Source organism: Candidatus Poriferisodalis sp. (genome assembly GCF_965215815.1).
Taxonomy (GTDB): domain Bacteria; phylum Actinomycetota; class Acidimicrobiia; order Acidimicrobiales; family Poriferisodalaceae; genus Poriferisodalis.
Genome location: NZ_CBDCEO010000012.1, coordinates 1319713 through 1377383, shown reverse-complemented (window position 1 = coordinate 1377383; position 57671 = coordinate 1319713). Strand labels below are relative to the sequence as shown.

The 57671-nt window shown below is 66.5% G+C and carries 50 protein-coding genes and 3 pseudogenes (2 of these 53 only partly in view); 48 read left to right on the top strand and 5 right to left on the bottom strand.

Features of this window, described 5'->3' with window-relative positions; translation table 11 throughout:
• From ACOOHB_RS08095 to ACOOHB_RS08070, 6 genes are all read left to right on the top strand, one after another.
• Nucleotides 1-2394, top strand: partial view of a tubulin-like doman-containing protein gene (locus ACOOHB_RS08095; protein ID WP_420444277.1) — the 3' portion only. 1077 nt of this gene lie to the left of the window's left edge; the window shows 2394 of its 3471 coding nt (coding positions 1078-3471); its start codon lies off the left edge, out of view; the stop codon is at nt 2392-2394.
• A gap of 5 nt (nt 2395-2399) precedes the next feature.
• The gene (locus ACOOHB_RS08090; protein WP_420444276.1) at nt 2400-5654 is read left to right on the top strand and encodes a hypothetical protein; all 3255 of its coding nucleotides are present in this window, start codon (nt 2400-2402) and stop codon (nt 5652-5654) included.
• A gap of 366 nt (nt 5655-6020) precedes the next feature.
• Entirely contained in the window at nt 6021-6941 is a 921-nt protein-coding gene (locus ACOOHB_RS08085; RefSeq protein WP_420444275.1) for a S1 family peptidase, read from the top strand.
• Nucleotides 6942-6952: 11 nt separating this feature from the next.
• A complete protein-coding gene (locus ACOOHB_RS08080) occupies nt 6953-7210 on the top strand; it encodes a hypothetical protein (RefSeq protein ID WP_420444274.1) in 258 nt (85 codons plus the stop codon).
• 153 nt (nt 7211-7363) lie between these two features.
• Nucleotides 7364-8149 carry a cell wall-binding repeat-containing protein gene (locus tag ACOOHB_RS08075; RefSeq protein WP_420444687.1) on the top strand — a complete coding sequence of 262 codons (786 nt, stop codon included), beginning with the start codon at nt 7364-7366 and terminating at the stop codon, nt 8147-8149.
• A gap of 116 nt (nt 8150-8265) precedes the next feature.
• Nucleotides 8266-9498 (top strand): IS256 family transposase, encoded by a 1233-nt coding sequence (locus ACOOHB_RS08070; RefSeq protein WP_420444686.1) that lies wholly within the window; start codon nt 8266-8268, stop codon nt 9496-9498.
• Between the two features lie 46 nt (nt 9499-9544).
• On the opposite strand, the pseudogene ACOOHB_RS08065 reads toward ACOOHB_RS08070, so the two are convergent.
• Nucleotides 9545-10456 (bottom strand): annotated as a pseudogene (locus ACOOHB_RS08065) (IS110 family transposase); the annotation flags it as partial.
• 259 nt (nt 10457-10715) lie between these two features.
• On the opposite strand from ACOOHB_RS08065, the pseudogene ACOOHB_RS08060 reads away from it, so the two are divergent.
• From ACOOHB_RS08060 to ACOOHB_RS08045, 4 genes and pseudogenes are all read left to right on the top strand, one after another.
• Nucleotides 10716-10931: pseudogene (locus ACOOHB_RS08060) on the top strand (transposase); the annotation flags it as partial.
• 1 nt (nt 10932) lies between these two features.
• Nucleotides 10933-11718 (top strand): cell wall-binding repeat-containing protein, encoded by a 786-nt coding sequence (locus ACOOHB_RS08055; protein ID WP_420444273.1) that lies wholly within the window; start codon nt 10933-10935, stop codon nt 11716-11718.
• A 104-nt stretch (nt 11719-11822) separates the two neighbouring features.
• Nucleotides 11823-12764 carry an RDD family protein gene (locus ACOOHB_RS08050; protein WP_420444272.1) on the top strand — a complete coding sequence of 314 codons (942 nt, stop codon included), beginning with the start codon at nt 11823-11825 and terminating at the stop codon, nt 12762-12764.
• 298 nt (nt 12765-13062) lie between these two features.
• The gene (locus ACOOHB_RS08045; protein ID WP_420444271.1) at nt 13063-14244 is read left to right on the top strand and encodes an ISL3 family transposase; all 1182 of its coding nucleotides are present in this window, start codon (nt 13063-13065) and stop codon (nt 14242-14244) included.
• 530 nt (nt 14245-14774) lie between these two features.
• Here ACOOHB_RS08045 and ACOOHB_RS08040 read toward each other — a convergent pair.
• Nucleotides 14775-15476 carry an ISL3 family transposase gene (locus ACOOHB_RS08040; RefSeq protein ID WP_420444270.1) on the bottom strand — a complete coding sequence of 234 codons (702 nt, stop codon included), beginning with the start codon at nt 15474-15476 and terminating at the stop codon, nt 14775-14777.
• 553 nt (nt 15477-16029) lie between these two features.
• Between ACOOHB_RS08040 and ACOOHB_RS08035 the strand changes: the two are divergent.
• A pseudogene (locus ACOOHB_RS08035) lies at nt 16030-16512 on the top strand (DUF2238 domain-containing protein); the annotation flags it as partial.
• A 246-nt stretch (nt 16513-16758) separates the two neighbouring features.
• Here the strand turns inward: ACOOHB_RS08035 and ACOOHB_RS08030 are convergent.
• Nucleotides 16759-17163 (bottom strand): CPBP family intramembrane glutamic endopeptidase, encoded by a 405-nt coding sequence (locus ACOOHB_RS08030; RefSeq protein ID WP_420444685.1) that lies wholly within the window; start codon nt 17161-17163, stop codon nt 16759-16761.
• Between the two features lie 790 nt (nt 17164-17953).
• On the bottom strand, nt 17954-20098 hold the full coding sequence (locus ACOOHB_RS08025; protein WP_420444269.1) for a leucine-rich repeat domain-containing protein: 2145 nt from the start codon (nt 20096-20098) through the stop codon (nt 17954-17956).
• 280 nt (nt 20099-20378) lie between these two features.
• Between ACOOHB_RS08025 and ACOOHB_RS08020 the strand changes: the two genes are divergently transcribed.
• The 3 genes from ACOOHB_RS08020 to ACOOHB_RS08010 are packed head-to-tail and all read left to right on the top strand — an operon-like array spanning nt 20379 to nt 21207.
• Entirely contained in the window at nt 20379-20561 is a 183-nt protein-coding gene (locus tag ACOOHB_RS08020; protein ID WP_420444268.1) for a hypothetical protein, read from the top strand.
• A 29-nt stretch (nt 20562-20590) separates the two neighbouring features.
• Nucleotides 20591-20827, top strand: a complete 237-nt coding sequence (locus ACOOHB_RS08015; protein WP_420444267.1) for a hypothetical protein — start codon at nt 20591-20593, stop codon at nt 20825-20827.
• The gene (locus ACOOHB_RS08010) at nt 20827-21207 is read left to right on the top strand and encodes a type II toxin-antitoxin system VapC family toxin (protein WP_420444266.1); all 381 of its coding nucleotides are present in this window, start codon (nt 20827-20829) and stop codon (nt 21205-21207) included. The genes ACOOHB_RS08015 and ACOOHB_RS08010 overlap by 1 nt, the downstream gene beginning before the upstream one ends.
• Before the next feature lie 98 nt (nt 21208-21305).
• On the opposite strand, the gene ACOOHB_RS08005 is transcribed toward ACOOHB_RS08010, so the two are convergent.
• Nucleotides 21306-21515 carry a hypothetical protein gene (locus ACOOHB_RS08005; protein WP_420444265.1) on the bottom strand — a complete coding sequence of 70 codons (210 nt, stop codon included), beginning with the start codon at nt 21513-21515 and terminating at the stop codon, nt 21306-21308.
• Nucleotides 21516-21691: 176 nt separating this feature from the next.
• On the opposite strand from ACOOHB_RS08005, the gene ACOOHB_RS08000 reads away from it, so the two are divergent.
• The 34 genes from ACOOHB_RS08000 to pyrF all read left to right on the top strand — a co-directional run.
• The gene (locus tag ACOOHB_RS08000; RefSeq protein ID WP_420444264.1) at nt 21692-23929 is read left to right on the top strand and encodes a RelA/SpoT family protein; all 2238 of its coding nucleotides are present in this window, start codon (nt 21692-21694) and stop codon (nt 23927-23929) included.
• A gap of 112 nt (nt 23930-24041) precedes the next feature.
• Nucleotides 24042-24356 (top strand): type II toxin-antitoxin system Phd/YefM family antitoxin, encoded by a 315-nt coding sequence (locus ACOOHB_RS07995; protein ID WP_420444263.1) that lies wholly within the window; start codon nt 24042-24044, stop codon nt 24354-24356.
• Nucleotides 24353-24772 (top strand): type II toxin-antitoxin system VapC family toxin, encoded by a 420-nt coding sequence (locus ACOOHB_RS07990; protein ID WP_420444262.1) that lies wholly within the window; start codon nt 24353-24355, stop codon nt 24770-24772. The genes ACOOHB_RS07995 and ACOOHB_RS07990 overlap by 4 nt, the downstream gene beginning before the upstream one ends.
• Before the next feature lie 128 nt (nt 24773-24900).
• Complete coding sequence (gene hisS, locus ACOOHB_RS07985; protein ID WP_420444261.1) at nt 24901-26277, top strand: histidine--tRNA ligase; 1377 nt, start codon at nt 24901-24903, stop codon at nt 26275-26277.
• Between the two features lie 31 nt (nt 26278-26308).
• Complete coding sequence (aspS, locus tag ACOOHB_RS07980) at nt 26309-28123, top strand: aspartate--tRNA ligase (RefSeq protein WP_420444684.1); 1815 nt, start codon at nt 26309-26311, stop codon at nt 28121-28123.
• On the top strand, nt 28120-28524 hold the full coding sequence (locus ACOOHB_RS07975) for a hypothetical protein (protein ID WP_420444260.1): 405 nt from the start codon (nt 28120-28122) through the stop codon (nt 28522-28524). The genes aspS and ACOOHB_RS07975 overlap by 4 nt, the downstream gene beginning before the upstream one ends.
• Nucleotide 28525: 1 nt before the next feature.
• On the top strand, nt 28526-28795 hold the full coding sequence (locus ACOOHB_RS07970) for a hypothetical protein (protein ID WP_420444259.1): 270 nt from the start codon (nt 28526-28528) through the stop codon (nt 28793-28795).
• Nucleotides 28796-28867: 72 nt separating this feature from the next.
• Complete coding sequence (alaS, locus tag ACOOHB_RS07965; protein ID WP_420444258.1) at nt 28868-31531, top strand: alanine--tRNA ligase; 2664 nt, start codon at nt 28868-28870, stop codon at nt 31529-31531.
• 34 nt (nt 31532-31565) lie between these two features.
• Nucleotides 31566-31994, top strand: coding sequence for a Holliday junction resolvase RuvX (ruvX, locus tag ACOOHB_RS07960; protein WP_420444257.1), 429 nt, complete (start codon nt 31566-31568; stop codon nt 31992-31994).
• A complete protein-coding gene (mltG, locus tag ACOOHB_RS07955; RefSeq protein WP_420444256.1) occupies nt 31981-33369 on the top strand; it encodes an endolytic transglycosylase MltG in 1389 nt (462 codons plus the stop codon). Before ruvX ends, mltG begins: the two co-directional genes overlap by 14 nt.
• A gap of 23 nt (nt 33370-33392) precedes the next feature.
• Nucleotides 33393-34331: a shikimate dehydrogenase gene (gene aroE, locus ACOOHB_RS07950; protein WP_420444255.1), complete on the top strand. Its 939-nt coding sequence runs from the start codon at nt 33393-33395 to the stop codon at nt 34329-34331.
• A gap of 53 nt (nt 34332-34384) precedes the next feature.
• A complete protein-coding gene (locus tag ACOOHB_RS07945) occupies nt 34385-35056 on the top strand; it encodes a prepilin peptidase (RefSeq protein ID WP_420444254.1) in 672 nt (223 codons plus the stop codon).
• 121 nt (nt 35057-35177) lie between these two features.
• Nucleotides 35178-36335 carry a 3-dehydroquinate synthase family protein gene (locus tag ACOOHB_RS07940; protein WP_420444253.1) on the top strand — a complete coding sequence of 386 codons (1158 nt, stop codon included), beginning with the start codon at nt 35178-35180 and terminating at the stop codon, nt 36333-36335.
• A gap of 8 nt (nt 36336-36343) precedes the next feature.
• A complete protein-coding gene (locus ACOOHB_RS07935) occupies nt 36344-36832 on the top strand; it encodes a type II 3-dehydroquinate dehydratase (protein WP_420444252.1) in 489 nt (162 codons plus the stop codon).
• 70 nt (nt 36833-36902) lie between these two features.
• Nucleotides 36903-37469, top strand: a complete 567-nt coding sequence (gene efp / locus ACOOHB_RS07930; RefSeq protein ID WP_420444251.1) for an elongation factor P — start codon at nt 36903-36905, stop codon at nt 37467-37469.
• 38 nt (nt 37470-37507) lie between these two features.
• Nucleotides 37508-37933, top strand: a complete 426-nt coding sequence (locus tag ACOOHB_RS07925; RefSeq protein WP_420444250.1) for a transcription antitermination factor NusB — start codon at nt 37508-37510, stop codon at nt 37931-37933.
• Nucleotides 37930-38364 (top strand): hypothetical protein, encoded by a 435-nt coding sequence (locus ACOOHB_RS07920; protein ID WP_420444249.1) that lies wholly within the window; start codon nt 37930-37932, stop codon nt 38362-38364. Before ACOOHB_RS07925 ends, ACOOHB_RS07920 begins: the two co-directional genes overlap by 4 nt.
• Nucleotides 38365-38545: 181 nt before the next feature.
• Complete coding sequence (locus ACOOHB_RS07915; protein ID WP_420444248.1) at nt 38546-40477, top strand: hypothetical protein; 1932 nt, start codon at nt 38546-38548, stop codon at nt 40475-40477.
• Nucleotides 40474-42783, top strand: a complete 2310-nt coding sequence (locus ACOOHB_RS07910; RefSeq protein WP_420444247.1) for a hypothetical protein — start codon at nt 40474-40476, stop codon at nt 42781-42783. Before ACOOHB_RS07915 ends, ACOOHB_RS07910 begins: the two co-directional genes overlap by 4 nt.
• A complete protein-coding gene (locus ACOOHB_RS07905) occupies nt 42780-43487 on the top strand; it encodes a hypothetical protein (RefSeq protein WP_420444246.1) in 708 nt (235 codons plus the stop codon). Before ACOOHB_RS07910 ends, ACOOHB_RS07905 begins: the two co-directional genes overlap by 4 nt.
• Nucleotides 43488-43490: 3 nt before the next feature.
• Complete coding sequence (locus ACOOHB_RS07900; RefSeq protein WP_420444245.1) at nt 43491-45476, top strand: ATPase, T2SS/T4P/T4SS family; 1986 nt, start codon at nt 43491-43493, stop codon at nt 45474-45476.
• Nucleotides 45470-46243, top strand: coding sequence for a hypothetical protein (locus ACOOHB_RS07895; RefSeq protein WP_420444244.1), 774 nt, complete (start codon nt 45470-45472; stop codon nt 46241-46243). Before ACOOHB_RS07900 ends, ACOOHB_RS07895 begins: the two co-directional genes overlap by 7 nt.
• Nucleotides 46240-47007 (top strand): type II secretion system F family protein, encoded by a 768-nt coding sequence (locus ACOOHB_RS07890; protein WP_420444243.1) that lies wholly within the window; start codon nt 46240-46242, stop codon nt 47005-47007. The genes ACOOHB_RS07895 and ACOOHB_RS07890 overlap by 4 nt, the downstream gene beginning before the upstream one ends.
• 66 nt (nt 47008-47073) lie before the next feature.
• Nucleotides 47074-47280 carry a hypothetical protein gene (locus ACOOHB_RS07885; RefSeq protein WP_420444242.1) on the top strand — a complete coding sequence of 69 codons (207 nt, stop codon included), beginning with the start codon at nt 47074-47076 and terminating at the stop codon, nt 47278-47280.
• 49 nt (nt 47281-47329) lie between these two features.
• A complete protein-coding gene (locus ACOOHB_RS07880; protein WP_420444241.1) occupies nt 47330-47746 on the top strand; it encodes a hypothetical protein in 417 nt (138 codons plus the stop codon).
• Between the two features lie 60 nt (nt 47747-47806).
• Nucleotides 47807-48229 carry a hypothetical protein gene (locus ACOOHB_RS07875; protein WP_420444240.1) on the top strand — a complete coding sequence of 141 codons (423 nt, stop codon included), beginning with the start codon at nt 47807-47809 and terminating at the stop codon, nt 48227-48229.
• Nucleotides 48226-48597 carry a hypothetical protein gene (locus ACOOHB_RS07870; RefSeq protein ID WP_420444239.1) on the top strand — a complete coding sequence of 124 codons (372 nt, stop codon included), beginning with the start codon at nt 48226-48228 and terminating at the stop codon, nt 48595-48597. Before ACOOHB_RS07875 ends, ACOOHB_RS07870 begins: the two co-directional genes overlap by 4 nt.
• A 176-nt stretch (nt 48598-48773) precedes the next feature.
• A complete protein-coding gene (pyrR, locus tag ACOOHB_RS07865; protein WP_420444683.1) occupies nt 48774-49319 on the top strand; it encodes a bifunctional pyr operon transcriptional regulator/uracil phosphoribosyltransferase PyrR in 546 nt (181 codons plus the stop codon).
• Nucleotides 49316-50377 (top strand): aspartate carbamoyltransferase catalytic subunit, encoded by a 1062-nt coding sequence (locus tag ACOOHB_RS07860; RefSeq protein WP_420444238.1) that lies wholly within the window; start codon nt 49316-49318, stop codon nt 50375-50377. Before pyrR ends, ACOOHB_RS07860 begins: the two co-directional genes overlap by 4 nt.
• Nucleotides 50370-51731: a dihydroorotase gene (locus tag ACOOHB_RS07855; protein WP_420444237.1), complete on the top strand. Its 1362-nt coding sequence runs from the start codon at nt 50370-50372 to the stop codon at nt 51729-51731. Before ACOOHB_RS07860 ends, ACOOHB_RS07855 begins: the two co-directional genes overlap by 8 nt.
• Nucleotides 51728-52882, top strand: coding sequence for a glutamine-hydrolyzing carbamoyl-phosphate synthase small subunit (carA, locus tag ACOOHB_RS07850; protein WP_420444236.1), 1155 nt, complete (start codon nt 51728-51730; stop codon nt 52880-52882). The genes ACOOHB_RS07855 and carA overlap by 4 nt, the downstream gene beginning before the upstream one ends.
• A complete protein-coding gene (gene carB, locus ACOOHB_RS07845) occupies nt 52882-56250 on the top strand; it encodes a carbamoyl-phosphate synthase large subunit (RefSeq protein WP_420444235.1) in 3369 nt (1122 codons plus the stop codon). Before carA ends, carB begins: the two co-directional genes overlap by 1 nt.
• Nucleotides 56243-57235: a dihydroorotate dehydrogenase gene (locus ACOOHB_RS07840; RefSeq protein ID WP_420444234.1), complete on the top strand. Its 993-nt coding sequence runs from the start codon at nt 56243-56245 to the stop codon at nt 57233-57235. Before carB ends, ACOOHB_RS07840 begins: the two co-directional genes overlap by 8 nt.
• 5 nt (nt 57236-57240) lie before the next feature.
• On the top strand, nt 57241-57671 hold the 5' portion of the coding sequence (pyrF, locus tag ACOOHB_RS07835; RefSeq protein ID WP_420444233.1) for an orotidine-5'-phosphate decarboxylase. 316 nt of this gene lie beyond the right edge of the window; only the first 431 of its 747 coding nucleotides appear in the window; its start codon is at nt 57241-57243; its stop codon lies off the right edge, out of view.

Genomic DNA, 57671 nt, shown 5'->3' with positions numbered 1-57671 from the left:
TTCTCGCGGTTGTCGGTCGGCACTGAGTATCTCGAGCGGTACGCCCTGCAGCGGCTTGTCAAAGACGCGCTGGGACATCTGACGAGGTACCACAGCGATTCCGACGAAGCAGTCCAGGTCGGGCGGGAGCTCGCAACCGAGGACCCTGATGCAATTCTCACCGAGATCGCCAAGCACCACTTGCCTGCATTCTTGCGACAGGCAGGCTTGACGGAACTTGGACCCGACGACAACGAGATCGTCGACGAACTGCGCCCGCCAGATCACGCCCAGCTGCGCGACGAATTCGAGCGTGACGCGCGCGCGAGGTGCGGCCTTGACGAGGACCATCAACTTGATGCCGAAGGATGGCGATCGACGCTGAGTGATTCCATCGAGGCGGCTCAGCTGTCGTACGAGCGCAACTACCAGGCATTGCTCGCAACCTCGACGCTGGAGTGGATTCCCAAGATCAGCGAGCGGGTGGTCCGCACAGTCGAACAGTGGGTCGCGTCCCACGGACTGCTCGTCGCTGCGGAGCTGTGCCGCATGGTCGCCTCGTACCTGGCTCACGAAGTCCACGAGGACCTGACTGCCAACGATGTCGATCGGCAGCGGGCGTGGTCACATGATTGGGGGACGGCCGTAAACGAGGCACTCGACGGGATGCGAGGCAAGATTTCCAGTACCGACGCCCGACTCGAAGAGGCATTGCTCGACGGAGTTCACTACGCCGCCTACGCAGGCGAAGCCTTGGTGAGCGAGCGAGCAGCGGCCATGGCGAACGAGGTCGCCGAGCGAGTGCTGCGGCCCATGGGACGAACTCTCCGCGAGGCCCATGCGAAAGCGGAAATCGATGCGGCCAACACTGTGACATGGGTTTCCTGGGACGACGAGCCCCCACCCGACAGCGTTCGGCCTCCAGCAGGCGACTTCCCGCTGGTTGATCCCGAGGACTATCCCGAGACGTTTGCCTCGCTGCTTGCGCGCGACGTCGGCTCGACCGACCGCACCCAGGAGCAGCGCGAGGCAGCGCGGCGCATCATCATCTCCGGCAGCTTCCGCGAAGGCTCGGCGACGGGTGCTGACGCAGAGCGACTCGAGTGTGTCCGTATCGAGCGGGACTGGTGGCCGTCTGCAGCAACGGCGGCTGGTGGATCGCACTCGCCGACGGAGATCCGCATTTCGCTTGGTACATCGCTCGATGACCTGAAGGCGAGAGCCACAGCATGGCTGCAACGACCCGGCTCCGCATGGGCCCGATACCTCGGCATGACGATTCGGAGCTTTGTCGGCACCACTGACGCACACGACGCGTTGGGCCTGAGTGAGTCAGAAGCTCGCAAGAACCGCAGCAGGTTGCTCAATCAGCTCGGCGAATCCGTGTCGGCTGCGGCGCCACTCATCAATCTCGACGCGAACCTCGTCGGTCTCGTCCACCCCAATGCAGCCCAGGCTTCGCCGCGGCTGCAGCTCAGCTCGGTACCGCTCGAAGCGCATGCGATCGAATCGGAGGTTCGCGCTCGATTGGCTAGATCGGGTCTCAATGACGACGACATCGATGGATTGCTCTCCAGCGACGCATCGATCAAGCACATCGACATAACGAGCGCGCTAGCCGCACCAGTGTCGGTGCTGGTAGTCGAGTCCCTGCTGCGACCCATCGCGGAGCGGTGGTACCAGTGCGACACGCCGACCCGCCGCAAGGATTTCTGGACGCGTCGCCGGGCGCAACCGCTCGATTCATTCGTACCAGTCCCTCAGGCTCTGTTGCGCTGCATGGTGAGGGGTTGGTTTACGGGTCGCTTGCTCGGCCGGATCTCACGCGACGGCGACAGCTACGCGATTTACAGCAGTCGCACGCGGGGACCAGTCGCGTTTCCGCCCAATTTCCTGTCGGTCAGCCGCGCCAGCGGGGAACAGGACAGTCTCGCCTTAGTCCTGGAAGCGCTAGCTCTGGCGTACGTCGATGTCTGTCGTACCGGGACGCTGGACCCACTCTTGCCCTATGTCGAACTGCGAGAGTTGGGAACGGCAGTTCCAAATGGCGCACTCCACAGCTACGAGTCGCTGGCACCCGCATTGGCCGACTGGGCTGGCTCCGGGCACAGCGCCTTTGTGCTCGACGATGGCGTACCGCTGCTCGAGAGCGCCGAGTCTCCGCATGAGGTCGATTCCGAGGTCGGGCGGCTGAGGCGCATCGCCGACATCTGCCGGAGGACACTTGAGAGCTACGGTGCCCGGTACAGCGAGCATCTCCGCCGTTGCGAGGCATCTCCTGATGTGCTCTCCAGCGCACCTCAATGGATCGGCTTGTGGGACAGGTTCATGAGACCTGCACTCAACGACCTGATCCAAGCCGCCGAAACGCAGGCGCAGGGGTTGGAGCGTCGCGAGCCGGAGCCATTGATGTGAGTCACATGGACATCGTTCTCCCATCCGGAGGGGGCCATCGCAGAGTCGTTGTCGTGATGACCCACGCCGACGACCGGGGCACTGCCGGGGCGCTCGCTGCCTGGAAGGATCTCTCTGCTGCATCGCACCTGCGGCCGATCGTGCATGTCGAGTACGCACGATCTCCTGGCTCTGAGTCGCAACCACTCGATTTGGGCCGTCGAATGCAAGTGCTGAACGGTGGCACCTGGTTGAGTGAAGCGCTGATGTACACGCTGCACGGCGCGGGCGAATTGGACCGAATCGACATCGTGAGTGTGGCGACCGCGGTGCTGCCTCTCGAACTGCAAGGAGATCTCGCTGAGGCCGATGTCATGTTGCGGGGCGATCTGCGCCGGATTGCCCCCGCCGAAACAGGCGTGCTCCTTCACAGAGTTTGGGTGCCCGACTACGGCGACGACCGACTTGCGCCTCCAGCGGCCTTTATCAACGCCGAAGTCGACGGAGCCTTCGTGATACTGCCGACGGACCGTCAGTTTGAACGCGCCATGGCGATGCCAGTGTCAGCCAGCGAATCGGCTGACGCTCACGCCTGGCACGTTGCGGTCGAGATTGCGTCGTTGTCGGGTCTGTGGTCGACGATGGTCGGTGCGCCATTGGAGCTTGTCGAACATGCGCGCGGTGGCTTCGGAAAGCCGCTCGTCCACCTCGTGCGGTCGACCTGCCGCGCCACACGCATTCGAGCTCCCTCGCCGGAACAGTCGTTGGAGAGCGATGGGTTGTTGCCATTGCCGCCTGGGCTGTTGCCGGCGCCCGATCCGAGGCACATCACCCGTGTAGCGCCGCCGTTGATCTACCCGGACGAGTTCCGGGTACCCGACGAAGATGACCTCGGAGACGAAATGGCCAACAAGGGGCTCGGCGTGGTCACAGATCTTGCAACGACTCGTCGGCTTGCGGTCGAAACCGTCGGCGGGGCGCTGAGCCGCCACGACGAAATCGGGACTGCGAAGCAGCAGCTCAACGAATTCGCCCTCGACACCGCGCTGATAGCACCATGGACGGTCCCAATTGTTGGCGAGGACGGCCTGGGTGACGACTCAGATGACGCTCTCGATGAGGCGTACGGACTGCTGGACGACATGCGCCCGCCCATCTCTCTCGAGGGTGTGCCGACTGACGGATGGGACCGGATACTGCGGCGGCTGCTGGGAATCGTGGATGCCTCGATGCTTGACGACGGCGTCAGGGCTTCGGTCGGCAGCGAACGCTATGTCGCGCTCGATCCGGCGGCGCTTGGGCCGGTCGACGGTGAATTGGTTGAGGTACTCGCCGCGTTGGACCCGTCGGCGCATATGGCTTCCCCGACCCTCGACGACCTTGATTCGGGAGGGATCGATGACGATGTATCCACTGAGCCTTTGACTGCCGAAACCGATTCGGCGGAGCGCGAAGACACCGATGAGGACTCAGCGGCCGATGGTTCCCTGAACGAGCACGTCGAAGACGCCGACGGCGAGGAAACATCGGCCAGGCGGTCGTCGGGCCGGTACGCGGGAATGAGCCGGGGTAGGCGCCAGCGTGGCGACGCACGGCAGGCTCACCCGACGGCTGACTTGCCGCTTCTCACCGGCGTAACACGTCAATTCGATGTCGAGGTCGAGCGTTGCGACACCCGGATCGACAGCTTGTTCGAGGAGTTTCAGGATCACTTGCGACCCGAGAATCGACCGGAGCCCGGCGTCACGGCGTTCGTGGCGTTCGCGTCGTTGACAGCAGTTCTCATCAGCGCTGGCGCGCTGATGACGCTGACGGGACTTCGAGAAGTGCTCACACCCGATCACCTCTCGGATTCGATGCGTGTATCCGCATTTGGTTTGTTGTCGATATTGGCGACGGTGCCGGCTGTGCTCAGGCTCACGCCGAGCCGCAGCCTCTCGGCCCAAGTACGCCTTACGCTGCTTGCCGCGGTGTACGCCGCGGCTACGGCGACCTTGCTGGTGCTGGCGAGGCCTGTGGCGCTGAGTTTCCTGGACAAACCGGGGCGCTGGTTCCCCGCGGTGGCGATCATCACCGGTGTCTTGGGATTGATGGTCGCGGGTCGAATGCGGGCATTCCCAGGTGATCGTTCCCTCCTGGGCCCGTTCGCACCCCTGGTGTCAAACACCACCGTGAGCGTTGCGCTGCTCTCGTACATCTTCCTCATGGCAGTCACGGTGCTCAACTATGAAGCCACCGCTCCGCAAGTCTTCGAGGACCGCAGTTGGCGGTTGCTGACCGTCCTGCTGGCGACCGCGCTGGCCGTGGCGGTAGTTACAGGCGGGCTGGTTCGCCTCATCCGGCGCCGCGACCGACGGCAAATCCGCGCGTGGAAAGGTGGGCTAGATGCCTTCGTGGACAAGCTGGAGCAGACGGCAGCCCGCAAAGCGGTGCTGACGGCGTTGAAAGTCCATTGGTTGGCGACCGCAGCGGTCGTGACCAGACTGATTCATCGACCGTTTGGCGCCGAAGCGGGTCACATGGAGGTTGACGATCCGAACTCACCAGTGCGCAAGCTGCTGATTTTTGACCTAGACCTGACCGACGACACGCGCGACGGGTATCTAGCGGAGTTACTGCCGCTCGTCGCTCCCAGAGGATGGATGGGAGAGCAGTACCGGCGCATGTCAGAACGCTTCACTGAGGCCGAGCGGGCGCAATATGGCATCAGTGCCGAGAGGGATTTGCCGCCGCCCGAGCATTGCACCTACCCGGTTGCGCTTGATGCTGCGAAGAGCGGCGATGGAGTAGGTCCACGTTGGAAATTCACACGCAGTGTCTACGACGGTGCGTACGACGGACTGTTGCGCCGCGCGGCCGATGACGCTCTCGCTCAAGCCATGCGCGCAACGTTCATGAACGAGCGGGCTGCCGTAAGGCTTGACCCCGAATCCGGCGAGGAAGCAATGCTTCCCACCCTGCTGGGCGAACTGCTGCCTTCCGGAGAGGCGCGTCTGCCGACGGGTTCCCTGCCGCCGCGCCCCGAGGCGCCGCCCGAGTACACGCCCTATGTCTGGTGGCCAGCAGAGGTGTCGACCCCGGCATCGAATGCGCTCCCGGATCACACCTGCGGCTACCTCAGCGACCGCGGCACCTTGCTCTTTCACGCCATTCGGGTCGATATCTCCGAGCCTGTTGACGTTGACCGGCTGATGCCGATACCCGGGCATCCACGCGATATGGGTCATTCTGAGCCTGCTGTTGCGGGCGCTGGCGCGTCGGATACCGAGCCGCTCATGTGAACCGCTCGGTGGATGCCCAATTTCGGCCGTGCAGTGGTGCGCATTGCGGACACTGCTGCGGGAGGTCCGTTGACTGAGCCTCGTCGCGGCCACCCGCTCAATCCACTGCGGAAGGAGACAACGGCGCGCCGTCCTCCTGCGCGAGCCCCTCAGCGGCACGCTCCGCCTCCTGATCGACCGCCTGCACGCTCCGCCGTCAGGTCGATTGGTGAAGGGGCCGTGCGGCCGTCGGCATTGACGCCTGCTCGGCGTGCTGATGCCCGGCGCGGGCCAACAACGGGCGGCCGGCGACCCAAGCGACTCTTCACTGGATCGTCTCGGCGGCTGCGCGTCGTTCTTGTTCCTCTGGCCGTCGCCTTAGCTCTCATGGCTGCCGGAACAGTCGTAGTGACAGTCTTGGTGAACCGCCAAGTCGAGCCACTCAGCGTCCCGACCTTGCCTGATGCGTTGCCAGATATCGCCGAGGATGATGGAGCGCGAAGGGCCGATTCTCTGCAGGCCCCATCGCCCACCAGCGATGCTGCGAGCAGCACGGACCTGGGCGCCGAGCCCGAAGCCGTGGTACCGACATCCGTAGACGAGCCCGGTGTTGAGGATGCCGGGCGCGCCGTCACCGGGTCTGGGTCAGCGCAAGAAGCTGCACCCATTCCGGTGCCCAGTGGCGACGCGCCGGATTGGGAGGGCTTGGCCCGTTCGGTCGTGCAGTTGTGGTCACCGGGCTGTGAACAGACAGGCTCGGGCATCATCACCGGAGACGGCGGTGTGGTGCTCACGAATTCCCATGTGCTGCACGAGGGCGGGGACGGCAGCGGACCGATCTGCGAGGTGAATGTCGGTTTCACGCGGAGCTATGCCGATCCGCCTGCCGGATGGCGCCCGGCATCCGTCGTGGCCGACGACCCGATCCGCGACCTCGCCGTGGTTCGTCTTGCCGACGCACCCGGCGACGTGCATCCTGCTTTGGAGTTCGTCTTGGGCAATCTGTCGCTCGGAGACGAAATCACGATCCTGGGCTATCCCGCTTTCGGCCAGAGCCAGGAAACGCTCACGTTCACCAGCGGCAGATTCTCTGGAACAACAACTGACGACGGCGGCTTCGTCTTCCATAAGACTGACGCTCTGTTGGACGCCGGCGTCAGCGGCGGCGCCGTATTCGACAGCGATGGACACCTCGTCGGGGTCGCAACTGGCGGCGTTGAAGGCGTAGGCGGTCACCTCGGGTTGGTGATCCCCGCCAGCGATGTCCTGCAGTTCCTGCGTCGAAACGGCTTCGATTCACCGAGCTGAAGCGTGGGGCGATGCCGACGTCGGTCAGCGACCTGCCGTTTGCGATGATCACATTGGCCCCGTCGGTGCCGGTCGGGGTCTGCTGCGCTGCCAGTGCAGCAGCGTGCACTCGGTCGGTGTCGGCGAGATGTTCCATGCTCACGTCCGGCGCGGCGCGGCTCAGCTCGGCTTGGATCGACGCAGCGATCGCTGCGGTGCCTGTGTCTGATGGCGACGAGCCCAGCGCCACCGGCGGCGTTGGCGTGTGGTTGCTGTCGGGCGGGTTCTGAGCCGTTGACGGCTGCGCAGGTTCCGGCGGCGGGCCCCCGGTTGCTTGCTTTTTCGAGGGGGGGACTCTGCTGCTCGGTTGGTATGCGTGTGGCTTATATGTGTCTGAGTCTGTTGAGCGCGGCGTTGGCCGTGGAGGGGGTTTGTCGGTGAGGATGGGGTTTCGAAGCTGCGTGCGGCGGCGTGTCCGGGTGCTCTGTCCTTTGGTGTTGGTGCTTGTCGTGGGTGTGGCGTTGGCGCCGGTGGGAGCGGCGGGCGCGGTGTCGGGCGACCCCGAGATCGAGCGGCTGGAGGGGCCTGATCGTTATGCGACGTCGTTGGCGGTGGCTCGTCGTTTCGCTCGGGAGGCAGGCGGCGCGTTGGACAGTGCGGTGCTGGTGTCGGGCACTTCGTGGCCTGACGCGGTGGCCGCGGCGGGCTTGGCGGGCTCGCTGGACGCGCCGGTGCTGCTCGCGGGCGCCGACGGCCTGAGCGCGGACGCGCTCGGGTTCCTGGCCGACGCGCGGGTGTCCAGTGTGGTGGCGGTTGCCACGGGCGCTGCCGGCGCGGCGGCGCTGCTTGAGGTGCTGGGGTCCTTGCCGTCGGGCGTCACCGATACCGAGCTCGTCTCGGGCAGCGACGCTTCGGTGATGTCGGCGGAGGTGGCGGAGCGCATCGGGGACCCCGGAGTGATGCCCGGCCATGGCCGCACAGTGATCGTGGCCAACAGCACGGTGTTCGCTGACGCGCTGGTGGCGGGGCCCTTCGCGGCGCGAGGCGCTCATCCGGTGCTGCTCACCCCGCGCGGCGCGTTGCATTCCGATGTCGCGGCATACATCACGGCACGAAACGTCGACCATGTGGTGATCATGGGCGGGACCGCGGCGATATCGGCCGGGGTCGAACGGGGAGTGTCAGATCCTCTGTGTAAGGGGGTTGGTCTGAGAGTGTCGTGTCGGTGATGGATGCCGGGGCGACAGGAAGGACCGCAATGACTGAGAATTATCGAGAGAGGCTGCCGGCGAGGCCGGCGGCGGACACGACGCCGCTGGTGCCTGACGAGGCGCTGGAGGCGGTGATGGAACGCGTCCGCGCCGAGGGCGCCGAGCTGCTCGGCGCGGACGGGCTTTTGACCCAGCTCACCAAGGCGGTGCTCGAGCGGGCGCTCGCGGAGGAGCTGACCGATCATCTGGGCTATGAGAAGGGCGACCCTGCGGGGGCGGGGTCGGGCAACTCGCGCAACGGCGCCACGCCCAAGCGGGTGCACACCGACATCGGCACTGTGGACGTGGACGCTCCCCGGGACCGCAACGGCTCCTTTGAGCCTCGGATCGTGCCCAAGGGCGCGACGCGCCTGGAAGGGTTCGACGACAAGATCATCGCCTTGTACGCCAGGGGCATGACCGTGCGCGACGTGGCGGCCCATCTGGGCGAGATCTACGGCGTGGAGGTGTCCCATGACCTGATCAGCCGTGTCACCGACGGGGTGCTCGACGAGCTCGAGGCGTGGCGCAGCCGGCCCCTCGATGCTGTCTATCCGATCGTCTTCATCGACGCGCTGAACATCAAGATCCGCGACGGCCACGTCGCCAACCGGCCCGCCTATCTCGCTGTGGGCGTCGATCTCGACGGCCGCAAGCATGTGCTGGGCATCTGGATCGGCGACAGCGACGGCGAGGGCGCCAAGTACTGGCTGGGGGTGCTCACTGAGCTGCGCAACCGAGGCGTCGAAGACGTGCTGATCGTGTGCTGCGACGGCCTCAAAGGCCTGCCCGACGCGATCGAGGCGACCTGGCCCGCGGCCACCGTGCAGACCTGCGTGGTGCACCTGCTTCGGGCCTCGCACCGCTACGTCACCTGGAACGACCGCAAACAAGTCGCCACCGAACTGCGTCCCGTGTACGCCGCCGTCGACGCCAAAGCCGCCGAGGCGGCGCTCGACAAGTTCGAAGCCGGCATCGGCGCCAGATACCCCGCCGTGGTCAGCCTGTGGCGGTCGAGCTGGGAACAGTTCATCCCGTTCCTGGACTACCCCCCAGAAGCCCGCCGGGTCATCTACACCACGGATGAAATTGTCAAGTCGTGGTGTGGGGGCGTTGGGGCTGCCAGTGGGCGACGAGGACTTCGTAGGCGTGTTCTTGCTGCTCGACGATGGCCTTCTCGGCGTCTCGCAGCGGTTTGTTGTGGTAGTCCCGCGAGGGCCCGGCGGCGGGGCCCCGGCGCGACGGGGCGCCCGCGGCGAGCTCGAGGGATCGGCGCTTGTGGGCGACCAGGCTGGGGCGGGCGAACGCGTAGTCCTGTTGCTTTGTGACGAGATGCCAGCACAGCACGGTCATCTTGCGGGCGGTCGCGACGGTCGCGATCTGGAACCCGCGCCGGGTCTTGATGCGGCGATGGAACGCCCGCAGCGGACCGGGGGCCCGCGACGCGCTGAAGGCGGCTTCGACGAGCATCCCTCGGGCCTGTGCCCGGCCGGCTTTGGTGATCCGGCCGTGGCGGGCGGGGCCGTTGCCGGACTGGTGGACCTTGGGGTTCAGGCCCAGGTAGGACACGAGGCGGTCCGCGGACTCGAAGCGGGAGAAGTCCCCGACCGCGGCCACGATCGAGGCGGCCACGGTGACGTTGATGCCCGGAACGGTCATCAGCCTGGCGACCACCGGGTCCCCGACGGCGTCGGCAGCGATGTCGCGCTCGACCAGGGCGAGCTCGTCGCCGGCGAAGTCGAGCTGGCGCAACAACGCGTCGACGCTGCGCTGCTCATCAGCGGGCAGCGCCTGTCGGGCGAGCCAGCGACCGCCGACGCCGCCGAACATGTCCGCGTGCGGGCATGTCGGCACCAGGTTGCGCGACAAGATGGCGTGCACCTGGTTCTTGAGCCGGGTCCGCTGGCGCACCAGATGGGTCCGGCGCGCCACCAGCCGGCGCCGCATCCTGGTCCGCTCGTCAGCCACCCACGTCTCGGGCAAGAAATCGGCCGCGAGGAGCTGCGCGAGGATGCGGGCGTCGACCTTGTCGGTCTTGACCTTCGCCTCAGCGATCGCTCTGGTCTTGCGCGGGTTCGACACCACAACCCTGGCCACGACGTCGCGCAGCATCACCGCGATCGCATCAGAGTTCGTCGTTGCCTCCAAGGCGACCTCGTCGCCGGGCTCGCAGAACTCCGCTGCCCACTGGCGCAGGTCCTCGGGACGCACCCCGATCCTGCCCTCGTCGCGCACCAGCCCGTCCTCGACAACGGCGATCTGCGCGAACGAACGATGCACATCCATCCCGATATGACGCACCACAGCTAGGTCTCCTCTCCAGCATCGGATCGAGGAACCACCGGGCGGACACGACAAAAACGGATTCGCGCTCACAGCGCAATCGGGCCGGTCGCAGGGGCGGCCAAGTACTAACACGAGCTCGCAGCTCAACGTGTAGATCGGCCTGCCCTAGCTGTTCCTCCAAAACACCCCGAACCCGACAACCCCGAACCTAGAAGACCCGACCGCCGCCGAACACGGAGCACCAGATTTCATACCCGATACCAACATGATCGAGTCCATCAACCGCCAGCTCAGAAAGGTCACCAAGAACCGAGGGCACTTCCCCAACGAGCAAGCCGCCCTCAAACTGCTCTACCTCGCCATCAGGAACATCACCACCAACAGAGGAGGACCACAAGGAACAGGAACCATCGGATGGAAACGCTGCTTGAACCAGCTCGCCGTCCGCTACCCAGGACGACTCCCGCTCACCTAAAATGACCAACCGACCGACCCGCTTACACAGAACATCGGACACTCCCGTCGAACGCGAACTGGCGGCGCTCGGGCCTAATGTCACACGGCTCGGAGGAGCGACACGGTTCGAGACCGCGACCGCAACAGCCGACTTCGTCGAGGCAAGGTACTCCTCGGCGGCCCCGCGGTGCTTCGACCGGGCCACAGCAGGGCTCGCGACAGCGCTCGTGCCGTTCGACTCGTTCAGCGCCGCGCCGCTGCTCGCCGCGCTGTGCGCGCCCTTGCTGCTCACCGAACGCGACCCGCTCCACCCCTCAACCTCCCGGTGGCTCCGAACTAGCACCGAGCACATCATCGTGCTCGGCGGCAACTCCGCAGTGTCCCAAACAGCAACCGACACCTACCTCAGCACAGGCGAGACCGCGCAGGCTGTCGTGCAATACCGCACCGGGGACACCGTCGCCGGCTTCACCGCCGACTCCAATCCCGATTTCAGTACGCTGGTCAACGCGAGTTTTGATGCCTTGATGGCTGGCGCGACAGCTGACGATTCGGTAGCGATGGAAGCATCGACATATAATGCATGCGACGCTACTTTGTTACTGAACGTATCTCGCTCAACCATCACCCAAATCTATGTCGTCTGTATGCAACAGGACCGCGACGACATACCCATCCGGGGCGCAAGATACTTCTCGCAGCCGAAACCCGCAGAAAGCCCCGTCCAATTGTGTCAATGCGGCTGTGTGTTGAATCGCGAAGAAAACATCCAACAATGCGTATGGCAATGCGAACGTGATGAATGAGTTGCCAATGCATACGCGGCCATGCAGACAGTTGATGCGGAACACGCCGTACTATTGAGAGGAGCGTTATGAAGGGTTGGGCCATGATCCGTTCGGGTGAACGCGTGGAGCTCGCGAGCGTCGGTGACCGGGTCGGAGCCCGCGTCATCGACACTCTGCTCATGTGGCCGGTCGCAGTCGGGGTGTGGGTTGCGATCCGGTGGACTTCGCCGTCCTTCGAATTCGCAGGTTCAGTGACCCCATATTTGATGCTAGCAGCGGTTGGCCTTCTCTACGAGGTTCCGATGGTCGCCATGAATGGGGGGCGAACCCTCGGCAAGGCGGCGACAGGAATCAAGGTCGTGCGGGAAGCCGACGGCGGTGTGCCCCGCTGGCGCAATTCGGTTGTCCGCTGGATAATCCCGGCAGCTGTAGGTGTCATTCCGTTCATCGGGCCGCTTCTCTGGCTGTTGGTCTACATTTCACTGACCTTTGACGACGCACGGCAAGGCTGGCACGACGACAGCGCAGGCACTCTCGTTGTCAAACGGTGGCAAACCACGCCGGCAAGCTCGCTGGCTCAGGCAGACTTGAGCGAAACGGTCACCGGTCCTGCCGCCGTCGGTTGCGATTCCGGACCACAGGGAGCTTCCGACAACCATGGGCTTGAATCGACGTCGCGACGACCGCGTGCTGCGCCTCCACCGGGCGACACGGACGATGATGAAACGTCGCACAACAGCGGCAATGCTGCGGCTGTCTCGGGCTTTGTCCTCTCGGTCATAGCCGTCATTCCCCCGGCTCTGGCCGCCTATCGACTGGCGACCGTGCCCGCGTGGAAGTTTGCCGGCTTCGGAATGGGGGTGGCCTTAATCCTACTCCTTCTTCTCCCGTATGAAGCCATATTTGGACTTGGGGCGACGACTCTGTCCATAATGGGAATCGTACGAGCCAAGACCGAAAAGAGACCGCGAATGGCGCTCGGTATTGCCGGACTCGCTATATCTCTCATCACTTTGCTTTTGACGATTAGCACATTTGTGATATGGAGTATGCGCAGCTCATAGTCGTGGGAGCGATCGACATCCGCGACACACAACGGCCCTTCGCGTTTGAGCGTGGGATTGAATCACACTGGGACGTTTCTATAGATGTCAAGTGCGGGTTGTGAGGGTGGCGAGGTCGCCTCGGCGGGTGCGGTAGAGCTCTCGTGCGACGAAGCGTTTGAGGCAGCGGATGGCTTCTTTTTGAGCCTTCGTCTTTTGTTGGGATGAGGGCGGGTTGGGGGTCCGCGGGTAGGGGTCGAGGCCCTGGGGGGATCGGTGTTTGCAGACGCCGAACCCTGGAGGGCTTCGATGAAGCGTGATGTTATGTCGGCTGCGGCTGCGGCGGATCGAGGTGCTGGGGGTGATCGTCGACGCGCCTGAGCGGCTGGTGGTTCGGGTGCGTTCGACGGTGCGCCGCCCGTGCTGCCCCGATTGCGGGACCCCGAGTGGGAAGGCCCATGATCGCCGGGACCGCGAGGTCCGGGACTTGGAGGTGTCGGGGCGGGCGACCACGCTGGTGTTCGAGCAGCGGCGCATGGTCTGCGGCGTCTGCGGCGGCCGGCGGTTCGCCGAGGACCACCCGGCGTTCGAGGGCCGTGTCACCGCGCGGCTGGCCCGTCGGCTGGTGGGCGACGCGCGGGCGATGACGGTCAACGCCGCAGCCCGACGTCATGGGCTGAGCTGGAGGCTGGCCGACGCGCTGGTGGTGGCCTGGGCGGGTCTGGTCGCCGACCACCGGCGGCGGCAGCGGTGCCGGGTGCTGCTGGTGGAGGGGACCTCGATCCGCAAGCGGCACCGCTATGTGACGGTGCTCGTCAACGGCGACACCGGCGAGGTGTTTGCCATGGTGCCCCACCGCAACACCCAAGCACTCAGCGGCTTTCTGGCTGCTCAGGGGCACAAGTGGTGCAAGGGCGTGAAGATTGTCGTGTCCGACGGCTCGGCGGCGTACAAGGCAGCGATCGACAGGCGGCTCGGCCACGCCCGCCATGTGCTGGACCGGTTCCACGTCATCAGATGGTTCGCGGCGGGGCTCACCGCGGTGCGCCGCGACGTGCAGCGCCGCCCCGAGGGCTCCAAGCCGGCGTTCGACCCCGAAGTGTTCCGGGCGCGGTTCTTGCTGATGCGCCGGCCCGACAAGCTCGACGCCGCCGAGCGCAAACGGCTCGACGCCCTGTTCGAGACCCATCCCCGGCTCAACCCAGCATGGCACGCGCTCGGCGAGCTGCACCAGCTCTACCTCGCCGGCGACCACGACGACGCGATGGCCGCCCTGGACCGGTTCGCGGACATCTACGGCACCGGGCTGATCCCCGAGTTCAGCGACACCGTTGACACGTTCCTCGCATGGCATGCCCAGATCCTCGACTGGCACCACGCCGGGCGACCCAGCAACGGCCGCATCGAGGGAACAAACAGCCTGTTCCAAGTCCTGCGCCGCAAAGCCCACGGCTTCACCAACTACGCCAACTTCGAAGCCCGCGGCCTTCTCCTAACATGAACCCCGCCGAGCCCAGCAGCCCAAATCTCAACATTTTGTGAAGGCTCTCTCTCTTCATCGTGGTCATCCTCCCATCCTCGGGGAATCAGACCCTCAACTCATGGACCCAAATCAGGGTCCCCCGTCAGGTGAGCTTCCCCCTAATTTTGGAAGCGCCAGTTCTTGAAAGCTCAGAGCTTAATCCACCAGTTCTGGCCCGAAAACCGGCCATCGCGGACGGGTTGCCGTCGACGCCGACTGGCAAGACCTGGAAGTACCGGTTACGTGACAGTGCCGCGTGAGCTGGCTCGACCCAGTCAGTCCTTACTGGCCTTACGAGATGGGAATGCCCCCGGTTATGTTGGTAACCACAAGGAGGGCAACGAGTACAAGGAGGGCGATTAAGAGCCAGATTCGCGGCGCTTTGCGTCGTTGCCTGTTCGATTCGTTAGAGGATCCGTCACTATCAGGTCCTTGCACGCTGCCCAATTTGATCACCTCTTCGAGTCCTGTTCTTTGGCAGAGCTAGCATAGTTCCTTGTGCGGTTGTCTCAATCTCCGGCCACCGGTCCGGTAGATGCTCCCATGTGTGTCCAGTGGGGAGTTGGCCGAGGTGTTGTAGGTAGCGCATGGCGAGTGCGTGGTTCCCATGCGGAAGATGCCGCGAAGGTCTCTTCGGCGTGCCAGACACCGAAGGACCTCGCTGTGGGGCCCCCGGCTGCGGGCAGATCACTCAGCTTCGCTTGGCCCTGGTCGGTGGCGCGTTCGTGTGCCCACGGCAGCCGCCGCCGTATCCGATTGAGCGGATCGTTGGTGGTGCCGCACCCGCCAGTAGTGATGTTCTGGACGCTCCGGCCTATGTCGTCGATGGTGCCGTTGGCGAGCTTGACCGCATGGAACGGGTCGGCAACCTGGATCGTCTTGGGCGGTGCCGTGGTGAACGCTTTGCGATAGGGGCCCGACAGGTCTATGACCGCCCAGCGCACCCGCCGACGCCACCGCGATGAGCGCCCCTGAATCCATCTGGTGGCCTCCTCAGCGCGGCGACCAGCGACTATGTCCCCGAGTACGCCCCTTCGGGCGTTCACCACGGTGATTCCCCAATGCTCTTGGTGGTATCGGCCTCGGCGGAAAATAGGAGTTTCGTCGAGACCCAGAGCGGCCACGCCGTCAGTGCGCGACCGGTCCGCTTCGAGCAGGGTGTGGCCCCACCGGTGCACCGCGGCCGTCACCGTGTGCCAACCGGTGCCCAACTCGGCTGCAATCTCTTTGATTGCACGACTGGCGGGTCGCGTGCCTCGCCGCCGGGGCAGTCATGCGCGCCGTGGGCGCCCCGATCCGCGGCTGCTGCTCGGTGACCGTGCGCGCAGCGCGTGACCCGCTCGGGCAACGCCAGCGGCGCTTGTTCCACACCAGACGCACCGCACGCCCCCACGCCGACAGGTCCGCCAGGCACACCGGGTTCACGTCGTGAGCACACACCTTGCCGCCGCAGCTCACGTAGCACGGCCGGGCAGCTAACTTGACACCGATCACCAGCGGGCTGCCATATTGGACACCTCCACTGGTGGTTGTGGCTTCGACATCCCGGCCATCATGACCGGCCCGTCGCAACCACCAGTGGAGTTCGCCCACCTTCGATTCTGGGAGATCCCTCCTTATCTGTCAGGGACCCTCGACGCACTACTCCACGCGCAAGCGCGAAGCCTCCGTTTGCTGACCTCGCGCTGGCCCTGCAATAGAGTGCCCGACAGGCACACAAGAGCCTTAAACTTCGAATTAAGGACCGCGTTTCGGAGGTGACCGATGGGTCCAAAAGAACCTTGGTTCGCGACGGCTGTCAGACGGCACCCCGTCCTCGGCGGAGTGACCGCGCTGTACGTGGCCGCGTGGACCGTGTACGGCATTGTGGCGAGCGCAGCCGGTGTGTATTCCTATCTGATCTGGGTGACGCTTGTCGCCACCCTGTTGATGTACATTGACTACTCGGTTCGTTTCTCCACCTATGTGCTCGTAATGATGTCCATCGTTGGATTTGGACACATGGCAGGGGCAAACCTCTACTTTTCCGGTGTCCTCCTCTACGGGCAGGATTGGTTTGGGTTCATCCGTTACGACCAGTTGATCCATGTCGCCGGTTTGGGAACCGCCGGGTTGATCGTATGGGAGGCGACGCGCCGGATGCTGGCCGCTGATGGTGGAATGAAAGCCGCCGTGGTGGTCATCCTCGGAGCTAACTCGGTAGGGGCCGTCATCGAGATTGGGGAATATCTGGCCACGTTGGCCCTTCCATATACCCGGGTGGGCGCCTACGCCAACAATATGCAGGACTTGATTGCCAACCTGCTTGGTTCTCTGATCGCTGCATGGTGGGCCAGCCGTCCACCGGTTGAGGATTCCGTCATTCGACCTCGCCTTATTGGGTACCGCCCTCGCCGCGCCTCCAATAATCTCGTCACCAAGATCGTAGGTTCGCCTGATGACTGCGTCGGTCCGCCTGTGAGGAAGCTGGCGTCCCGACTCCCGCAACTGGGCCTACGCCACGATCCGAGAAAGCACGATTCCCACGATCACCAAATCAGTGCTGAAATGCGCAATAATGGGTACGGCCAAACCCCCGGAGCGCCTACGCAAGACACCCAGGAGCAGGCCATAGGGGAAGACGAGAACGACCCCGGTGAGCCCTTGGAGGATCCCCGAAGGGAAGTGCAACGCGGCGAAGATGGCCGCTTGCATGACTAAGGGCACGAAATCCGATCCAAGGACTCTCTCGAGCGAATCCTGAACGACCCCTCGGTAAACGGTCTCTTCGAGCACAGCAGCGACAACCGCCGTGAGAATGCCCGCCGATACGAAAGCCCAAATGGGCCAGTCACGAACGTATTCGACCACTTCGGCCAGTTGTTCCGGTCGCCTCTCGTACCACGCCCAGAGGGCCATTCCTGCGAGCAGGCCGAACGCGGCGCCTACGGCGCCCTGCCCTAGGCGCCATGGCCCAGCGCGACGCCAGGGGGCAACCTCACGCAGCCACGGCAATCGCGATCTCACCACCAGGTACGCGACGAAGGCGAAACCGAACACCAACCGTTTCGGGCCGAGGCCCACAAGTTCCAGCAAGAGGAAGGCCACCAGCAGAACGCCGACGGAACTCGCAGCGACCATCCGGCGCGCTATGGCGGTGGCAGTCAGCAGGACTGCAACGATGCCACCCGCGACCAATATGCCGAGCGACGTCGTGAACGGCAGGAGTGTCGCCAGACACGTGAGCGAGACGGCGACAGCCGGCTCGCCCTGCATGTTCGCGCTCGGTCCCATGCCGTTCTCGTCGCCAGATGAGCCAGTGCTGGCTGGTCGCAACATCAATCTCCCTTCAAGGGCTCCAGCTGCGGCCCGATGTGCCCGTCGTTCCGGCGCCCGGTCCGCCCGAACGCGTCCTCGCCGCGTCGTAGATCAATCGGAGGCTGGCGGGTGAATCGCCCCCGGCTTCGTGGAGGCTCTGGAGTTCCTTGGGTCTTGCGTCGGCACGATGCCGGCTTCATGCCGCCGGCTTATGTTGGCGTTGAGCTCTGAACTCATTGAGTTACAGCATGCCAAGCGAGGTGCACCGTCGCTGCTCGCAAGGAGCCGAACAATCTTCAACCAGCAGCAGGGCAATTCCCCCCGTCGACCGGTCAGAGACACTGCCGAATCTGACTGACAGACCCGTCTCTGGCGTGGCCGTGGCCGTCGGTCACGGCGTGGCTGCGCCGCAGTCGGGCAGGTTCAGCTCTACAAGATCATTCAGCGCTATATCTCGCCACCCCTCGGGTATGCACCCGGTCAACTGGTTTTCGTGGAGACCCAGCACCGTCAGGTTGGATAGGTTGCCCAGCTCGGGCGGAATCTCGCCCGTCAACCGATTGTCGAAGAGAAACAGCTTTGTCAGGTTGGATAGGTGGCCCAGCTCGGGCGGAATCTCGCCCGTCAACTGGTTTTCGTGGAGACCCAGCTCCGTCAGGTTGGACAGGTTGCCCAGCTCAGGCGGAATCTCACCCGTCAACTGGTTTTCGTGGAGACCCAGCTCCGTCAGGTTGGACAGGTTGCCCAGCTCAGGCGGAATCTCACCCGTCAACTGGTTGGAGCTGAGATACAGAAACGTCAGGTTGGATAGGTGGCCCAGCTCAGGCGGAATCGCGCCCGTCAACCGGTTGCTATCGAGATCCAGCCCCGTCAGGTTGGACAGGTGGCCCAGCTCAGACGGAATCGCGCCCGTCAACCGGTTTTTGCCGAGCGTCAGCCCCGTCAGGCTGGACAGGCGGCCCAGCTCAAGCGGAATCTCACCCCTCAACTGGTTGTCGTGGAGAACCAGCTCCGTCAGGTTGGATAGGTGGCCCAGCTCGGGCGGAATCTCGCCCGTCAACCGATTGTCGTGGAGACCCAGCTCCGTCAGGTTGGATAGGTGGCCCAGCTCGGGCGGAATCTCGCCCGTCAACTGGTTTTCGTGGAGACCCAGCTCCGTCAGGTTGGACAGGTGGCCCAGCTCGGGCGGAATCTCGCCCGTCAACTGGTTTTCGTGGAGACCCAGCTCCGTCAGGTTGGACAGGTGGCCCAGCTCAGGCGGAATCTCACCCGTCAACTGGTTGGAGCTGAGATACAGAAACGTCAGATTGGATAGGTGGCCCAGCTCAGGCGGAATCGCGCCCGTCAACCGGTTGCTATCGAGATCCAGCCCCGTCAGGTTGGACAGGTGGCCCAGCTCAGACGGAATCGCGCCCGTCAACCGGTTTTTGCCGAGCGTCAGCCCCGTCAGGCTGGACAGGCGGCCCAGCTCAAGCGGAATCTCACCCCTCAACTGGTTGTCGTGGAGAACCAGCTCCGTCAGGTTGGATAGGTGGCCCAGCTCAGGCGGAATCTCACCCCTCAACTGGTTGGAGCTGAGAACCAGCTCCGTCAGGTTGGACAGGTGGCCCAGCTCAGGCGGAATCTCACCCCTCAACTGGTTGGAGCTGAGAACCAGCTCCGTCAGGTTGGATAGGTGGCCCAGCTCAGGCGGAATCTCACCCGTCAACTGGTTGGAGCTGAGATACAGCAACGTCAGGTTGGATAGGTGGCCCAGCTCAGGTGGAATCGCGCCCGTCAACTGGTTGTCGTGGAGATCCAGCTCCGTCAGGTTGGATAGGTGGCCCAGCTCAGGCGGAATCTCACCCGTCAACTGGTTGGAGCTGAGATACAGCAACGTCAGGTTGGATAGGTGGCCCAGCTCAGGTGGAATCGCGCCCGTCAACTGGTTGTCGTGGAGATCCAGCCCCGTCAGGTTGGATAGGTGGCCCAGCTCAGGCGGAATCGCGCCCGTCAACTGGTTGTCGTGGAGAGCCAGCTCCGTCAGGTCGGATAGGTGGCCCAGCTCAGGCGGAATCTCACCCGTCAACGGATTGGAGCTGAGATACAGCCACGTCAGATTGGATAGGTGGCCCAGCTCAGGTGGAATCGCGCCCGTCAACTGGTTGTCGTCGAGAAGCAACTCCGTCAGGTTGGATAGGCGGCCTAGCTCAGGTGGAATCTCGCCCGTCAACCGGTTGTCGTGGAGATGCAGCTCGACGACGCGGCCGTTGCTGTTCGTGGTGACGCCGTGCCACTCGCCGACGGGCCTGTCGCTCAGCCAGTTCGCGTTGGCGCCCCAGGTTGCGCCACCCGTGCTGTTGTACAAAGCGACCAGCACGGCCCGGTCCGGGTCGGATTGCTCAACAGCGGGGTTCGCCTCTGGCTGCCCCGCGGCAGCCGGCGCGGTGGGCTCATCCTCGCCAACGCATGCCGCCAGGAGCATCGCCAATATGGCGGCAAGCGCCACCATGGTGGCGACCGGGGCAAGAACGCCCAAGGTCCGACGTGATCGCATGGGTCCGGCGCGTGCGCGGACGTCACCAGCGCCATCTGCGAAGGGGTCAGTCGAATCCCAGATGCTGCCTGCTGTCGGTGCAGCAAGCTGTCGCTCCGGTGAACGTCTCCGACGTGACGCTGGCGCGCCGTCGAATGGGTTCGTCATGGTCGCATCGTTCTTCGCTGCTGCCTTCTGCCCTTGTCGTCGCCGATGGTTCTTGCTCGCAGAACCTCGGACCGTTCGCACCCGGTCTTCACCGAGACTTGGCGCAAGAATCCACAGGATAGTTCTGGGTCCCGTGCCGAGGGACGTTGTCGATGGTCCCGGAATGGGCTGCGCTTCCGCGGCGGTGCCGGGGGACGCGTACCTGTCCGCCGTGGTGGCCGACGACTCCTGGGTGGCGTACAAGGAGGCGCTCGCCGCCGAGAACTACACACGCAGCGCGTCGCCCCGCCCCCGCAAGAAAGGCCGCCGCCGTTAGTGCTCCGATGGTGACGCTATGGTGCGCGTATGCGCACCACGGTGTCGCTGGATGACGCGATCTACGACGAAGCCCGGCGCATCGCGTTCGAATCTCGCCGGACGCTCGGCGAAGTCATCAACGAGCTTCTCGCTGCTGGCCTCAAGCAGGTTGCTCGACCGCCGGCGCGCCGCCAGCTCGGGCAGCTCCGTGGCACGATCACCATGGCTGACGATTTCGACGACACGCCCGCCGAAGTGCTCGAGTCGCTCGAAGACCCGCTCTGATGGCAACGCTCCTGCTCGACACGAATGTTCTGTTGTGGGCCAACGAGGCGCCGGAACGACTCTCGACTGAGGCTGTGGCGGCTTTGGAGGACCCCGTCAACGACCTCGTCGTGTCGTCAATCTCGGTCGCAGAAATAGAGATCAAGCGCCGCATCGGCAAGCTGTTTCTGGAGCACAGCTGTCAGACCCTGGCCACCCGGCTCGGCGCGAACTGGCTCGATCTCACCGCAGCGCATGCGATGGGCCTTCGAACGCTGCCCTACCTGCACGCAGACCCGTTCGACCGGCTCCTCGTCGCCCAATCGATGATCGAGGGACACACGCTCGTCACGACCGACGAGAAAGTGCTCGCCTACCCGATCTCGACGCTCACCGCATAACGGCCCGCCTCGAAGACGAAGTTCCGGTATCGGCCGCAGCTGTCAGAAGGCGCCGTGAGCTTGCAGCTGCGACAAGCTGGCCGCGTCGTCGAGGCGCGTCACTGCAAGTACGGGGGAATGGGAATTTCGCGGAGATAGCCGTCGGCGTCGAGGTGGCGGTCGCCGCCCGAGGCCCACTCGTCGATGGCGGCGCGGATTTCTGCCTGTGTGACCGCCGGCTTGCTGCGCCGCAGACGAGCTTCAATCATGCGCTCGGCGGCCTCGAACAGATCAAAGACAGTGATGCCCCGGCTCGAATCACGCCCCACAGTCTCAAGATACGGCAATTGCTCCCATTGCCTGTCGCTTGCAGAAGCGCATTACCCGTGATCGGCCGGGCATTGTCAACGGGGTCCTTGTCAATCACGGCAGAATGAGAGTGTGAGTTCACGCCGGTTCGACCTTGCTCCAGTCGAACACTACGCCGGCCAGCTTGGCTAGGACCATGCCTGCGGTGTCGCGCGTCCTGCCGTGGCGACGCATCGCGAACACGGTCGCGGCCGACATCTCGCCTGTCGTCGAGCGCTACCGGCAACTCTGGCCGAAGCGATCGCCCGAACTCGTGATCCGAGCCTACGAGGCTGCCGCACAGGCGCACGAGGGTCAGCGACGCAAGACCGGCGAGGCGTACATCACCCACCCGGTGGCGGTGGCCAGAGTGGTTGCCGATCTCGGCCTCGACGACACCTCGATCGCCGCAGCGCTGCTGCATGACGCCGTCGAGGACACCAGCGTCGAGCTCGTGGCGCTGTCCGACGAGTTCGGCTCCGAGGTGGCGGCCATCGTGGACGGTGTCACCAAGCTCGACCGGGTGCGCTTCGCTTCCAAGCAGGCGCAGCAGGCCGCCACGCTGCGCAAGATGCTGGTGGCGATTGCGAACGATCCGCGCGTGCTGATGATCAAGCTGTCGGACCGCCTGCACAACATGCGCACGATCGGAGCTCTGGATGGCACCAAGCAGGCCGACATCGCCCGTGAGACGCTCGACATCTACGCACCGCTCGCTAACAGGTTGGGCATGCAGCAAGTGCGAGACGAGCTGGAGGACCTGGCGTTCGCAGCGCTGTACCCGAAGCGCTACGCCGAGATCGACCGGATGCTGGCCGAGCGCACACCTGAACAGGAGCGGTACGTCGATCAGGTGCTGACCGAGGTCCGTGAGCAGTTGTCCCGGATGAAGATCGACGCCACGGTGACCGGACGCAAGAAGCACCACTGGAGCGTCTACGAGAAGATGGTCATCAAGAACCGTTCGTTCGACGAGATCTTCGACTTGGTGGGCATCCGGGTGGTGGTGCCCACGATCCGCGACGCGTACGCAGCATTGGGCTCGATCCACGCGACATGGAAGCCGGTGACTGGCCGGTTCAAGGACTACATCGCGATGCCCAAGTTCAACCTGTACCAGTCCTTGCACACGACGGTCGTTGGGCCCTCGGGCACAGCGGTGGAAGTGCAGATCCGCACTGACGAGATGCATCAGCGAGCGGAATTCGGGGTGGCGGCGCACTGGCGCTATAAGGCGGGGCGCAACGGCGCTTCGGCCGCCGAGGCGGACATGCCGTGGCTGAGCCGCCTGGTCGAGTGGCAGGCAGAGTCCGACGACCCGGCCGAATTCATGCGCACCATCGCCAGCGATCTGGGCCACGGTGAGGTGTACGTGTTCACGCCCAAGGGCGACGTGGTGACGTTGCCGACCGGCGCCACGTCCATTGACTTCGCCTACGCCATCCACACCGACATCGGCGATTCGCTCATCGGTGCCAAGATCGACGGACGGCTGGTGCCGCTGGACCGGCAGCTGCGCTCGGGCGACACGATCGAAGCGTTCACATCAGACGATCCGGGAACCCGGCCGTCGCGCGATTGGCTGGAGACTGCGGTCACCCCCCGGGCCCGCTACAGCATCCGACGCTGGTTTGCTCGCTCTGATAGGTCGGAGTGGGTGTCTGCCGGCCGGGAGGCCGTGTCGGACGAGCTGCAAAACGAAGGGCTCAAGGCGTCGCTGCTCATCGAAGGCGACGAGATGGGTGCGGTGGCGGAGCAGTTCAGCCGACCCGACGCCGAGCTGCTCTTCGAAGCCGTCGGCAAGGGCGACATTGCACCCCATTCAGTGGCCAAGCGTCTTGTCGACAACCTGCGCGGCGACGGCGACGGCGCGCAACTGCCGGCTCGCCCCGCCAGCCAGCGCGGCTCACGCCGCCGCCGCTCCGCGGGCGTTCATGTCGACGGCCACGACGACTCGCTGGTGCGCCTCGCCCGCTGCTGCAGCCCCGTGCGCGGTGACGAGATCCTGGGCTTCACCACGAGTGGGCGCGGTCTCTCGGTGCACCGAGCCGACTGCGCCAACGCGGCCGAGCTGGCCACGTCGTCAAATGCCCGACAAGTCGAGGTGGAGTGGGACGAGAGCTGGGCAGGCGAGTTCGCCGCGGCGCTGGAGGTCCGGGGCCTCGACCGCAACCGGCTGCTGCTCGACGTGGTCAACGTGGTCTCGGGCCGCCATGGCCTGTCGATCGCCAGCTGCGAAACGTTCGTCGGCGACGATCAGGTCGCGGTGATGCAATTCGAAGTCGAGGTCGGCGACCCGGTGCTGCTGGATCAGCTGCTGGCGGCGCTCCGGGACGTCAATGGCGTGTTCGACGCGTACCGCTCAATCGAAGGCCTCGCCCGCACCGAGTACTGAGGGTGCGCACCAATTGCTGAGGGCCCGGCCCAGCGGTGGCCGTGCGCCTTGGGCTAGTTATATAGTCGTCAATTGGTAACCATGGTGTGGACGTTGCGACTAGGCTCTAGTCATGGCAAGGGATGAAATGGGCACGCATCATGGCGCATTGGCTGGGCGCGTCGTTGCAGCGGGCGAATTCAAGACGAACTGTCTGCGCCTGATGGACGAGGTGCACGAGACCGGTGCCGAGATCGTCGTCACCAAGCGTCGTCGCGCAGTGGTACGCGTAAGCGCAATCCGAGATGAACGGCCGAAGCTCGTGGGGTCGTGCGTGGGACAGCTTCAGATCCTCGCCGACATCGACAGCGAGCCAGCGATCCCAACCGAGGACTGGGACATGATCGCCCGACCCGACCAGGTGCTCGAGCCGGCCCGGCCGCAGTGAGCCTCCTGCTTGACACCAACGTGCTGCTGCGGTTGGTGTCCGACAGCGACGCACTCAGCAATGAGTTCAAGGACGCGGTGGAGAGTGGTCTTGATGACGGCGAGGTGGCGGTGTCCGCGATTACGTTCGTCGAGACCACTCGGCTGCACCACCATGGCCGCATCAACCTCGGTCAGCACCCGGCGACGTGGCGCCGTGAGCGTCTCGCGTCGGGTCTGCGCGAGCTGCCCGTTGACGGTGACATCGCAGTCGAGTCGGCCTTGCTCATGAACTCGGGATTTCACCGCGATCCCGCCGACCAGGTGATCGTCGCCACGGCCATGCTTCACGGGCTGACTCTGGCGACGACAGATGCAGCGATCCACGACTGGACCGAAAGGACTCGTCTCGTCCAGTTGCTCGATCCAGCAGCCTGATCTCGTCAATCGACACCATCGCTCACGAATGTCGATATGCAATCGGCGCTCCCGCCGCCATTCACCGAGTCGGGGCGATGCAAGCTGAGCTAGGACTGGCGCTGGTCGGGCCGTAGCCTGCGCTGGTCATGTCCGGTACGCCTTCGACGCCTGCGCGCCCTACCGGCGGCGATGACGTGACAGCCGGGAGATCGTTCCGGACGCCCATTGGCACGCACGATCTGGCCCCGCCCGAATCGGGCCGTTGGGTTGCGCTGCTGGGCACATTCATCGACGCAGCGGACCGGGCGGGCTTCGGCTACCTGCAGACGCCGATCTTCGAGGACATCGGCGTGTTCAGCCGCATTGGCGAGGGCACCGACGTGGTCGGCAAGGAGATGTACGAGTTCGTTGACCGCAGCGATAGGCGCCTCGCATTGCGGCCCGAGGGAACGGCATCGGTGTGCCGGGCATTCGCCCAGCACCGTCCGACGACGCCTTGGAAGGTGTGGTACCAGGGGCCGTTCTTCCGCTATGAGGCGCCCCAAGCGGGCCGTTACCGCCAGTTTCACCAGATCGGCGCAGAGACGCTGGGCACCGACGACCCTGATGCCGACGTCGAGATCATCGCTCTAGCGGCCGAGCTCTTCGGTGCCATCGGGCTGCAGCGGGTGCCGCTGCTGGTGAATTCCATGGGCGACGCTGACACCCGCTTGGCGTTTGGCGAGGCGCTTACGTCCTACCTGCAACGCCGGGCTGACGACGTCGATCCCAGCGACAGGGACAAGATCGAGCGCCACCCGCTGCGCATCCTGGACTCGAAACGCCCGGCAACCGCAGCGGTGGCTGCTGAGGCTCCGCGAATCACTGACTTCCTGTCCGGCGAGACGGCCGCCCACTTTGAACGGGTGCGCGAGGGCCTCGGCGCTCTTGGGATCGAACATGTAGTCGAGCCCAAGCTGGTGCGGGGTCTCGACTACTACACCCGCACCACGTTCGAGTTCCGCGCCGCGAGCCTGGACGCCGCCCAGGACACCATTTGCGGAGGCGGCCGCTACAACGGCCTCGTCGAGGCGCTCGGCGGGCCGCCCACGCCTGGCATCGGGTTTGCGCTGGGCATCGAGCGGCTGCTGCTCGCATGCGACGCCGAGGGCGTGTTCGACGTGCCGGCGCAGCGAGCCGAGGTGTGGGTGATCGACACCGCTGGGGGGGCTGTGGCGCGCGACCTCACCCACGAGCTGCGGTCCATCGGCGTGCGGGCCGACCGTGCCTTCGACAACCGGTCCATACGAGCGCAGATGCGCGCCGCAGACCGCTCCGGTGCTGAGATCGCACTCATCGTGGGAACCGACGAGATTGACGCTGGCACGGTCACCGTCCGGCCGCTGCGACGCCCCGACGGCGGCAGCGTTGACCTGCCGCAGCAGACCGTGCCGCGGTCTGAATTGCTGGGCACGCTGCGAGCCGTCTTTGACACGCTGAACGCCCCGGCACCCGCTTCGGGCGACAGCCCAAACCCAGCTTGAATTCCAAAGGACAGACCGAGTGATCACTGGCATGCGTACCGACTATTGCGGGCGGCTCAGCCGCGCCGACATCGGCCGGGAAGTCACCGTGTGCGGCTGGGTTTCCCGGCGTCGTGAGCATGGCGAGCACCTGGCGTTTGTCGACTTGCGCGACCGGACCGGCATCGTGCAGTGCGTCGTAGATCACGCGCACGATCTGCGCTCGGAGTACGTGCTGGCGGTGACCGGGACAGTTCGGGAGCGCCCATCAGATACTGCGAATCCCGACCTGGCCACGGGCGAGATCGAGATCGGCGATGCAACCGTCGAGGTGCTGTCTCGCTCAGAGCCGCCGCCGTTCCAGATCGACGGTCGAACCGACGTGGACGAAATGCTGCGCATCCGACACCGCTACCTGGATTTGCGCAACCCCCGCATGCATTCGAATCTGGTGAAGCGGGCGCGCATCAACGCAGCGATCCGGCGCTCGATGGAGGCCGCCGAGTTCATCGAGATCGAGACGCCCACGTTGGTGGCCTCGACGCCCGAAGGCGCCCGCGACTTCGTGGTGCCCAGCCGGCTGCATCAAGGCCGCTTCTATGCGCTGCCCCAGAGCCCGCAGCTGTTCAAGCAGCTCGCCATGGTGGGCGGGATCGACCGCTACTACCAGATCGCTCGATGCCTGCGAGATGAGGACCTGCGGGCGGATCGCCAGTTCGAGTTCACCCAGCTCGACTTGGAGATGAGCTTCGCCACCGGCGCTGAGGTGCGAGCAGTGATCAGCACCGCAGTGGCAGAAGCCGCCGAAGAGATCACCGGCGTGCGCCCCGATGCGATGCCCGAGATCAGCTGGCACGAAGCGATTGACCGCTACGGATCCGACAAGCCGGACCTGCGCTTTGGGCTTGAACTCGTCGAGCTCAGCGACCTGTTCACCGAGACGGGATTCAATGCGTTCAAGGCGCCCGCCGTACGGGGCATCCGGGTGCCCGGCGGTGGCGACATCAGCCGCAATGCAGTCGACGATCTCACCAAGCAGTGTCAGCGCTGGGGCGCCAAGGGACTCGTGTGGATACGAGTCAGCGTCGGCGAGCCGCTGGCTGACGGAGCCCGCAGCGCGGCAGGCGGCCGGCTGGCCGTCACCTCGCCGGTTGCGAAGTTCATGTCCGACGCCGAGATTGACGGTGTATTGGAGCGCCTGGGCGCCGAGCCGGGGGACATGTGCTACCTGGTGGCCGACACCTGGCGTAAGGCCAGCGGTGTGCTCGGACTGCTGCGACTGGAGCTGGGCCGTCCGCCGGTGAACGAGGGTGGCCTGAACTTCCTGTGGGTCGTGGACTTCCCGCTGTTCGACGACGTAAACGCGGAGGGCCTTCCGGCGCCGGCACACCACCCGTTCACGATGCCCCACACCGATGATCTCGACGCGGTCGCCGCGGCCTCGGCGCGGATGGCGGCCGGTGGAGGCTTTGACGCCGACACGCTGCTCGAGGTGCGTTCTCAGGCGTACGACCTGGTGCTGAACGGCTGGGAGTTGGGCTCGGGCAGCGTCCGGATCCATCGGGGCGATATCCAGCAGCAGATTTTCGACCTGCTGGGCATCGAGCCCGCCGCAGCGCAGGAGCGATTCGGATTCCTGCTGGATGCATTCCGGTTCGGCGCTCCGCCGCATGCCGGCTTCGCCTTCGGCATCGACCGCCTGGCGGCGTTGCTGTGCGGCGAGGAGAACATCCGTGAGGTCATCGCATTTCCCAAGAGCCAGTCCGGCGCCGACCCGCTCACGAATGCCCCGTCTGCGATCTCCGATGTCCAGCTCGACGAACTGGGCCTCGCGCTCGTGCTCAGCGACGAAGAGGACGAAGCATGAGCGGCAGCGATCTTGCCGCGGTGGTGGTGACGGTCTGCGTCGTGATCGCGCTCGTAGTGCTCGTCGCTGTGCTGACTCAGGCGTTCGGCCTGATGCGAGAGCTTCGGCGCAAGCTTGAAGACTTTGATACCAAGGCCGGACCGGCACTGAGCCAACTGGCGGACACCGCCGAGATGGCCCAGGCCGAGATCAGCCGCCTGCGTGACCTGTTGAACGTTGCCCAGAAGGTCGCAGGGCTGGCTGAGTCAGCCGGGGCCGCTACGGCGCGGGCCGCTTCGGTCCCCGTCGACAAAGTTCGTTCAGCCTTTTCCGTTTTCCGGGGCAAACCCTCAGACGAAGGGCGCGAGACTGCTCCCAGCAGTGGGAGCACTGCTGGAAGCAGCGAGAGTACGGAGCGCTGAGATGCTGAAGCGGATGCGCTGGTTGACCCTGGGCGCCGGATTGGGCGCTGGGGCCTCGCTGTGGGTGCAACGGCGGCTGCGGGTGCTCCTGGACCGCTACGCACCAGTACGGGGCACGGCCAATGTGCTGGGCACCGCACGCCAGTTGCGCCGCGACCTGCGAATCGCCTTGCGGGACGGCAAGCGCCAGATGCAAGACGCCGAGCAGCGGCTGCGTGACGAACGTGACCGTCGGTGGACTGAACGCCGCCACCGCCGCGAGGCCGCCTGAGGCGCCACGGAGGCCGCGCAGGCTCATCGGCGGCCACGGAGGCCGCGCAGGCTGATCAGTATCCTTGCTCCGATGCGCGCCGGCGAACTGCGTGAAGCGTTCAGCTCATTCTGGGCAGAGCGAGGCCACGAGGTTCGCCCCTCCGCGAGCCTGATTCCGCACGAGCCGTCGCTGCTGTTCACGGTGGCAGGCATGGTGCCGTTCATGCCGTACTTCCTCGGCTCCGAGGTGCCACCGACGCGCCGCATGGTCACTATCCAGAAGTGCGTGCGGGCGGGTGGCAAGCACAACGATCTCGACGACATCGGCCGCACCAATCGGCACTTCACGTTCTTCGAGATGATGGGCAACTTCAGCTTCGGCGACTACTTCAAGGCTGAAGCCATCCCGTGGGCGTGGGAGTTCGTCACCGAGGTGCTCGGATTCGAACGGGACAAGCTCTGGGTGACCGTCCACGTCAGCGATGACGAGGCCGCCGAGATCTGGCAGAGCGCGGTCGGCGTTCCGGCCGAGCGCATCCAGCGCCTGGACAAGGACAACTGGTGGGCAGCGGGCGATGTCGGCCCATGTGGGCCGTGCAGCGAGATCTTCTACGACCTCGGACCCGACCATGGCCCCGACGGCGGCCCTGCACATGGCGGCGAGGAGCGCTTCGTCGAGATCTGGAACCTCGTGTTCATGCAGTTCGCAGCCGATGGAACCGGCGAGATGACACCGCTGGAAGCGCCCGGAATCGACACCGGCGCCGGCCTCGAACGGATCCTGGCGGTGCTGCAAGGCGTGCCAGCGGCGTGGGACATCGACCTGTTCGCTCCGCTACTGTCCGAAGCCGAGCGCATCTGCGGCAAGACCTACGGCGCAGACCCGGAAACCGATGTCTCGATGCGGATCTTCGCCGACCACGCCCGCACCACCGCGATGCTCATCTCCGACGGCGTGTTCCCCTCCAACGAAGACCGCGGCTACGTGCTGCGTCGCATCATTCGCCGTGCCGTGCGCCACGCCTGGGTGCTGGGAGTGGACGAAGTGGTGATGCCCCGGCTGGTGGACATCGTCGTCGACGTCATGGGCGACCACTACACCGATTTGATTGCCAATCGGCAGTTCATCGCCGACGTGGTCGCCCGCGAGGAGGAGCGCTTCCGGACCACGCTCGCTGCGGGCCTGAAGATCCTCGACGAAGCCACCGCCGGACTCGACTCGGCAGATGCAGCAAACCCGGAATCAGCAAACCCGGAATCGGCCAACCCGGAATCAGCCAACACAGTGCTCGACGGCGAGGTCGCCTTCCTGCTGCACGACACCCACGGCTTCCCGGTGGAGGTGACCGAAGAGATCCTCGCCGAGCGCGGCCTGGGCCTCGACCGTGACGGCTTCGAAGCCGCTATGAAACGCCAGCGCGAGCGAGCGCGGGCAGGTCGTTCGGGCGGCCCCACCTTCGCGGACGAGCGCTACCGGGAGATCCTGGCGCAGTTCGGGCCAACTCAATTCGTACGGGACACGCCGACGGTGTCTGAGGCGCGGGTACTGGCGGTGTTCGAGATAGCTCAACCCGATGATCAGGACGGCGGCGATGACCTCGTCGAGGTGTTCTTGGATCGCACGCCGTTCTACGCCGAGAGCGGTGGACAGATCGGCGACGTCGGGACCATCTCCGGACCCGACGGCAGCATCGAGGTACTCGACTGCACGAACGCGCTTGCCGACCTGCACCGCCACATCGGGCGCGTTCACGGCGAAGACGTGGAGGCCGGATCGCTGGTCAGCGCCGAGATCGACGAAGACCGGCGGGCGGCCATTCGACGCAACCACACCGGCACCCACATCCTGCACTGGGCGCTGCGCGAGGTACTGGGCGATCACGTCAAGCAGGCGGGCTCGCGGGTGGCGCCAGACCGACTGCGCTTCGACTTCAGCCACTACCAGGGCGTCAACCGCGACCAGCTGCGTGAGATCGAGCGCGTTGCGAACGCCGAGATCATCACCAACGGTCGCTGCCGGCACTACGAGACCTCGATGAACCACGCGCAAGCCATTGGCGCCATCGCGTTCTTCGGCGACAAGTACGGCGACGTGGTGCGTGTGCTCGAAGCGGGGGAGCACTCGACCGAGCTCTGCGGGGGTACCCATGTGGCCGCACTCGGCGACATCGGGCACCTGCGGATCGTTTCGGAGTCGAGCATCGGTTCGAACATGCGACGCATTGAGGCGGTGACCGGGCTCGCCACCGTCGAGCGGCTCGCGGACGCCGAGGACACGCTGGATTCGCTGGCTGAGATGTTGAACGCTCAACCAGATGAGATCGCCTCTGCGGTGCAACGGCGTCTGGACGAGACCAAGGAGCTGCGCCGGCAGGTGCGCGACCTGCAACGCGCGATGGCGTCGTCGCGGGCCGCTGAACTGGCCGCCACGGCTGACGACGGCGTGGTCATCGCCGACCTCGGGAATCTCGAGCGCGATGCGCTGAGGGACCTGGCCGTTTCGGTGCGCGACCGTGGGGGCATCCGGGCCGTCGTGCTGGCCTCTGCGCCCACCGCTGGGGGAGTGGCCCTGGTGGCGGCGGTGGATCCGGCCGGCAACCTGTCGGCAGGCGACCTTCTACGAGACGCTGCCCGGACGGTCGGCGGAGGATTTGGCGCGAAAGGCGACCCGCCGCTAGTGGTGGCCGGCGGTCGCAATCCTGACGGCATCGGCGACGCCCTGGCCCAGGCCCGAGTGGCGGCACTCGGGGCTTGAGGCGCCGGGTACCACGGAACAAGACAGGCCAGCTGTGTCAGGCCCGATGATGCGGGCGATCGGCGTAGACCTCGGCTCGAAGCGCATCGGCGTGGCCTTCGCCCCTGCCGATGTTGCAGTGGCGGTGCCATACGAAGTCCTCGAACGCAGCGGCGAACGTGCCCGGGACCACCGAGCGCTCGCAGGTATGGTCGCTGACGTGGGTGCGGAGGTGGTCGTGATCGGCCTGCCGACGTCGCTCGATGGCAGCGAAGGACCGGCCGCCGCTGGCGTCCGGGCCGAGGCTGACGAGATCGCGGCGGCGCTCGACGTGCCGGTGGTCCTGCACGACGAGCGCTTCACGACGGTGACCGCCGAGCGCATCCTCATCGAACAGGGAGTGCGGGGCCCTGCCCGCCGCAAGGTCATCGACAAGGTGGCTGCCTCGGTCATCCTGCAGTCGTGGCTCGATGCCCGTGACTGACGACAGCACCGAAGCCCCCCTCGACGGCGGCGAAGCCAGCCGGGCAACCGTCATGAGAACTCCGCCGGCTGTGCGCAGGCTGGCCGATCGGCTTGCCGGCCTCGTCGGGCTGGCACCGAGTGGCGAGACTCCGGGCGCTGAGCCAGGCCTCGCGCCGGGCCCAGAGATCCCCGACGGACCCGGTTCAGAACGCGCCGGCGGGCATCCCGGGCGGTCGCCGTCTCCCAGAGAACCGGCTGTTGACATCGGAACTCTGCCGGAGACTGTCGGGGGCCGCCGCGGCGTCGACTTCGAGGTGGTCAGCACGAGACGTGGGCCCGGCACTCTCGGCGCGCTGGCGTTCCTCGTGGTGCTGGGCCTCGTCGCCTGGATGGCTGGCAGCCGCGCGTTTCGCTGGGTGCAAGAACAGCTCGACCCGCCGGGTGAGCCCAGCGGCGAGATCGTGCTGACCCTGCCGTTGGGCTCGAGCACCGGCAGCATTTCCGATTTGCTCGAAGAACATGGCGTCATACCGAGCTCTCGGGCCTACGAGTGGTATGTGAGGTTCAAGGGCGGCCCGGCGTTCCAGGCCGGGGAGTACACGTTCCAGTCCAACTCGTCGGTCACCGAGACGCTGTCGGTGCTCGAAGCCGGGCCGGGCCGGGTCGCGCAAGCCCTCCAGCTGCCGCTCACGATTCCCGAAGGCCTGACAATCGCGCAGATGGTCGAGATGTTTGACGAGGTGGAGGGCCTGAGCTTCAGCGGCAGGGACTTCGGTGAGGCGGTGCGCTCCCGGCCCGTCTTGTCACTGGTGGCGCCGGTGCCGCGCGTGCTGCCCGACGGGGTCATCGATCCGGCCGAGGGGCAGCTCTTCGCTGACACGTACTTCTACGACTCCCAGACGAGCGCTGAGCAGCTCGTGGCGCTCATGGTCGACCGGCTCGATGCCGTGCTGACCGATTTGGTCTACGACGATGCCCCGCGCCGGGTGGGACTGACGCCATACGAGGCGCTGATCGTGGCCAGCATGATCGAGCGCGAGGCCCAGCGTCCGCAAGACCGGGCCAAGGTGGCCCGGGTGATCTACAACCGCCTGGCGCGAGGTTGGTCGCTCGGCCTTGATGCCACCGTCGTGTACGCGGTGGGCACCCAGGAACTGACCGCCGAGCTGCTGGCGGTCAACTCGCCGTACAACACCCGGGTGCTCGTGGGGCTGCCGCCCACACCGATTGCAGCGCCAGGGCGTGCGTCGCTCGAAGCGGCGCTGAATCCGCAGGACGGGCCGTGGATGTACTTCGTGCTGACGTCGGAAGACGGCACCCTGTCGTTCTCCGAGACCGACGAGGAGTTCCAGCGCGACAAGGCTGTGTGCGTCGAATTGGGTCTCTGCGGGTAAGTCGCGTCGGGCAGAGTGAGGAGATGAGCGACGAAGAGGCGCACCAGCGCCCGAGTGGGCGCGCTGAGTCGATGCTGCGCCCGAGCGGGCGCGCTGAGTCGATGCTGCGCCCAAGCGGGCGCACGAAGGTCGCCGGGGTGATCGGTGATCCCGTGCAGCATTCACTCAGCCCGGCGCTGCACAATGCCGCGTTCACCCATCTGGGTCTGGACTGGGTTTACACGGCGTTCGCAGTGCCCGCCGGGCAGGGCGCCGATGCGGTGGCAGCGATGCGTGTGCTGGGGATCGAAGGCCTCTCGGTCACCATGCCTCACAAGGATGACGTTGCTGTTGCCTGCGATGAGCTGTCGCCCGCCGCTGCATTGCTGGGGGCCGCGAACTGCGTGCGCCGCAAAGGCGACCGGCTGATCGGGGAGAACACCGACGGCGACGGGTTCTTGGCGTCGCTGAGGGTCCAGGCGGGTGTGGAGCCCGCCGGCATGCACGCCGTGGTGTTCGGAGCGGGCGGGGCAGCCCGTGCGGTGATCGTGGCGCTCGCGTCACAAGGAGCCTCGGTGACCGTGGTGAACCGCTCGGCGGACGCGGCAGTGCGCGCGGCCGCGCTAGGCGCTGCGGCGGGTGCGACCGCAGGAGTCGCTTCGTCCAGCGCAGCCATGGTCGGCGGCCCGAGGGCGGTGCGCGACGCCGACTTGGTGGTCAACGCCACCCCGCTTGGCATGTCCAAGATTGATCCGCTGCCGTTCGATCCGGCGTTGCTGCGGTCACGCCAAATCGTCGCCGACCTCATTTACCGGCCCGAACGGACCCCATTGCTCGAAGCGGCCGCCTCTGCAGGCGCCATGACGCTCAACGGCGTCGGAATGCTCTTGTACCAGGCCGCCGGGCAGTTCAAGATGTGGACCGGCCGCGACGCACCCATCGACGTGATGGCTGCGGCTGTGGGCCTGGAACTCGCCGGGTAGCACCCCGGCCCGCACGCGGCCCGACGGCCGTCGGCGACCGGAGGGGCATCGGCGTGACCATTGCAACGGCAGACCTGAGCCTTTCTGCGATTGCAGCGATCGTGCTCGGCGGCACAGCCGCGGGAACCGTCGCCTCACGCTGTGCTCAGCGCAGCTTCGGCGTCAGCCTGCACCCGGCTCTGGCGATCGCGTCGTGCGTCACGATCGCGGCCGCCCTTGTCCTGCGACTCGGCGACAGCGCCTACCTCGCACCGTTGCTCGCGTTCGGATGGGCAGGTGTGGTCATCTCCGGCATCGACCTGCGCACCCACCTGATACCCACCCGGCTCTTGCGTGCGGTTGCCGCCGTTGCCATTCCCCTGGTGTGCGGGGCTGCAGCGATCGAAGCCGGCCCCGCAGGCGTGGCACGGGCGTTGGCCGCCGCAGCCATCGGCGGACTTGTCGGGTGGGGGATGATGCACCTCGTCTGGCTTGGCGCGCGGGGCGGCCTGGGCTACGGCGATGTGCGTCTGGGCGGGTACCTGGGCATGCACTTGGGGCTCGGCGGGTTCAACATGGTGCTGGAAGGGTTGCTGGCCGGTTTCGCCATTGCAGCGCTGGTTGGCGCCGCGGGAGTGGTGGTGCTGCGCCGCGGCCGCGACTACCGCTTCGCGCTCGGACCATCGCTGGTGGCTGGCGCACTCGCCGTCATCTGGTGGTCCGCGCCGGCGGGCCTCGCCACATGAGCGCCGTGTGACCGGCACGTCGCTGGTCGCTGCTGGGCGGATATCCAGCCAGGAAGTCGGGCACTTGGGTTGCGTTGTTTCCGGACAGCCGTCCCGTGCCGCGTCGGTACCCTCGCACGTGATGTCCGAGCCCCTCATCGTGACCGTGCCGATGGGTGAACGCACCTATCCGGTGCTCGTCGGCAAAGGCGTGCGCCGCGACCTAGCGCAGCTGATGCCCGCCAGCGCGCGCCGAGCCGCCGTGGTCACCCAGGCGGGCATCGGCGTCGAGGTTGACCCGGGCGTTCCATTTGAGACCTTCGCGATCCCCGACGGCGAACAGGCCAAGGAGTTGGGCACCATTGGAGAGCTGTGCCGCGGATTCGCCCGCTTCGGCCTGACCCGCCGTGATGTAGTGGTGGGCGTCGGAGGCGGTGTGGTCACTGACGTGGCTGGTTTCGCCGCGGCGGTGTACCACCGGGGCGTGGCCGTTGTGCATCTCGCCACGACCTTGCTGGGCCAGATCGACGCTGCGGTAGGCGGCAAGACCGGCGTGAACCTCGCGGAGGGCAAGAATCTCGTCGGAGCGTTCTGGCAGCCAGCAGCGGTCCTGTGCGACACAGAAGTGCTGGACTCACTGCCGGAGCGCGAACTTCGTGCCGGTTTTGGTGAGTTGGCGAAGTACCACTTCATTGGCGGCAGGTCGGATGCGGCTGAACTTATTGGAAACGCCTGTGCGCACCTCGAGATGTTCAACGATGCCAGCGTTGTTCGTCGTTACGCCGACCACCGATCGTTACTGCGGCGGCAATTCAGAGGCGATGATCTCCGGTCGAGATTGCTCGATGGCTGCGAATTCGATGAGCTAGCGCGCGACGAACTGATTGCGGCGTGTGTGGCCATCAAAGCCGAAGTGGTGAGCTCTGACGAGGCCGAAGGCGGTCGTCGGGCGCTGCTGAACTACGGCCACACGCTCGGGCACGCGCTCGAGATCGTCGAACGGTTCGACCTGCGCCACGGCGAGGCGGTGGCAATCGGGCTGCGCTACGCGTCCTTGGTGGCGCGATTGATGGACCGCATCGATGACCAACGTGTGGCCGCACACGAGCGAGTGCTCGAGGCCTACGGGCTCGACACTGCGCTTCCCCCCGGTGTCGACCATGACGAGATCATCGAGCTGTTCGGCCGAGACAAGAAGGCCACCGACGGCATCACGTTCGTGCTCGACGGGCCGAACGGTCTCGAAGTGGTGCCCAACGTCGATCCCAGCATGCTGCGAAGCGCGCTCGAGCGGATGTAATTGCGGCCATGGCTCGCCACGTTGTACTGCTGCTGTCGGGTCCGAACCTGAACCTGTTGGGAACCCGCGAACCCGAGATCTACGGCACCGACACGCTGCTCGACCACGTCCGGGCTGCACGCCGGACCGCAACCGAACGCGGTTGGGATCTCGAGCACCGCCAGAGCAACCACGAGGGCGACCTCGTCGACGCGGTGCATTCGGGCATCGGCCGCGTCGGGGCGATCGTGGTGAACCCCGGTGCGCTCACCCACTACGGCTGGTCGCTGCACGATGCGCTCGCCGCGTTCGACGGACCCGTAGTGGAGCTGCACCTGTCCGAGCCCCGCGAGCGCGAGTCATGGCGGCGCCTGTCGGTGGTGGAGCCGCTGGCGAGCGCCCGGGTAGCGGGAGAGGGAGGCGCTGGCTACCCCCGAGCGGTCGCGCTTGCCATCGATGCGGCAGCCGCAGCGGCAGAGACTCCGGACCCCGGCGACGAGGCCAGCGACCCGTCATAAAGGCGAGCCGTGCTTGTACTGTCCCGCTGCGACCGCTTTGATCCGCCCAGGTTGACTCCGAGAGGTTGATATGGCCATCTCCACTGCCGACTTCCGCAACGGCATGACGCTTGATCTCGACGGCGGCTTGTTTCAGGTCACCGAGTTCCAGCACGTCAAGCCCGGCAAGGGCGGCGCGTTCGTGCGCACGACGCTGCGCAACGTGCGCACCGGTGCTGTGGTGGAGCGCACATTCCGGGCCGGCGAACGGATGGAGCGAGCGCTCATCGACCACCGCGACATGCAATACCTGTACGCCGACGGCGATTCCCTGGTGTTCATGGACACCGACAGTTACGAGCAGCTTCCCGTCACCCGTGCCGCTGCCGGCAGCGCAACGAATTACCTGGTGGAAGGCGAGATGGCCACAGTGGTGCGCCACGGCGACGAGGTGCTGGGCGTGGAACTGACCGCATCGGTCGTGCTCGAAGTGGCTGACACCGACCCAGGCGTGCAGGGCGACCGGGTGTCGGGTGCGCGCAAGCCGGCCACGATGTCCACCGGACTGGTGGTGCAGGTGCCGCTGTTCATCGAGGCCGGTGAGCGGCTGAAGGTAGACACCCGCAGCGGCGACTACATCGAGCGCGCCCGCGGCTAACGCCGCCGGGTTGCTGAGACGGGCTCAGGTCCTTTGCCATGACTCGCTCCAGCGACCCGTTCGCAGCCCCCGACGAGCCGACCCGCCGGCGCGAGGCGCGCCAGCGCGCGGTGGAATTGCTGTACGAGGCCGAGATGAAATCGTGCGAGCTGTCGGACGTGCTCGCACAGCAGATCAGCGATCTCGACCCATTCGCGCTCGAGCTGGCCACTGGTGTCGCCGCCCGCCAAGATGCGCTGACCGAGCGTCTCGCGGGGCTGCTGAACGTGGGGTGGACTCCCCAGCGCCTCGGCATCTGCGACCGCTTGATCATGCTGCAGGGACTCTTCGAGCTTGAACGGGGGGCTGCTCCGGCAGCCGTGGTCATCAACGAAGCCGTCGAATTGGCGCACAGCCTGGGCGCCACTGATCGCAGCGGGGCCCTCGTGAACGGCGTCCTCGCCACCGCTATGGGCAGATCTTGACGACCGACGGCGGTCCAGGGTCACACAGGATCGCCGAACGGGAGCTCGTCTTCCTGCTGGGCGCCATCAGCGCCACCACGGCACTGGGCATCGACATGGCGCTGCCCGCCTTCGCCACCAAGGTGACCATCGGCTCGACACTGGCCGTCATGTTCGACATGGGCTCGTTCGTCGCGTTCTTGGGAAGCAGCCAGCTCCTCTTCGACGACGTGTACGGCCGCGGCGACGTATTCGCGTTCTACTTCGCTGGGATGAGCCTGTTCATGGGGCTCGTGGTGTTCACCGGGGGCCGGCAGGTGACACGCATCGGTGCCGACCGGGCGATCGTGGTGCTCCTGCCGACCACGCTGGTCCTCTCGATGGTCCTGGCGCTGTGGGCCCGGCAGCACCGTCCGCAACCGGCCATCACAGTTCCCGCCACTGAGCGCTGAAGGCAGCCTGTCGGCGGCCATTTCGACCTTCTGGGTGTTCGCGCCACGGTCTAAAGTTTCATAGGGATTGAAAATCATTGGAATGTACTGATACAGCGCGCCTAGAACTCTTAACCATCCGCTGGTGACGGCCTCGAGGAAGCGAGGCGGCCGTGGGTTCGGAGTCCGCAGGAGCTGTGCGATGGTCACAATCCCATGCCGAAGGGTCTTGTCGGGCTGCCTGCGGGCAGGCGCACCGATGGTGGTGCTCATCTCAGTGCTCGCGGCGTGCAGTCGGGACGTGGTGGTGCCGGCGGATCCAGGGCCGACGATCGCGGCTTCGCCGAGCACTCCGGCTGCTGACGCGCCGGATCCGGCGCTGTTCGAACTGCCGATCACCGAAGCCCGCACGATCGTCGCCGGCAGCGGCGAGTTCCCAAAGTCGCGGTTGCGTGAGCTGTCGCCTGAGCTGCCGCCTGAAGTGCAGATCGGCGGCGGACGCATCTGGGTGCCGTGGGCGCCCTATCCCGACTCGGATGTGGACGACACGGTGGCGGTGGTCGGATCGCAGTCGGCGCTGCTCGCCGACATGGACGCGGGCTTCCGGCACGTCGTGTCACAGCGTTCACGTTGGGAGGCCATGCCGCCCTACGTACCGGCCGCGGAAGCTGCATTGGCCGGCGGCACCCGGGTTGCGCAAAAGCGTGCTGGAACCGAGACGGCCTGGGAGTTGGTCGTGGACCCCGCGGGACTCGAATACGAGACACGTCTGGTCGCAGATCGCAGATCCGCCTACGACCACGTGTCGCTGTGCCCCCCGCACCCGACTTCGCAGGCATTGGGCGTCGATGTCGGCGAAACCGCAGCAGAGAGGGATCGGGCAAGCGCCGCTCTTGAGGCCTTCATCGCAGGCATGCGATCTCCCGGGCGCCGTCCGATGCACTCGTGGGGAACCACGGTCAACGACATTGCCAAGCTGCTGGTCTACAGCCCCGGCGAGCCGATGGAACTGGCGCTCGGCGGTCACAGTCTGACCGATCTCGGGTATTTCCCAGGCGACTGGTCAGCCAAGGCCAACCAGTGGCTGACTCGCCGGGCCGCTCAGGGAGCGGTGACCGATTCCCTCGTCGGCCACGCAGCCCTCAGCCTCGGCCCAGGCACTGTCTGGGAGGCGTGCAGCGACCTGGCCTCGATCACGCCGGGCGTCTATACCGAGTCCCATCGCACTCGGCAGCTGGAGTCGCTGTGGGCACGCGGTCTGCGCTTGGTGTTCACCACGCCGCCAGTCGAGCGGGCGTGGGTTGCAGATCTGTCGGCGGCCGGTCACGCGCTCGCTGTCGTCTGCCATGCGCCGGGGCAGTCGTTCCTGGTCGATGCATCAACGGGGGAGCGGCTCGACGCCGGAACCGAACATCGGCCACAGGTGGAAGCCATGTGGCTCACCTGGTCCCGTCACAGCTACCGCGTCTTGCGCAACGCGTTGTTCGATGGGGCCTGCGACAGCGAGACCTTTGAGCAGGCCGTGCAGTGGCTGGCCGAGGCCCAGCAAGCGCATGCGGCGACGATCGACTGGACCGAGCCCGGGGCCTGGGGTTCGGGGGTTCGCAATGAGTGGATCGCTGTCCGCAAGTGGGTCGACGTGCCCCAGCGGGAGGCGTGGCGGGCACATCGCGATGACGGCTGGCACCTGGAGTTCTGGTGCAGCACGGGCATCCCCGTCGGGGTCCTGGTCGGCGGCGAGCTGCATCGACCCGAACTGGAGGAACCTTGCACGCCCGAGCAATGGGAGGCGCTGCGGGAGGCCGCAACCAACGCCCCTGTCGTGACGTCGGAGCTGTCCGCCACAACATGGGATCCCGGCGTCAGCTGGCACGACCGCATGTACCTGTCTCCGTTCAAATCGCTCGAGGAGATCCTCGGCTGCCCGCCAGGCGAGTCGGTAATCGTCGAGGCGCTGGAACGGCCGCCCGAGCGCCGGGTCAAGAAACCGTGGCCGCCGGGCTCGCTGCCGCTGACCGACGCTGAGCGGGCCTACCCACGACCCATGCCGCCATGCCCGCAAGCCGGCTGGCCGCCGCAAACCGACCTGTACTGGTGGCCGCTTGCACCGAGCCTCCTGGAGATGGCGCCGTGACGGCTGCCGAGGATCCTGCACCCGGCGGCTCCGGCTCCCCCTCAGATGCTCGGTTGGGGATCGGACGGTCTGTGTGGTGGACGCTTGGGGCGATCGCTGCAGTGCTCGCAGCCGTGGTCGGGGCGGCAGCCGGGCTCGGCAGTGAAGCTGGGGCGCAGTCTTCCGTTCCGCCGGTCTTGAGCTGTCCTGGCTCGATGGTGCTCGACAGCGGCAGTGGGCAATGCCGTACACCCCAAACCGAGACGGTGCTCCGCCCGTCGAGCTGCCCGTCGGGTTGGACCCGTGTCGCAGGGCAATTTGGCGGCCACGAGTGCCAGCGACGGGTGTCGCGACAGGTGGATACCGGCCGGACCCGGCAGGTGTACAGCCACTCCACCTACGACGAAGTCTGGGTGCCGACGGGAACGCGCCCAGAACAGACAGGTACGAATCGGATCTGGGTTCCGCCCAGGGAAGTGGTCGAGCCGCTGGTTCCTCCGGTACGCGTGCAGGTCGGGACCACACGGCGCTGCGACTACGACTTTCTCTCGGGCCAGCACTTCAACTGCCGGAACGTGCCGGTGTACGAATGGCAGGGGTCGCACACGGTCACCATTCCTGGCTACTGGCGCGAAGAGCCGATCTACACCGAGGTGGAGACGGGCTACTGGGACCGCGTGGAGAACCGCCACTACACGACCGAGCCCATCTACGAGACCGTGGTCGAATGGCAGACCCGGCGGGTCTCGCAGGGATCCTGTGGCACGGGCTGGGACCCCGTGGGAAACCAATGTCAACGGACGAGGCTTGGCGATCCGTCCGCGCCTCCGCAGCAGAGCTGCCCGTCTGGGACAGTGCCCCGCTACGCAGACGCCATCAGCGGAATGGGCCCCGGCGTGTTGTCGTGCCAGTCGTCGAGTCCAAGTTCAGACCTGGACACCGGCACCGACCAGGACACCAGCGGAGGGCCTTCGGTGACACCCGACGGCACCGCCCGGCCGTTGCACCACCTTGCGGGCGAGAGCGACGAGCGGCTCGCAGAGCTCGGTATCGATCGCTGCTCGGACGGCCTGCTGTCGTATGTGCCCTGTGACGAGCTGCCGGGGCGCGCTTGGGACTCCGAACCCGACGTGTGCAAAGACATCGAGGGAACGGTCTACCGACCGGATCATGGTGGCAGTTGCGTCACCGAGAGCGACCTGCTCAAGAAGTGCATCTTGCCGGGCGACTGCGAAGAAACGACCATCCGCACCTATTGCCCCGCGATCGGCGAACTTGCACATACACAGATCCAAGAGCACGTTCACCCCGATCGCGGAGCCGAGACGTACCGGGTGTGCGTGTTCGATTGCTCGGATTCTTCCGCCCTGCCCCCCTATGTGCAGAGTCGCATCAACGGCTCCTATGACTACGCATGCCTGCCGGTTCCCGAACCTGAACCGACCGATCCGCCGCCGCCACCATCGTCGACGACCACCACTACCGAAGCGTCCGCAGACGAAACCAAGATCGGAGGCCAGGTTGAACCGGTCGATGGCGAAGAACCGGACACCCCTCACGACGATCCCGATCGCGATCCCGGTCCTGATCCCGCTTCTGATCCCGAAGGACCGGTCTCGAACCCCGATCCCGACCCCAGTGCACCCCCGGCGCAGCCCCCGGTGCGCCCGTTCGGGGACACATGCACTGCGACTCCAACCGAGCAGCGTCTCGCGGGCATCGTCGACGAGCTGGTCTGGGTCTCGCATGTGCGTGCGGCCCCTGGGGGCACGAGTCTCCAGCAGCACATGCCCGGTGGGGGTGAGTTCCTGCTGGTGGCGCCGGGTCGCGGCTGGATGCAGGTGTCCGGCTCGCTGGATGTCGTCGACGGGGACTGCGGCTGGATCGCCACCTGGGTACGGTCGAACTGGTCCGAGATGCGGCCGTGGATCGCCGCCGAGCGCCGGCTCATGGAGGGCAATGCCGGTACTCGGCATCTCGTTGACCGCTGGGACGCACTCAGCGCGGACCAGCAATTGCTGCTGAGCCAGTGGCACCAGCCGGGTGCGGATCCGGCCGCGCCTGCATGCCCGGTCGCAGTCGCCGCCGGTCCGGAAGCATCGGCGGCCTGTGGATGGCTCTTCGGTCACCCAGGGGCGTATGCCTGGGATGTCCAAGTGTGTTTCGAGCCCCAACAGACGGCCAACGGGACAAGCACCCGAAGCGCTCAGCCGCATGGCGACGATGCGTGCTGGGTCACCGTTGCCTCGGGCGTGGACTGGATCAGGTCGCTGAGCGACTACGCAAACGGCCGCGTGACGGTCACAGCGAGCGGAGCAGGGCTGTGACTCTGTCTTCGCAAGCCGATTACCTCGGCGACGAGCAGCAGGCAGCGGTGGCTGGCTTGCCCCGGCGAAGCCCTGAACCCTGGCGGCTGGGCGCCGCACTGGCGATCGTCGCGATCGTGGTTGCGGCGATCTGGCTCTGGGGCCGCCCGCACACTGAGCCACCTCAAGCACTCGTAGCAGTGACCTCCGAGGCATGGATGGCAGGTCAGCCTCCGGGAGCGTTCGAGGTGGTGGGAGTACCGGAGGCACTTGCAACCCGGTTCGCCGATCCCGACGCGATTGCTGGACGAGCGGTTGCGCACGACGTGCCTGCGGGCACCTTCGTCACACCTGCGCTGCTGGAGGCGCCCCAGGATGTGGTGGGCGCAGTCACGTCGATGCAGTTCGTGGCCGACACGGGAGCATGGCCTGCACCTGGGCCGCGAGCGGGCAGCCGGGCCGTGGTGTCGACGGTGCTCGGTGGGTGCGCGCTCGATGTGACGACGCTCGCCGACGGAGGTGACGCTCGCATTGTCGTCCGAGTGGACGCGCCCTTTGCCGCCCGTCTTGCGGCAGCCGTCGAACTCGGTGGTTTGGTGGTCTGGCCGGCGCCGCCCGACGGCTGGCCGCTGTGCCCCTCGGGCCGTTCGACGAGCCTCGCGCTCTCGACACCTGGCGCGGACGCCCTCGCACCGTTGCCGACAACTAATCCGGCAGGGAGTTGAGCGGTGCTCCTCGTGCTCTGCGATGACACCCTCGTGCCGCAGGTGCGCGAGTGGTGCAGAGACGCTCTGCGAACGGGATTGACCTCGGTCGCCGGTCGGGTCGCTCTGGTTGCCGATGTTGCCGGTGTTCCCGAGCCAGGAGCGGCGAACGATCCGTGCGTGGTCTGGTTGGGCAGCAGCGCCGAACGCGAGGTCATCGAGACGGCAGCCGCTGCGGCGAGCCAGATTGTCCTGTTGCTCGGAGCAATTACCGGCCGCCACGCCCGCGGCACAGGCAGCGCAGAGCACGAAGCAGACGTGTGGCACGCCGTGGCGACGGTGACGGTGCCGCGAATAGCGGTCTGGCTCCCTGGGTCGAATGGTGCCCGACCGGACCCCACTGGCGAGCTCTCGGCGGCACTGGGTGTTCAGCGGGTAGTGCGCATCAGCCGTGTCGGCAGTCGGCGTGCGCACCGGCAGCTGCACCGGCTCGGCCGCATGCTGGTCACCTCGGCATGCGCGCCTCAACGGCTCGACCGGTCCGACGGTGCCGTTCGACGCCGAAATGCAGCACGTGCCGCCACTGACTCACTCAGTGATCTGCTGGCCGAACCCGATGTCGAGGAATTCCAGATACGCGGCGGGGAATCGATGCTCGTCCAGTACGCAGGCGGACGCGTCGAGCGCCGACCCTCGCCGTTCGCTGCCGACGCAGACCTCATCGAGGCCGTGCGTTTTCTGGCGAGCTACTCCGGTGATCGGCCACAGCGCTTCGACGAGCTGGATCCACGCCTCGACGTGCGCGTAGGCGATCGCTGGAGACTCCACGCCGAGGCGTTTGTGACCAGCCCGCCAAACGTTGTGCTGCGCTCGAACATGGCCGGCCGGATGCGACTCGACGACCTCGCTGTCGTCTCGCGGGAACTCGGCAGTGTGCTCATCGAAGCCATTGCGGGCAAGGTGCGGGCCAACCTTGTGGTGGCGGCGGCCATGGGCGGCGGCAAGACGACGCTCTGTCAGGCACTGCTCGCAGCGGTGCCTGACCACGAGCGCATCGACACCATCGAGGACACGCCCGAGCTGCGATTGGGCGAGTACGGAATCCATCCCAACACCTACGAGCGGCTGACGCGCGATCCCAACCAGGACGGCCACGGTCGGCATTCGATGGCCGATCACATTCGCGATGCCAAGCGCGCGAACGCCGGCAAGCTCGTGGTGGGGGAGATCCGCGGCGACGGCTGTGAAGCGTTGCTCGATGCGATGTCGTCGGGCCTGGACGGATGCCTCGTCACCCTGCATTCACAACCCGGCAATGGCGTGCTCGAAAAGCTCGTGGCATACGCCTGCTCCGAGGGCGCCGAACCTGACTACGCCCGCCGACAGATTGCCGCCGCGGTGGACCTGTGCGTCTGGATGGGCCGCAATGATGCCGGAGAGCGGGTCGTCGCCGACGTGACGCAGCTCACCGGCATCGATGATGTCACGGGGATCATCTCGACAATCTGCTTGTGGGCGTTGCGATCGGGTGATCGTTGGGCGACGCCGGTGAGCCGCCCGCTCGGCCGCGTCGCCCAGGTCTATGCATCGGTGGGTCTTCGAGATGCCGGCGGCGACATCGAGCCGCCGGCTGTGTTCTCGCAGATCATCGATGCCCCCGCGCCATCGAAGTCCGGATCTCCCGTTGCCGACGACGACTTTCCAACGGGTCCCACAGCTCGCCCTCCGTCGCACCAAGACACGTCGCAACAAGACACGCCGCAGCACGGCGAGCTGTCGTTTGGGACGCCGCTGCACGATGTTGCCGAACCACGCGAGATCCTGTGGGATCCCGGGCCGCTCGTCCCCATCGACGAGGCGCCACCGTACGAACCCTTGATCGATGAGTCGTGGTCGTACCGCGCCCTAGGTCTCGATCCCGGCCACTGCTCGGCCGCTGCCCAACCCTCGTCCACTCGAGGCGGCCCCAGCGGGGGCGATGAATCCCACCCGGAGGGCATTGCATGCTGAGGGTCGCGGCATTCGGTCTGGCTGGCGCAGGAGCCGCGCTGTGGACTCTGCTCGGAACAGGTCCCCGGTCCGACCGCGCCGCTGCTGAGGCAATGAGGTGGCCGTGGCTGGCGACTGGCATCGCTGTATTCGTCTCGGGCCTGGCGCTCGGGCCCACAGCCGCTGGGCTCTCGGGGGCGATTGTCGGCATCTGCTCGTGGTGCGCCGCCTGCGTCGCGCGCAGCCGGCGAAACGTCGCGGCCGCTGAGTCGGTGGCGCAGTTCGCTGCGGTCTTGGCCAACCAGGCGCAGGTGTCGCGCACTGTGGTGGATGCGCTCGAGACAGCAGCGCCGCTGGCCACGGGTCCGATAGCGAAGACAGCCTCCAGGCTTGTCGACGAGTGCCGCAGCGTGGGTGTGGAGGCTGCGGCCCTGCAGTTTGCCGACGGTGCCGACGGTCCGGTCGCAGCTTGGCTGGCTGACGTGGTGGCCGTTGCCGCGGCCAGCGGAGGGCAATGGGTTCCGATCCTCGGTGTCCTGGAAGCTGAAGCGGCCGAAGCCGCCGGAACAGCGCGCCACTTCAACCGTCACGTCGCAGCCAACCTGCCACAGCTGGCGCTCGCCGCCGTGCTCGGTGCGGCGGTCGCAGTGGGCAGCGCGCTGGTGAGTCCAGACGCCTGGGCGTGGATGACGGGACCGCAAGGTCAACGAGTTGGTCTTGCTGGCGTCGTGATCGCTGTGGCGACCTGCGCCCGCCCGCTCAGCTCGGCCTGGGAGACGCTGCGGTGAGCGTGTCGCTTCCACCCACAGATTCGCTTGCCATCTGGGCGATGGCGGGAACAGGAGCGTTCGCCGCTGTCCACTTGCTCGCAGCGAGCGAGCGCCGCCGCCGTGGGCGCCGAATGCTGGCTGCGCTGGGCTGGAGCCCGGCGCGGCTCGCGACGCTCACGATCGTCGTAGCGGTATGCACGATCGGCATCGGCTTGGTCGTCGGCCTCCGATTGCCCAGCGGTGGAGCGGCGTCGCCTCGGCTCGCTCTTGCATGGTCACTGCTCGCAGCTGTCACGGCAGCGTGGGCAGTGCCGGGTCTGATGGCAAGCGCAGTGCTGTGGGGACATCGCCGCCGCCTGGACGGAGCGGTGCTGCTGTGGTTGCGGCGCATCCGCCTGTTCGTTGCTGCAGGACGGCCGATCAGCGTGGCGGTGCTGGATGCGGCGGAGCGGGTCACCGATCCCGCGTTTGCGCCAGCGGCCGGAGCGGTCAACGCGGCGGTGATCAGCGGGCGCGACCCGCTCGCGGCAGTTGCGGCACTGCTGTCTGACTCGCCGACCGCGTCACTGCTGCGCACGGTGGATGTCGCCGAACGATCGGGTGCCGCTGCCTCTCAGCTGCTCGACCGGGTGTTGGACCGCGTCGTACGGGCCATCGACGATCGACGCCGCGAGTCGATCGACCGCCTCGGGCGCAGTGTCGGCGCGTCCGCCTCGATGCTCGCCGTGGTGGCCTCCGGCGTGGTCATGGTGACCATCGTCATGACCCTGCCGTCGACGTGAACACCTGATCGCCATTGCAATTCTCACAAACCCAACCGCCCGCCGGTGCGGGCAAGGAGCACACAGATGGATTCACCGGTCACCAAGCTGATTTTCATTGCCGCCGCCGTGGCCGCATCGGTACTAGTAGTGGCTGTGATGTGGACAACGTTGGGCGACAATGCGCCGCAATCGACTGACAGCGATGTCCTCTACAAGAAAATCCAGACCAAGGAACTGTGCGAAGCCGTCGACGGCACATGGACCGCCGCTAACGATCCTCCGTGTGCCTAGTTCGGATTGCCCCGGCTGTTGTCGAGGGTCGCTCTGTCTTTGGTGAGCCGTGGACAGCTCGCTTTCGATCCTCCGCCTGTTCGCCGTGCTGGCAGTCTTCCTGGCGCTGGTGATCTCGTTGTTCGGGCACCAGGTCGGCGCAGCAGCTGCGCAAGGAGCGGCCGATGCCGCAGCGGTCGCGGTCACTGACCAGGTGCCAGCCGACTGGGACTGCACCGATGCCGGTCTGCCGCCCGATGCGACGGCTACGGCTGCGCGTGCCGCTTTGGACCGCACGGCACAGCTTGCGGCGGTGCACCCCACGGCGGTCGAGGTGCTGGCCGACGGAACGTGCTCGGTCATCGTGTCGGTGCGAGTGGAATCGGTCGGCTGGCTGGGTTCCCGTGCGGCGTTGGCCGTGGCCTGCCGCCGCCCGGCTTCCAGCGCTGGGGTGGTGCTGCACGCGCCCGTGGCGCCGCCGTGCTGAACAGCCAGGTTGAGCCGCCCGGCTGCTCAGCTTCGTTGAGCGTGCCAGGGAGAACCGCTGATGGATGAGACCGTCGGCATGATGAGCGTCGTCGCCGTGCTGGTATTCGGCATCTGGCTCGTCGACTACTCCGGTGACTCCACCCGCGCCGCGACGGTCGTTCGAGCCGCAAGCATTGAAGCCGCCCACTACACGGCAAGCGCCGTGGCCTCACCGCCCACGGGTGTCAACCCTGACGATCTGGACGAGCGCGCAACCAGGATCGCGAAGCGCGTCGTTGAAGCAGCCGCAATCGGCGACTGCGATGCCAGCGACCCCCAGTTCAGCGTCGCTGCGAGCGTCCATCGGGTACCTGGCAATACTCGGCCGGCAGCCGTGACCGTCGATGTGACCTGCCCACTGGCCGTCTCACCGTTGTTCGACGACACTGTCCGCGCACGTGTGGCAGTCCCGGTTCCGCCCGTGCCGAGTCTGCAGCCATGAGCGCGCCGCTGTTGGCGCTGGCACTCGCCACCATGTGCGCGTTGTTCAGCGCCGCGGCGGCCGACACAGCGCAGGTCATGGGCCTGCGGAACCAGGCCGCCGACGACGCCCGCCGGGTCGCCGTGAGCACGCTCGACGCTTGCGCGATCGGTGATGGCGGGCACCGACGATGTATGCCGTCGCAGGGCTGCACTCAGCCGCAATGTGCTGTGTGCTGGCGAGGCGGCGCGATCCGAGCCGATGTGGCGTTGGACTGGTCGCCGGTACTGCTGCGGGGCCTCACGCCAGCACGTGGCCGCCACGCACTCAGTCTCGACGTGGTCGACGTCGCCGACTTGACCGGATCGACGCTGCCCTCCTGCACGTAGCGGAGGGCCCATGGCGACATCACCGGGACGCGCACCGTGCGCGGGCCCGTTCCGGCGCGAATATGCGCGCCTATCCTGGACACGCCCGCGCTAGCGTGCGTGTCTGACCGTGAAGCGGGTCCGGTGAGGCCCGTACGGACAGGAAGGACCTGCGCGTGGCAGACCGCGAGCGACGTATGACGCCCCCGTATGGGGGCGTTTTCGTTGCCCGGACCACCATTCTCGATTCCAGCGGAGTCCACCGGGCGCTCACCCGGGTCAGCCACGAGATCCTCGAGCGCAACCAGGGCCTCGACAACGTCGTGGTGGTGGGCCTCCAGACCGGCGGCGTGCAGGTCGCGCTGAGGATTGTGCGCCTGCTGTTCGAGATCGACGGCACCGACGTGCCCTTCGGAACGCTCGACGTCGTCTTGCATCGCGACGACATCGGCCTGCGTCCCGTCATGGCTGAAGCCGTCACCGACATCCCCTTCGACCTCGACGGCATGACTGTCGTGTTGGTCGACGACGTGCTGTTCACCGGCCGCACCATCCGGGCTGCGCTCGACGCCTTGAACGACTTCGGGCGGCCCCGCGCGGTGCAATTGGCCGTGGTGATCGACCGCGGCCACCGCGAGCTGCCGATCCGCCCCGACTTCGTCGGCAAGAACCTGCCCACCAGCCGCGAGGAAATGGTGGACGTGTCGCTCGAGGGCGTGTTGCTGGGGGAGATGCGCAAGTGAGCGGGCACCTGCTGACGCTGGGCGAGCTCGGCACCGAAGGCATCTCCGAGCTGCTGGCACTCACCGACCGCTTCGTGGAGGTCGGCCGCCGACCCATCCCCAGGGTGCCCGCCCTGCGGGGCCGCACCGTGGCCAACCTGTTCTTCGAGGAATCCACTCGTACCCGGCTCGCATTCGAAACCGCTGCGAAGCGTCTGTCAGCCGACGTGCTGACGTTCTCGGCCGCCTCGTCGTCGCTCTCCAAAGGCGAGTCGATTCGCGACACCTTCGAGACCATCCAGGCCATGGGCATCGACGCCGCCGTGGTGCGGCATCGCAGCGCCGGAGTGCCCGCCCAGATCGCGCGCTGGGCCGACGAAGGCGTCTCCATCCTCAACGGCGGCGACGGCTGGCATGCCCACCCCACCCAGGGTCTGCAGGACGCCTACACCCTGTGGCGGCACTTTTGCCCCGCACCTGGCGGACCGCCCGGAACCGAGGTGGCTGAACAGCCCACGCTGGCGGGATGCCGCATCGGCATCGTCGGCGACATCGTCCACAGTCGAGTCGCCCGCAGCGACATCGAGGCCTACACGGCGCTGGGTGCCAGCATCGTGCTGGTCGCGCCGCCGACGCTGCTCCCAGCACAGCCTCGCGACTGGATCGACTGCTGGCTGCCGCCCGATGCCGCAAAGCGTGTCGAGATCACGTACAGCCTCGACGACGTGCTCGGCGAACTCGACGTGGTGGGGCTGCTGCGCTGCCAGCGCGAGCGCATGGTCGACGGGCTGATCGGCTCGGTCACCGAGTACGTGGCCCGCTACGGCCTCACTGCCGAACGAGCCCAGCGTCTGCGCCCCGATGCCGTCATCACCCATCCGGGCCCCGTGAACCGTGGCATCGAGATAGCGGGCGCCGTGTTCGAAGACCTGGCTGCCAGCCGGGTGCTGGTCACCCAGCAGGTGTCCCACGGCGTGGCGGCTCGCATGGCGGTGCTGTTCCGCCTCATCGGGTCGGGCACTGCGCTGCCAGGAGCCGAATCGGCAGGGACCAACACTTCGGGACAGAGCGATGCCTGAGACCCAGACGCTCCCGATGCCGACTGCCGAAGCCCCCCTGTTCATCACGGGCGGTGAGATCGTCGAGCGTGCCGGGCGGCGCCGTGCCGACATCGTCGTGGTTGACGGCCAGATCGCGGCAGTGAATCCGCCGGGCGTGACCGTCGATGGCCCCGCACGCCTGATCGACGCCTCGGGCTGCGTGGTCGTCTCGGGTTTCGTGGACCTGTTCGCACGCCTGGGCGAGCCGGGCAACGAGGAAGCCGAGACCGTCGCGACAGCAAGCGCGGCGGCCGTGCGGGGCGGCTTCACCGCCGTGATGGCCCAGTCCGACACCGAACCCCCGCTCGACCGTCTGGGACAGCTGGCCGAGCTCCACCGCAATGCGTCGAACGCCCGCGGTCACATCATTCCCTCCGCCACGATCACAGCCGAGCGGGCCGGGCGCCGCCTTTCGCCAATGGCCGAACTGGCTGACGCCGGTGTTCGATGGTTCACCGACGTCGGACCCCAAGATGACGTCGGCCTCCTGCGACGCGCCCTGCAGTACGCAGGACCCCTCGACGCTGTTGTGTCCGTGCGCCCTGCCACCGCTCACCTCGCCGGCACGGCCGCCATGGCTGAAGGCGCAGTCTCGGCGCGAATGGGCCTGGCGGGCGAGCCCGCTGCCTCCGAGGAGTTGGCAGCTGCCGTCGCCATCGGCATTGCACGGCTCACTGGCGGCCGCATGCACCTCGACCGCATCAGCGCCGCCCGTACCGTCGAGCTGGTGCGCGCCGCCAAGGCCGAAGGGCTGGACGTCTCGGCTTCGGTCACCGCGGAGCACTTGCTGTTCATCGATGCCGATGCCGACGGCTACGACACGCTGATGCGCGCCGAGCCGCCGTACCGCACTGCGGCCGACCGGGACGCGCTGATCGCCGGCGTCAATGACCGCACCATCGACGCCATCGTCAGCGGCCATTCGCCAGTGCCGCCCCAAGCCAAGGACCTGCCCTTCGATGAAGCTCCTCCCGGCATCGCCGCATTGGAAACCTGCGCCGCACTCACTTTCGGCCATCCCGAGATCGGTCTCGAAACAGCGCTGGACGCGTTGTCGTGGCGGCCCGCTGAGCTGGCCGGTGCCGCACACCTCGGCGGTGGGCTCATCGAGCCGGGCCAACCGGCAAACCTCGTGGTGCTTGATCTCGACCGGACCTGGACGCTGGCCGAGCGAGGCTCAGTGTCGATGGCGCGAAATACCCCGCACCGCGGCCGGTCGATGAGCGCCATGGTGACCGCGACGGTCGTCGCCGGGCACCTCGTGGTGGCCAATGGGCAGCCGAGCGATCCCGCCGTCATGTTCGCGGCGTCAACTGCGGGGGCAGGACGATGAACCAGCCAAGCGCTCCCGCGCTTGGGGCCCTGGTGCTTACCGACGGCACCGTCTTCGAGGGCGAGATGATCGGCGCGCCCTCAACAGCGTCCAATGGGGTGGCCTCCGGCGAGGTCGTGTTCAACACGGTGATGACCGGCTACCAGGAGGTCATCACCGACCCCTCCTATGCGGGCCAGATCATCGCGTTCACCTACCCCCACATCGGCAATTACGGCATCACCGCGGCCGACGCCGAGTCGCGCCGTCCCTTCTGCCGTGGCGTCATCATTCGCGACCTGGCCCGGCGCCGATCGAGTTGGCGCTCCGAGGGAGACCTCAACTCGTACCTCGTCCGCCACGGCATCGCCGGAATCGCCGGCGTGGACACGCGCCGGCTGACTCGCCACGTCCGCAACCACGGCGCCATGCCTGGCGCGTTCGGCCCTGTCCCGAACGACGACGCGCTCGAACGTCTCGCAATCGCCGCCCGCGCAGAACCCGGCACTGCAGGCGTCGACCTCGTCAGCGAAGTCACCACCGCCGAGCCGTACACCACGGGCGACGGGCCGTGGCGGGTCGTCGCCTACGACTTGGGCATCAAGCGCGCAATCACCACGAACCTGGGCCGTATCGCGACCGTCGAAATCGTGCCGGCGTCAACCTCCGCGGCCGAGGTGCTGGCCCGAGAACCCGATGGGATCTTCCTCTCCAACGGCCCCGGCGACCCACAGATGGCCGGCGGCGTCACGACCGCGCTGCGTGACCTGCTGGGCGTGGTTCCGATCTTCGGCATCTGCCTGGGCCAGCAGGTGCTCGGCCTTGCCCTCGGCGGCCGCTCCTACAAGCTTCCCTTCGGCCACCATGGGGGCAACGTGCCGGTGCGCGACGAGTCCACCGGCCGCATCGAGATCACCAGTCAGAACCACAACTTCGCTATCGAATCGGGCTCCGTGCCGGGAGTCGACGAGACGCACGTCTGCCTGAACGACGGAGCGCTCGAGGGCTTCGCGTGCCGCGACCTGCCCGCGTTCTGCGTCCAGTATCACCCCGAAGCCAGCCCCGGACCGCACGACTCGCGATACCTCTTCGATCGCTTCGCGGACCTCATGTCGACGTTCTGGGGCGGCACGTGCAACGGCTCCGGCCGCCGCCAGCGGGGGAACAGTTGATGGGCCGCCGCAATGACATCGAATCGATCCTGATCATCGGCTCGGGACCCATTGTCATCGGCCAAGCCTGCGAGTTCGACTACTCGGGCACCCAGGCCTGCCGTGTGCTGCGCGAAGAGGGCTACCGGGTAATCCTGGCGAACTCGAATCCCGCCACGATCATGACCGATCCGGAGTTCGCCGACGCCACCTACGTCGAACCGCTCGACGCCGCCGTGCTCGAAGCGATCATCGCCCGTGAACGCCCTGACGCGCTGCTGCCCACCCTCGGCGGCCAGACGGCGCTGAATTTGGCCACCGAGCTCAGCCACAGCGGCGTGCTCGATCGCTACGGCGTCGAGATGATCGGAGCCTCCGAGCAGGCCATCGCCACCGCCGAAGACCGCGACCGTTTCCGCCAGGCCATGACCGAGATCGGGCTGAAATGCGCTCCCTCGGCCATCGCGCACTCCCTGGACGACGCCCTCCAAGCGATCGACGAGATCGGCCTGCCGGTCATCATCCGGCCTGCCTACATCCTGGGAGGTGCGGGGACCGGCTTCGCCACCACGCCCGACGAATTCGAGGCTGCCGCAGCGGCGGGCCTCGATGCCAGCCCGATCAGCGAGATCCTCATCGAGCAGTCGGTGCGTGGCTGGAAGGAATTCGAACTCGAGGTGATGCGCGACCGCGCCGACAACTGCGTGGTGATCTGCTCCATCGAGAACTTCGACGCGATGGGCGTGCACACCGGCGACTCCATCACGGTCGCCCCCACACAGACCCTCTCCGACGTCGAATACCAGGAAATGCGCGACGCGGCGTTCGCCTGCATCCGCCGCATCGGCGTCGAGACCGGCGGCTCGAACGTGCAGTTCGCGGTGAATCCCGCCAACGGCGAACGGATCATCATCGAGATGAACCCGCGGGTCAGCCGCAGCTCGGCGCTGGCTTCGAAGGCCACCGGCTTCCCGATCGCCAAGATCGCAGCCCGCCTCGCCGTCGGCTACACGCTCGACGAGATCCGCAACGACATCACCGGCGAAACCCCCGCCAGCTTCGAGCCGACCATCGACTATGTGGTGACCAAGATCCCCCGCTGGGCGTTCGAGAAGCTCCCCGGGGCGGCACCCGTGCTCGGCCCGCAGATGCAGTCCGTGGGCGAGGTGATGGCCATCGGCCGCACATTCGCTGAGAGTTTGCAGAAGGCGCTGCGCAGCCTCGAGCAGGGACGATTCGGTCTGAACGCCGACGCGGGCGAGACGCAGTACGCCGAGCGCTTCACCGCTGAGCTGCTCGAGGCCATCGAGACGCCCACGCCCGAGCGCATCTTCGAGATGGGCGAACTGCTGCGACGAGGAACCGACCCCGATGCCATCAGCGCCGCCACCGGCGTGGACCCCTGGTTCGTCGACCAGATGCTGGCCATCGTCGACGAGCGCGCGGTACTGGAGGCTGTCGGGGGAGTGGCCTCGATGGACCGTCGCGCATGGCGGCGCGCCAAGCAGTTCGGCTTCGCCGATGCGCAGCTGGCGTGGTTGTGGGGGGTGAGCGAAGCCGAGGTTCGGGCCGCACGCCTCGAAGCGGGCGTGCGCGCCACGTTCAAGACGGTGGACACCTGCGCGGCCGAGTTCGACGCTCGCACGCCGTACCACTACTCCACTTACGAAGACGAGGACGAGATCCGACCCGGCACCCGCCCCCGCATGATCATCCTGGGCTCGGGACCCAACCGCATCGGCCAGGGCATCGAGTTCGACTACTGCTGCGTGCATGCCAGCTTCGCCTTGCGCGAGGCCGGCTACGAGACCGTGATGGTGAACTGCAACCCCGAGACGGTCTCCACCGACTACGACACCTCCGACCGGCTGTACTTCGAACCGCTGACCGTCGAGGACGTCTACAACATCATCGAGGCCGAGGACCCGGTCGGCGTCATCGTGAGCCTGGGCGGGCAGACGCCGCTCAAGCTGGCCTCCGAGTTGCCAGCTGAGCTCGTGTGCGGCACGCCCGCGGACTCCATCGACCTCGCCGAGGACCGAGAGCGCTGGAACGTTCTGTGCACAGAGCTCGCCATCCCCCAGCCGCCCGGCGGCACTGCGTCGGGACCGGCCGAGGCAGCCGCGATCTGCGAGCAGATCGGCTTTCCCGCGTTGGTGCGCCCCAGCTACGTGCTCGGCGGCCGAGCCATGACGGTCGTCTATGACCACGCTGAGTTGGCTGCAACGATGGCCGAGCTCGCCCTGTTCTCCTCATTGGGACGCGAAGGCGGGCTGTCGGCCGAGCGTCCGGTACTCGTGGACCAGTTCCTCGAAGACGCCATCGAGGTCGACGTGGACTCGCTGCGCGACCACACCGGGGCGTGGATGCTCGGCGGGATCATGGAGCACGTCGAGCAGGCCGGCGTCCACTCGGGCGACAGCGCCTGCGCCATCCCTCCGCCGAGCCTCAGCGGCGAGGTCCAGCGAGTCATGGTGTCGTACACGCAGCGGTTGGCCGAAGCGCTGGGAGTGGTTGGACTGCTGAACGTGCAGTTCGCTGTCAAAGCCGGCGAGGTATTCGTGATCGAGGCCAACCCACGGGCGTCTCGCACGGTTCCGTTCGTGGCGAAGGCCACGGGGGTGTCGCTGGCCAAGGCGGCGGCCCGGGTGATGGCGGGAGAAACGCTCGACGAACTCGTGGCGGCCGGGATGCTGCCTGACTGGGCTCGCAACGTGCAACTGCACAGTGGGTCGTCATTGGCTGACCCGGCCGACGGAGGTCCTGCGCCGCGCCACGTGGCTGTGAAGGAAGCAGTGCTGCCGTTCGGCAGGTTCCCCTCGGTGGACACCGTGCTGGGTCCCGAGATGCGCTCCACCGGCGAGGTCATGGGCATCGACGCCACCTTCGGGCTGGCCTTTGCAAAGAGCCAGATTGCCGCAGGCGACGTGTTGCCCTCCGAAGGCACGGTGCTGTTGACCCTGGCCGACCGAGACAAACCCGAGGCGTTGGAAGCGGCGCGCATCCTCGCTGAGATCGGCTTCGACATAGCGGCCACCGCCGGCACGGCAAGCTTCTTGCGGAGCCACGGCGTGCCCGTCGATGTCGAGGTGGCGAAGCTGTCGGCCGACGGCGAGGAGACCTCGCCCGGCGAGGACGCTGTGCAGCTCATCGCAGCGGGCCGAGTGGACTTGGTCGTCAACACACCCCGGGGCCGCGGCGCCCAACTCGACGGCCGCCACATTCGCGCTGCCGCCCGCTCCCATCACATTCCGTGCTTCACGACGGTCGCCGCCGCACGAGCCGTGGCGACGGGCATGCGGGAATGGCTAGCGAGCGACCTGCAAGTGCGACCGCTGCAGGAGTTTCACGCGAACCTCGATGCGTCGATGCGGCGCAAACATGCCTAAGGCCCCGATGAGTACGTCGGGCGACCTGCCAATCGATATGGCAGTACGCATCGGCAGCGTCTTGCTGCCCAATCCCGTGATGACCGCATCGGGAACCGCTGGCTACGGCACCGAGCTCCGCGGGTACCTCGACCTTGCCGAACTGGGTGCTGTGGTGACCAAGTCGCTGTCGCCGTTCGCCTGGGCCGGGAATCGGGCCCCCCGGGTTGTGGGCACGCCTGCGGGGATGCTCAATGCGGTGGGATTGCAGAATCCCGGTGCCGAGGCGTGGCTCGAGACCGAACTGCCGCGCCTGCGTCGAACCGGGGCTCGGGTGGTGGCCAGCATCTGGGGCCGCACAGTCGCCGACTATGAGACAGCGGCTCAGACCCTGGCCGGTGCTGGCCTGACGGCACTGGAAGTGAACGTCAGCTGCCCGAACCTCGAGGGCCGGGGCCAGATGTTTGCGTGTGACCCGGCGGCTACTGCCGATGCCATAAGCGCCGCGACTGCCGCAGGTGTGCCGCTGTGGGCAAAGCTCACCCCCAACGTGACCGACTTGGTCGAGATCGCCGCCGCAGCGCTGACCGCAGGAGCCGAGGCCCTCACGCTCATCAACACCGTTTTGGGAATGTCCATCGATCCCGTCACTGCGGTGCCCACGCTCGGCAACGGCGGCGGCGGGCTGTCGGGTCCGGCGATCCGGCCCGTGGCTGTCCGGGCCATCTTCGACGTGCGGGCGGCGTTAGGCGAGGTGCCGATCGTGGGCGTCGGCGGCGTGGCAGCAGCCGAGCACGCAGTGGAGCTCATGGCGGCGGGTGCGGTTGCGGTGCAGGTCGGTACTGCATCGTTCTGGGATCCGCGCGCGCCCCGCAAGGTGTTGTCGGAGTTGCGCCGCTGGTGCAAGAAGCACGGCGTCTTCGCGGCCGCCGAATTGACCGGCCGGGCTCATCACGCCCGAACCGGGCCCCGTTCAGCGGACGCGGGCACCCAGGAAAGCTGTTGAACGCATTGACCACTTCTGGATCGGCCGCAACGCTGCGCAGCGGCGCTGCCCGAGACCGGCTGGCACTCGCACTGGACGTGCAGGATCGGGCAGCGGCGCTGGCGCTGATGGAACGCTTCGGAGCCGATTTCGGCGTCATGAAGGTCGGCCTCGAGCTGTTTGTCGCAGAGGGTCCCTCGCTTGTGAGAGACATCGTGGCGACGGGCTGCCGGGTGTTCTTGGACCTCAAGCTGCACGACATCCCGAACACGGTGGAACGGGCTGCATGGCGTGCCGGTGCGCTGGGTGTCTGGCTGCTCACCCTGCACACCCAGGGCGGACCGGACATGCTGGCCGCCGGCGTACGCGGGCTGGCTGAAGGCGCCGAGATGTCGAGCGGCACGTCGATGCCGAGCGTCGCACCCGTTGCCCTCGGTGTCACTGTCCTCACTTCGGA

Coding starts and splice junctions, on each gene's coding strand:
- ACOOHB_RS08090 (WP_420444276.1), top strand. CDS start 2,400: ATGGACATCGTTCTCCCATCCGGAGGGGGCCATCGCAGAGTCGTTGTC.
- ACOOHB_RS08085 (WP_420444275.1), top strand. CDS start 6,021: ATGGCTGCCGGAACAGTCGTAGTGACAGTCTTGGTGAACCGCCAAGTC.
- ACOOHB_RS08080 (WP_420444274.1), top strand. CDS start 6,953: ATGCCGACGTCGGTCAGCGACCTGCCGTTTGCGATGATCACATTGGCC.
- ACOOHB_RS08075 (WP_420444687.1), top strand. CDS start 7,364: ATGGGGTTTCGAAGCTGCGTGCGGCGGCGTGTCCGGGTGCTCTGTCCT.
- ACOOHB_RS08070 (WP_420444686.1), top strand. CDS start 8,266: ATGGAACGCGTCCGCGCCGAGGGCGCCGAGCTGCTCGGCGCGGACGGG.
- ACOOHB_RS08055 (WP_420444273.1), top strand. CDS start 10,933: ATGACCAACCGACCGACCCGCTTACACAGAACATCGGACACTCCCGTC.
- ACOOHB_RS08045 (WP_420444271.1), top strand. CDS start 13,063: ATGTTATGTCGGCTGCGGCTGCGGCGGATCGAGGTGCTGGGGGTGATC.
- ACOOHB_RS08030 (WP_420444685.1), bottom strand. CDS start 17,163: ATGGCCCTCTGGGCGTGGTACGAGAGGCGACCGGAACAACTGGCCGAA.
- ACOOHB_RS08025 (WP_420444269.1), bottom strand. CDS start 20,098: ATGCGATCACGTCGGACCTTGGGCGTTCTTGCCCCGGTCGCCACCATG.
- ACOOHB_RS08015 (WP_420444267.1), top strand. CDS start 20,591: ATGCGCACCACGGTGTCGCTGGATGACGCGATCTACGACGAAGCCCGG.
- ACOOHB_RS08010 (WP_420444266.1), top strand. CDS start 20,827: ATGGCAACGCTCCTGCTCGACACGAATGTTCTGTTGTGGGCCAACGAG.
- ACOOHB_RS08000 (WP_420444264.1), top strand. CDS start 21,692: ATGCCTGCGGTGTCGCGCGTCCTGCCGTGGCGACGCATCGCGAACACG.
- ACOOHB_RS07995 (WP_420444263.1), top strand. CDS start 24,042: ATGGCAAGGGATGAAATGGGCACGCATCATGGCGCATTGGCTGGGCGC.
- hisS (WP_420444261.1), top strand. CDS start 24,901: ATGTCCGGTACGCCTTCGACGCCTGCGCGCCCTACCGGCGGCGATGAC.
- aspS (WP_420444684.1), top strand. CDS start 26,309: ATGCGTACCGACTATTGCGGGCGGCTCAGCCGCGCCGACATCGGCCGG.
- ACOOHB_RS07975 (WP_420444260.1), top strand. CDS start 28,120: ATGAGCGGCAGCGATCTTGCCGCGGTGGTGGTGACGGTCTGCGTCGTG.
- ACOOHB_RS07970 (WP_420444259.1), top strand. CDS start 28,526: ATGCTGAAGCGGATGCGCTGGTTGACCCTGGGCGCCGGATTGGGCGCT.
- alaS (WP_420444258.1), top strand. CDS start 28,868: ATGCGCGCCGGCGAACTGCGTGAAGCGTTCAGCTCATTCTGGGCAGAG.
- mltG (WP_420444256.1), top strand. CDS start 31,981: ATGCCCGTGACTGACGACAGCACCGAAGCCCCCCTCGACGGCGGCGAA.
- aroE (WP_420444255.1), top strand. CDS start 33,393: ATGAGCGACGAAGAGGCGCACCAGCGCCCGAGTGGGCGCGCTGAGTCG.
- ACOOHB_RS07940 (WP_420444253.1), top strand. CDS start 35,178: ATGTCCGAGCCCCTCATCGTGACCGTGCCGATGGGTGAACGCACCTAT.
- ACOOHB_RS07935 (WP_420444252.1), top strand. CDS start 36,344: ATGGCTCGCCACGTTGTACTGCTGCTGTCGGGTCCGAACCTGAACCTG.
- efp (WP_420444251.1), top strand. CDS start 36,903: ATGGCCATCTCCACTGCCGACTTCCGCAACGGCATGACGCTTGATCTC.
- ACOOHB_RS07925 (WP_420444250.1), top strand. CDS start 37,508: ATGACTCGCTCCAGCGACCCGTTCGCAGCCCCCGACGAGCCGACCCGC.
- ACOOHB_RS07915 (WP_420444248.1), top strand. CDS start 38,546: ATGGTCACAATCCCATGCCGAAGGGTCTTGTCGGGCTGCCTGCGGGCA.
- ACOOHB_RS07895 (WP_420444244.1), top strand. CDS start 45,470: ATGCTGAGGGTCGCGGCATTCGGTCTGGCTGGCGCAGGAGCCGCGCTG.
- ACOOHB_RS07885 (WP_420444242.1), top strand. CDS start 47,074: ATGGATTCACCGGTCACCAAGCTGATTTTCATTGCCGCCGCCGTGGCC.
- ACOOHB_RS07875 (WP_420444240.1), top strand. CDS start 47,807: ATGGATGAGACCGTCGGCATGATGAGCGTCGTCGCCGTGCTGGTATTC.
- ACOOHB_RS07870 (WP_420444239.1), top strand. CDS start 48,226: ATGAGCGCGCCGCTGTTGGCGCTGGCACTCGCCACCATGTGCGCGTTG.
- pyrR (WP_420444683.1), top strand. CDS start 48,774: ATGACGCCCCCGTATGGGGGCGTTTTCGTTGCCCGGACCACCATTCTC.
- ACOOHB_RS07855 (WP_420444237.1), top strand. CDS start 50,370: ATGCCTGAGACCCAGACGCTCCCGATGCCGACTGCCGAAGCCCCCCTG.
- carA (WP_420444236.1), top strand. CDS start 51,728: ATGAACCAGCCAAGCGCTCCCGCGCTTGGGGCCCTGGTGCTTACCGAC.
- carB (WP_420444235.1), top strand. CDS start 52,882: ATGGGCCGCCGCAATGACATCGAATCGATCCTGATCATCGGCTCGGGA.
- ACOOHB_RS07840 (WP_420444234.1), top strand. CDS start 56,243: ATGCCTAAGGCCCCGATGAGTACGTCGGGCGACCTGCCAATCGATATG.